The 56,965-nt window shown below is 50.1% G+C and carries 52 protein-coding genes, 1 tRNA gene and 3 rRNA genes (1 of these 56 running past the window's edge); 30 read left to right on the top strand and 26 right to left on the bottom strand.

The features are described from left to right. From ACJHYW_RS06165 to rrf (ACJHYW_RS06150), 4 genes are all read left to right on the top strand, one after another. Positions 1 to 214, top strand: a 23S ribosomal RNA gene (locus ACJHYW_RS06165); the annotation flags it as partial. A 102-nt stretch (positions 215 to 316) separates the two neighbouring features. Beyond that, a 5S ribosomal RNA gene (gene rrf, locus ACJHYW_RS06160) occupies positions 317 to 432 on the top strand. A gap of 14 nt (positions 433 to 446) precedes the next feature. After that, positions 447 to 522 (top strand) — tRNA-Thr (locus ACJHYW_RS06155). Positions 523 to 561: 39 nt separating this feature from the next. Continuing rightward, positions 562 to 677: ribosomal RNA gene (gene rrf / locus ACJHYW_RS06150) — 5S ribosomal RNA — on the top strand. Positions 678 to 739: 62 nt separating this feature from the next. Here rrf (ACJHYW_RS06150) and ACJHYW_RS06145 read toward each other — a convergent pair. From ACJHYW_RS06145 to acrE, 7 genes are all read right to left on the bottom strand, one after another. Next, complete coding sequence (locus tag ACJHYW_RS06145; RefSeq protein WP_000078316.1) at positions 740 to 1,498, bottom strand: amino acid ABC transporter ATP-binding protein; 759 nt, start codon at positions 1,496 to 1,498, stop codon at positions 740 to 742. A gap of 7 nt (positions 1,499 to 1,505) precedes the next feature. Next, complete coding sequence (locus ACJHYW_RS06140; protein WP_001361187.1) at positions 1,506 to 2,609, bottom strand: amino acid ABC transporter permease; 1,104 nt, start codon at positions 2,607 to 2,609, stop codon at positions 1,506 to 1,508. A 9-nt stretch (positions 2,610 to 2,618) separates the two neighbouring features. Continuing rightward, the gene (locus ACJHYW_RS06135; RefSeq protein WP_000019670.1) at positions 2,619 to 3,800 is read right to left on the bottom strand and encodes an amino acid ABC transporter permease; all 1,182 of its coding nucleotides are present in this window, start codon (positions 3,798 to 3,800) and stop codon (positions 2,619 to 2,621) included. 67 nt (positions 3,801 to 3,867) lie between these two features. After that, positions 3,868 to 4,893: an amino acid ABC transporter substrate-binding protein gene (locus ACJHYW_RS06130; protein WP_000738568.1), complete on the bottom strand. Its 1,026-nt coding sequence runs from the start codon at positions 4,891 to 4,893 to the stop codon at positions 3,868 to 3,870. A 430-nt stretch (positions 4,894 to 5,323) separates the two neighbouring features. Further along, on the bottom strand, positions 5,324 to 5,545 hold the full coding sequence (locus ACJHYW_RS06125) for a membrane protein (protein ID WP_000825639.1): 222 nt from the start codon (positions 5,543 to 5,545) through the stop codon (positions 5,324 to 5,326). A gap of 252 nt (positions 5,546 to 5,797) precedes the next feature. Next, positions 5,798 to 8,902 (bottom strand): multidrug efflux RND transporter permease subunit AcrF, encoded by a 3,105-nt coding sequence (gene acrF, locus ACJHYW_RS06120; RefSeq protein ID WP_001273304.1) that lies wholly within the window; start codon positions 8,900 to 8,902, stop codon positions 5,798 to 5,800. A gap of 11 nt (positions 8,903 to 8,913) precedes the next feature. Continuing rightward, positions 8,914 to 10,071 (bottom strand): multidrug efflux RND transporter periplasmic adaptor subunit AcrE, encoded by a 1,158-nt coding sequence (gene acrE, locus ACJHYW_RS06115; protein WP_000160361.1) that lies wholly within the window; start codon positions 10,069 to 10,071, stop codon positions 8,914 to 8,916. Positions 10,072 to 10,469: 398 nt separating this feature from the next. Between acrE and acrS the strand changes: the two genes are divergently transcribed. After that, complete coding sequence (gene acrS, locus ACJHYW_RS06110) at positions 10,470 to 11,132, top strand: multidrug efflux transporter transcriptional repressor AcrS (RefSeq protein ID WP_001129499.1); 663 nt, start codon at positions 10,470 to 10,472, stop codon at positions 11,130 to 11,132. A 2-nt stretch (positions 11,133 to 11,134) separates the two neighbouring features. Here the strand turns inward: acrS and ACJHYW_RS06105 are convergent, their stop codons facing one another. From ACJHYW_RS06105 to ACJHYW_RS06065, 9 genes are all read right to left on the bottom strand, one after another. Beyond that, positions 11,135 to 11,314, bottom strand: coding sequence for a DUF2556 family protein (locus ACJHYW_RS06105; RefSeq protein WP_001295275.1), 180 nt, complete (start codon positions 11,312 to 11,314; stop codon positions 11,135 to 11,137). 83 nt (positions 11,315 to 11,397) lie between these two features. Further along, positions 11,398 to 12,282: an adenine-specific DNA-methyltransferase gene (gene yhdJ, locus ACJHYW_RS06100; protein ID WP_001258939.1), complete on the bottom strand. Its 885-nt coding sequence runs from the start codon at positions 12,280 to 12,282 to the stop codon at positions 11,398 to 11,400. 85 nt (positions 12,283 to 12,367) lie between these two features. Then, the gene (fis, locus tag ACJHYW_RS06095) at positions 12,368 to 12,664 is read right to left on the bottom strand and encodes a DNA-binding transcriptional regulator Fis (protein WP_000462905.1); all 297 of its coding nucleotides are present in this window, start codon (positions 12,662 to 12,664) and stop codon (positions 12,368 to 12,370) included. A gap of 25 nt (positions 12,665 to 12,689) precedes the next feature. Further along, positions 12,690 to 13,655, bottom strand: a complete 966-nt coding sequence (dusB, locus tag ACJHYW_RS06090; protein ID WP_001219652.1) for a tRNA dihydrouridine synthase DusB — start codon at positions 13,653 to 13,655, stop codon at positions 12,690 to 12,692. Positions 13,656 to 13,983: 328 nt separating this feature from the next. After that, on the bottom strand, positions 13,984 to 14,865 hold the full coding sequence (gene prmA / locus ACJHYW_RS06085; RefSeq protein ID WP_001145827.1) for a 50S ribosomal protein L11 methyltransferase: 882 nt from the start codon (positions 14,863 to 14,865) through the stop codon (positions 13,984 to 13,986). A gap of 11 nt (positions 14,866 to 14,876) precedes the next feature. Then, positions 14,877 to 16,328, bottom strand: a complete 1,452-nt coding sequence (panF, locus tag ACJHYW_RS06080; RefSeq protein WP_001175692.1) for a sodium/pantothenate symporter — start codon at positions 16,326 to 16,328, stop codon at positions 14,877 to 14,879. Continuing rightward, entirely contained in the window at positions 16,318 to 16,560 is a 243-nt protein-coding gene (locus ACJHYW_RS06075; protein ID WP_001361189.1) for a YhdT family protein, read from the bottom strand. The genes panF and ACJHYW_RS06075 overlap by 11 nt, the downstream gene beginning before the upstream one ends. A 92-nt stretch (positions 16,561 to 16,652) precedes the next feature. Continuing rightward, positions 16,653 to 17,588 (bottom strand): sugar kinase, encoded by a 936-nt coding sequence (locus ACJHYW_RS06070; protein ID WP_001446002.1) that lies wholly within the window; start codon positions 17,586 to 17,588, stop codon positions 16,653 to 16,655. 31 nt (positions 17,589 to 17,619) lie between these two features. Continuing rightward, positions 17,620 to 18,450, bottom strand: coding sequence for a DeoR/GlpR family DNA-binding transcription regulator (locus ACJHYW_RS06065; RefSeq protein WP_000843961.1), 831 nt, complete (start codon positions 18,448 to 18,450; stop codon positions 17,620 to 17,622). Positions 18,451 to 18,791: 341 nt separating this feature from the next. Between ACJHYW_RS06065 and ACJHYW_RS06060 the strand changes: the two genes are divergently transcribed. From ACJHYW_RS06060 to ACJHYW_RS06035, 6 genes are read left to right on the top strand one after another with little or no spacing between them, the layout of a single operon-like run. Beyond that, positions 18,792 to 19,646: a tagatose bisphosphate family class II aldolase gene (locus ACJHYW_RS06060; protein WP_000275531.1), complete on the top strand. Its 855-nt coding sequence runs from the start codon at positions 18,792 to 18,794 to the stop codon at positions 19,644 to 19,646. A gap of 35 nt (positions 19,647 to 19,681) precedes the next feature. After that, on the top strand, positions 19,682 to 20,572 hold the full coding sequence (locus tag ACJHYW_RS06055; protein ID WP_001361192.1) for a substrate-binding domain-containing protein: 891 nt from the start codon (positions 19,682 to 19,684) through the stop codon (positions 20,570 to 20,572). A gap of 60 nt (positions 20,573 to 20,632) precedes the next feature. Next, positions 20,633 to 22,132, top strand: coding sequence for a sugar ABC transporter ATP-binding protein (locus ACJHYW_RS06050; protein ID WP_000132912.1), 1,500 nt, complete (start codon positions 20,633 to 20,635; stop codon positions 22,130 to 22,132). Further along, positions 22,133 to 23,122 carry an ABC transporter permease gene (locus tag ACJHYW_RS06045; protein ID WP_000137049.1) on the top strand — a complete coding sequence of 330 codons (990 nt, stop codon included), beginning with the start codon at positions 22,133 to 22,135 and terminating at the stop codon, positions 23,120 to 23,122. It abuts the gene before it with no gap. Between the two features lie 21 nt (positions 23,123 to 23,143). After that, the gene (locus tag ACJHYW_RS06040; RefSeq protein ID WP_000048617.1) at positions 23,144 to 24,106 is read left to right on the top strand and encodes a sugar kinase; all 963 of its coding nucleotides are present in this window, start codon (positions 23,144 to 23,146) and stop codon (positions 24,104 to 24,106) included. Continuing rightward, the gene (locus ACJHYW_RS06035; protein WP_000787055.1) at positions 24,103 to 25,149 is read left to right on the top strand and encodes an aldose 1-epimerase family protein; all 1,047 of its coding nucleotides are present in this window, start codon (positions 24,103 to 24,105) and stop codon (positions 25,147 to 25,149) included. The genes ACJHYW_RS06040 and ACJHYW_RS06035 overlap by 4 nt, the downstream gene beginning before the upstream one ends. A gap of 91 nt (positions 25,150 to 25,240) precedes the next feature. Here ACJHYW_RS06035 and accC read toward each other — a convergent pair whose 3' ends face one another. From accC to ACJHYW_RS06020, 3 genes are all read right to left on the bottom strand, one after another. Further along, a complete protein-coding gene (gene accC / locus ACJHYW_RS06030) occupies positions 25,241 to 26,590 on the bottom strand; it encodes an acetyl-CoA carboxylase biotin carboxylase subunit (protein ID WP_000884639.1) in 1,350 nt (449 codons plus the stop codon). Between the two features lie 10 nt (positions 26,591 to 26,600). After that, the gene (accB, locus tag ACJHYW_RS06025) at positions 26,601 to 27,071 is read right to left on the bottom strand and encodes an acetyl-CoA carboxylase biotin carboxyl carrier protein (protein WP_000354622.1); all 471 of its coding nucleotides are present in this window, start codon (positions 27,069 to 27,071) and stop codon (positions 26,601 to 26,603) included. A 977-nt stretch (positions 27,072 to 28,048) separates the two neighbouring features. Beyond that, on the bottom strand, positions 28,049 to 29,023 hold the full coding sequence (locus ACJHYW_RS06020; RefSeq protein WP_001148442.1) for an MDR family oxidoreductase: 975 nt from the start codon (positions 29,021 to 29,023) through the stop codon (positions 28,049 to 28,051). Between the two features lie 151 nt (positions 29,024 to 29,174). Here ACJHYW_RS06020 and csrD point away from each other — a divergent pair, with 151 nt between their 5' ends. The 8 genes from csrD (at position 29,175) to tldD (ending at position 41,650) form a co-directional block, all read left to right on the top strand. Further along, entirely contained in the window at positions 29,175 to 31,115 is a 1,941-nt protein-coding gene (gene csrD / locus ACJHYW_RS06015; protein WP_001241450.1) for an RNase E specificity factor CsrD, read from the top strand. 304 nt (positions 31,116 to 31,419) lie between these two features. Further along, complete coding sequence (mreB, locus tag ACJHYW_RS06010) at positions 31,420 to 32,463, top strand: rod shape-determining protein MreB (RefSeq protein ID WP_000913396.1); 1,044 nt, start codon at positions 31,420 to 31,422, stop codon at positions 32,461 to 32,463. Positions 32,464 to 32,528: 65 nt separating this feature from the next. Further along, positions 32,529 to 33,632 (top strand): rod shape-determining protein MreC, encoded by a 1,104-nt coding sequence (gene mreC / locus ACJHYW_RS06005; RefSeq protein ID WP_000802508.1) that lies wholly within the window; start codon positions 32,529 to 32,531, stop codon positions 33,630 to 33,632. Beyond that, positions 33,632 to 34,120 (top strand): rod shape-determining protein MreD, encoded by a 489-nt coding sequence (gene mreD / locus ACJHYW_RS06000; RefSeq protein ID WP_000179409.1) that lies wholly within the window; start codon positions 33,632 to 33,634, stop codon positions 34,118 to 34,120. Before mreC ends, mreD begins: the two co-directional genes overlap by 1 nt. A gap of 8 nt (positions 34,121 to 34,128) precedes the next feature. Continuing rightward, positions 34,129 to 34,722, top strand: coding sequence for a nucleoside triphosphate pyrophosphatase YhdE (gene yhdE, locus ACJHYW_RS05995; protein ID WP_000203081.1), 594 nt, complete (start codon positions 34,129 to 34,131; stop codon positions 34,720 to 34,722). Further along, positions 34,712 to 36,181, top strand: coding sequence for a ribonuclease G (gene rng, locus ACJHYW_RS05990; RefSeq protein WP_000123197.1), 1,470 nt, complete (start codon positions 34,712 to 34,714; stop codon positions 36,179 to 36,181). The genes yhdE and rng overlap by 11 nt, the downstream gene beginning before the upstream one ends. A gap of 67 nt (positions 36,182 to 36,248) precedes the next feature. Then, entirely contained in the window at positions 36,249 to 40,049 is a 3,801-nt protein-coding gene (gene yhdP, locus ACJHYW_RS05985) for an AsmA2 domain-containing protein YhdP (RefSeq protein WP_001253535.1), read from the top strand. Positions 40,050 to 40,204: 155 nt separating this feature from the next. Further along, entirely contained in the window at positions 40,205 to 41,650 is a 1,446-nt protein-coding gene (gene tldD / locus ACJHYW_RS05980) for a metalloprotease TldD (protein ID WP_000055909.1), read from the top strand. 127 nt (positions 41,651 to 41,777) lie between these two features. Here tldD and aaeR read toward each other — a convergent pair whose 3' ends face one another. Further along, complete coding sequence (gene aaeR, locus ACJHYW_RS05975; protein ID WP_000440317.1) at positions 41,778 to 42,707, bottom strand: HTH-type transcriptional activator AaeR; 930 nt, start codon at positions 42,705 to 42,707, stop codon at positions 41,778 to 41,780. A gap of 182 nt (positions 42,708 to 42,889) precedes the next feature. Here aaeR and aaeX point away from each other — a divergent pair, with 182 nt between their 5' ends. The 4 genes from aaeX (at position 42,890) to ACJHYW_RS05955 (ending at position 46,370) form a co-directional block, all read left to right on the top strand. Next, positions 42,890 to 43,093 (top strand): p-hydroxybenzoic acid efflux pump operon protein AaeX, encoded by a 204-nt coding sequence (gene aaeX / locus ACJHYW_RS05970; RefSeq protein ID WP_000051841.1) that lies wholly within the window; start codon positions 42,890 to 42,892, stop codon positions 43,091 to 43,093. Between the two features lie 7 nt (positions 43,094 to 43,100). Further along, complete coding sequence (aaeA, locus tag ACJHYW_RS05965) at positions 43,101 to 44,033, top strand: p-hydroxybenzoic acid efflux pump subunit AaeA (RefSeq protein WP_000854029.1); 933 nt, start codon at positions 43,101 to 43,103, stop codon at positions 44,031 to 44,033. A gap of 5 nt (positions 44,034 to 44,038) precedes the next feature. Then, positions 44,039 to 46,006, top strand: coding sequence for a p-hydroxybenzoic acid efflux pump subunit AaeB (gene aaeB / locus ACJHYW_RS05960; RefSeq protein WP_000510964.1), 1,968 nt, complete (start codon positions 44,039 to 44,041; stop codon positions 46,004 to 46,006). Positions 46,007 to 46,097: 91 nt separating this feature from the next. Continuing rightward, a complete protein-coding gene (locus tag ACJHYW_RS05955; RefSeq protein WP_001029013.1) occupies positions 46,098 to 46,370 on the top strand; it encodes a barstar family protein in 273 nt (90 codons plus the stop codon). 56 nt (positions 46,371 to 46,426) lie between these two features. Here the strand turns inward: ACJHYW_RS05955 and yhcN are convergent, their stop codons facing one another. Beyond that, positions 46,427 to 46,690, bottom strand: coding sequence for a peroxide/acid stress response protein YhcN (gene yhcN / locus ACJHYW_RS05950; RefSeq protein ID WP_000695690.1), 264 nt, complete (start codon positions 46,688 to 46,690; stop codon positions 46,427 to 46,429). A 365-nt stretch (positions 46,691 to 47,055) separates the two neighbouring features. Continuing rightward, positions 47,056 to 47,526, bottom strand: coding sequence for a transcriptional regulator ArgR (gene argR / locus ACJHYW_RS05945; protein ID WP_001257846.1), 471 nt, complete (start codon positions 47,524 to 47,526; stop codon positions 47,056 to 47,058). Positions 47,527 to 47,960: 434 nt separating this feature from the next. Here argR and mdh point away from each other — a divergent pair, with 434 nt between their 5' ends. Beyond that, positions 47,961 to 48,899, top strand: coding sequence for a malate dehydrogenase (mdh, locus tag ACJHYW_RS05940; protein ID WP_001295272.1), 939 nt, complete (start codon positions 47,961 to 47,963; stop codon positions 48,897 to 48,899). A 62-nt stretch (positions 48,900 to 48,961) separates the two neighbouring features. On the opposite strand, the gene degS is transcribed toward mdh, so the two are convergent. The 3 genes from degS to zapG all read right to left on the bottom strand — a co-directional run bounded on the left by degS (position 48,962) and on the right by zapG (position 52,038). Beyond that, the gene (gene degS / locus ACJHYW_RS05935; RefSeq protein ID WP_000497723.1) at positions 48,962 to 50,029 is read right to left on the bottom strand and encodes an outer membrane-stress sensor serine endopeptidase DegS; all 1,068 of its coding nucleotides are present in this window, start codon (positions 50,027 to 50,029) and stop codon (positions 48,962 to 48,964) included. An 89-nt stretch (positions 50,030 to 50,118) separates the two neighbouring features. Beyond that, the gene (degQ, locus tag ACJHYW_RS05930) at positions 50,119 to 51,486 is read right to left on the bottom strand and encodes a serine endoprotease DegQ (protein WP_001295271.1); all 1,368 of its coding nucleotides are present in this window, start codon (positions 51,484 to 51,486) and stop codon (positions 50,119 to 50,121) included. A gap of 153 nt (positions 51,487 to 51,639) precedes the next feature. After that, positions 51,640 to 52,038, bottom strand: coding sequence for a Z-ring associated protein ZapG (zapG, locus tag ACJHYW_RS05925; protein WP_001295270.1), 399 nt, complete (start codon positions 52,036 to 52,038; stop codon positions 51,640 to 51,642). 193 nt (positions 52,039 to 52,231) lie between these two features. On the opposite strand from zapG, the gene zapE reads away from it, so the two are divergent. The 6 genes from zapE to sspB all read left to right on the top strand — a co-directional run bounded on the left by zapE (position 52,232) and on the right by sspB (position 56,774). After that, positions 52,232 to 53,359: a cell division protein ZapE gene (zapE, locus tag ACJHYW_RS05920; protein WP_001190805.1), complete on the top strand. Its 1,128-nt coding sequence runs from the start codon at positions 52,232 to 52,234 to the stop codon at positions 53,357 to 53,359. Between the two features lie 218 nt (positions 53,360 to 53,577). Next, on the top strand, positions 53,578 to 54,006 hold the full coding sequence (gene rplM, locus ACJHYW_RS05915) for a 50S ribosomal protein L13 (protein WP_000847559.1): 429 nt from the start codon (positions 53,578 to 53,580) through the stop codon (positions 54,004 to 54,006). 15 nt (positions 54,007 to 54,021) lie between these two features. After that, complete coding sequence (gene rpsI, locus ACJHYW_RS05910) at positions 54,022 to 54,414, top strand: 30S ribosomal protein S9 (protein ID WP_000829818.1); 393 nt, start codon at positions 54,022 to 54,024, stop codon at positions 54,412 to 54,414. 154 nt (positions 54,415 to 54,568) lie between these two features. Beyond that, positions 54,569 to 55,363, top strand: coding sequence for a DUF695 domain-containing protein (locus ACJHYW_RS05905; RefSeq protein ID WP_000505559.1), 795 nt, complete (start codon positions 54,569 to 54,571; stop codon positions 55,361 to 55,363). Between the two features lie 269 nt (positions 55,364 to 55,632). Continuing rightward, positions 55,633 to 56,271 (top strand): stringent starvation protein SspA, encoded by a 639-nt coding sequence (gene sspA, locus ACJHYW_RS05900; protein ID WP_000257293.1) that lies wholly within the window; start codon positions 55,633 to 55,635, stop codon positions 56,269 to 56,271. 5 nt (positions 56,272 to 56,276) lie between these two features. Next, complete coding sequence (sspB, locus tag ACJHYW_RS05895) at positions 56,277 to 56,774, top strand: ClpXP protease specificity-enhancing factor (protein WP_000366126.1); 498 nt, start codon at positions 56,277 to 56,279, stop codon at positions 56,772 to 56,774. A gap of 43 nt (positions 56,775 to 56,817) precedes the next feature. Here the strand turns inward: sspB and dcuC are convergent, their stop codons facing one another. Beyond that, positions 56,818 to 56,965 carry the end of an anaerobic C4-dicarboxylate transporter DcuC gene (gene dcuC / locus ACJHYW_RS05890; protein WP_000466983.1) on the bottom strand. The gene runs 1,220 nt beyond the window's last position, so only the last 148 of its 1,368 coding nucleotides appear in the window; the start codon falls outside the window, past its right edge — the gene reads right to left on this strand; it ends in the stop codon at positions 56,818 to 56,820.

Genomic DNA, 56,965 nt, shown 5'->3' with positions numbered 1-56,965 from the left:
CGGGTTGTCATGCCAATGGCACTGCCCGGTAGCTAAATGCGGAAGAGATAAGTGCTGAAAGCATCTAAGCACGAAACTTGCCCCGAGATGAGTTCTCCCTGACTCCTTGAGGGTCCTGAAGGAACGTTGAAGACGACGACGTTGATAGGCCGGGTGTGTAAGCGCAGCGATGCGTTGAGCTAACCGGTACTAATGAACCGTGAGGCTTAACCTTACAACGCCGAAGATGTTTTGGCGGAAGAGACATCGATAAGTAAGCTTGATAACAGATTAAATCGACAGGTCATAACGAGACGTGTTGATAAAACAGAATTTGCCTGGCGGCCTTAGCGCGGTGGTCCCACCTGACCCCATGCCGAACTCAGAAGTGAAACGCCGTAGCGCCGATGGTAGTGTGGGGTCTCCCCATGCGAGAGTAGGGAACTGCCAGGCATCAAATTTAGCGTGCTGATATGGCTCAGTTGGTAGAGCGCACCCTTGGTAAGGGTGAGGTCCCCAGTTCGACTCTGGGTATCAGCACCACTTCTTAGGTTAAAGTTCGGCAGATTAGAAAAGAATTTGTCTGGCGGCAGTAGCGCGGTGGTCCCACCTGACCCCATGCCGAACTCAGAAGTGAAACGCCGTAGCGCCGATGGTAGTGTGGGGTCTCCCCATGCGAGAGTAGGGAACTGCCAGACATCAAATCAAGTGAAAGGCCATCCGAAAGGATGGCCTTTTTGCTTTTCGAACTAACATTCAATTAATGGATTACCTGCGATAAAAATGCCCTCGTACGCTCTGATTTAGGATGCGCAAAAAATTCATCAGGTGCAGCTTGCTCCACTATTTCCCCACGATCCATAAAAATCACCCGGTCAGCGACGGTTCGTGCAAACCCCATCTCATGTGTTACACACAGCATTGTCATACCCGACTGCGCCAGCCCAATCATCGTATCCAGCACCTCTTTCACCATCTCAGGATCGAGCGCCGACGTTGGCTCATCAAACAACATAATTTTCGGCTTCATACACAGCGAACGCGCAATGGCAACGCGTTGCTGCTGACCACCTGAAATCTGTCCGGGAAACTTATGCGCATGTTCGGCAATTCTCACCCGCTCAAGGTAATGCATCGCCAGAGCTTCTGCCTCTTTCTTTGGCATCTTGCGTACCCAAATCGGTGCCAGGGTACAGTTCTGTAGAACGGTCAGATGAGGGAAGAGATTGAAATGCTGAAAGACCATTCCCACTTCTTGCCTGACGCGCTCAATATTGCGGATATCTTCATTAAGTTCGATGCCATCCACCACGATCCGTCCCTGTTGATGTTCTTCCAGATGATTAATACAACGAATGGTTGTCGATTTACCGGAACCAGAAGGGCCACACAGAACGATCCGTTCTCCCGGTTGCACGATTAAATTTATATTTTTCAAAACATGGAATTGTCCATACCATTTATTGACGTTTTCCAGCGTAATCATCGCGTTAGCAGGTTGTAGTAAAATTTGGCTCATAGTGTCCTCAATGCGGTGTACGCCCGGTGTTAAAACGTTTTTCCAGATGCTGACTATAGCGCGACATGCTGAAACAGAAGATCCAGTAGATCAGTGCGGCGAAAACATACCCTTCCGTCGACATACCCAACCAGGTGGGATCAACGGTTGCCTGCTGAACGCTACTGAAAAGATCGAACAACCCGATGATGATCACCAGGCTGGTATCTTTGAAGAGTGCGATGATGGTATTTACCAGCCCAGGAATCACCAGCTTCAACGCCTGTGGCAGAATAACCAGCCCCTGGGTTTTCCAGTAACCCAACGCCAGCGACTCTGCCGCTTCATATTGCCCTTTAGGCAGCGCCTGTAATCCGCCTCGCACGACTTCCGCAACATATGCTGACTGAAACAGGATCACGCCAACCAGCGCGCGGATCAATTTGTCGATACTGGTGCCTTCTGCCATAAACAACGGCAGCATGACCGAAGACATAAACAGAACGGTAATCAGCGGTACACCGCGCCAGAACTCGATAAAAATGACCGATAAGATACGCACAATCGGCATATGGGAGCGGCGACCTAACGCCAGTAAGATCCCCCACGGCAGCGCCCCCGCAATCCCAACTGATGCAATAATTAAAGTTAGCGTCAGCCCGCCCCATTGCCGGGTTTCAACCCGCTCAAGACCAAGAAACCCGCCATACATCAGCCACCAGACAATCAGTGGGTAAATCACCGCCCATACCGCAATATAGCGACCGCGATGCGGGAGTATTTTCCAGAACATTGGTGCGATCGACACAAGCCCAATCAGTAATGCCAGGTTAATTCGCCAGCGTTGGTCATGTGGGTAAAGCCCATACATAAACTGACCAAATCGTTCGTGGATGAAGACCCAACAGGCACCGGCTTTTGTGCAGTCGGCACGCGTTGAGCCAACCCAGTTAGCCTGCAAAAATGCCCAGTTCAGCAACGGTGGGATCAGTTCCCACATCAACCATATGCAGCCAATAGTCAGCAGGCTATTGCTCCAGCTGGAGAACAGATTTTTTCGCACCCACACCATCGCGCGGCTTGAGTTATGGCTCGCCGGGCGCGGGGGATGAGACAGCAATACTTTTGTCATCATGACTCCTTAGCGTTCAACGATCGCGATGCGGCGGTTATAGATATTCATCAGCAGCGAGATAGTCAGGCTGATAATCAGATAGACCGACATGGTCATGGCTATCGTCTCGATGGCTTGCCCCGTCTGGTTCAGCACGGTGCCAGCAAACAGCGAAACCATATCCGGATAGCCAATAGCGGCGGCAAGAGAGGAGTTTTTGACGATGTTGAGATACTGGCTGGTTAACGGCGGAATGATCACTCGCAGTGCCTGGGGAATAATGACCTGGCGTAGCGTAACCGGATTGGGTAATCCCAGTGACCGAGCCGCTTCATGTTGACCATAAGGCACTGCCTGGATCCCAGCGCGGATAATCTCGGCGATAAATGCAGAGGTATAAACCGAAAGTGCCAGCGTTAAGGCTGCCAGTTCAGGAATTAAAACCATCCCGCCACGGAAGTTAAAGCCTCGTAAGGCTGGGACATCCCAGTGTAGTGCTGCGCCAAAAAGCCATTGCGCCAGTAAAGGCAAACCTATGATCAACACTGCGGCGATCGGCCAGGTGCGGCGCAGTTGTCCGGTTTTTATCTGGTATGTTTTATTAAAGAGGAATAGCCCAACAGAAAGGACTATAGCCATAACAACAGCCAGGATAAACGCAATAAATCCGTCTCCCAGCTGCGGCGACGGAATATAAAGCCCACGATTGCTCAAAAAGGCCAGATCAAACGCACTCACTGCCTGGCGTGGTCCGGGCAAATTGCGCAACACGGCAAAGTACCAGAAGAAGATTTGCAGCAGCGGCGGAATATTACGGAAGATCTCAATATAAATTGTGGAAAGCTTTCGTAGCAGCCAGTTATCCGAAAGTCGCGCCAGACCGATAAAGAAGCCCAGAACAGAAGCGAATACAATACACAATGCAGAAACCAGTAGCGTATTGAGTAAGCCAACAATGAAAACGCGTCCGTAGGTATCACCCTGCTGGTAATCGATCAAATGCTGGACAATACCGAAGCCAGCGCCGCGATCCAGAAAGGCAAAACCTGAAGTAATGCCACGATTACTGAGATTCGTCACAGTGTTGTGAAATAGCCAACCAACAATGCCGACAACAGCAACAACGGCAAGGATCTGGAATAACCAGGCGCGAACCGTAGGGTTGGCAAAGGAGAGTGAGCCTTTAACGGTTGAGCGGCGATGAGACATAGAAACCTCGGAAAGCATAACGCTGAAGAGAGCGCCGCCGTAGCGACGCTCGTTACCTCACACCGACTTAACGCACGGGCGGTGCGTACTGAATACCGCCGTTATTCCAGAGATTATTTTGCCCACGTTTAATTTTCAGCGGGCTTTCTGAACCTACGTTACGCTCAAAAATTTCCGAGTAGTTACCCACCTGTTTGATGATGTTGTAAGCCCATTTATTATCCAGCTTCAGATCCTTGCCGTAATCGCCTTCTTTACCCAGCAGATGTGCCATATCAGGCGTTGCTGGATTAGCCGCTTTTTCATCGACGTTCTGGGAATTGATGCCCATCTCTTCAGCATTCAGCATGGCGAAAAGCGTCCAGCGTACAATCGAGAACCATTCATCATCGCCACGACGAACTACCGGCCCAAGCGGTTCTTTGGAGATAACTTCCGGTAAGACAATCCATTCAGCCGGGTTGCTTAATTTGATGCGCAGGGCATACAGTTGTGATTGATCCGAGGCCAGCGTATCGCAGCGACCAGATTCCAGTGCCTTCGCTGATTCGTCAGAGCGATCGAAAGTCACTGGTGTGTACTTCATATTGTTTGCCTTAAAGTAATCGGCAACGTTGAGTTCGGTATCAGTACCCGCCTGAATACAGACGGTAGCGCCATCCAGTTCTTTCGCGCTTTTTAGTCCCGCTTTATCGTGCGTCAGGAAGCCAATGCCGTCGTAATAAGTGACGCCGGTAAATGCCATTCCCATCCCGGCATCGCGAGATGAAGTCCAGGTCGTATTACGGGAGAGCAAATCCACCTCCCCTGACTGTAAAGCGGTGAAGCGTTCTTTTGCAGTGAGCGGGGTATATTTCACTTTCGTGTCGTCACCAAATACAGCAGCGGCAACACCACGACAAATATCAACATCAATACCTGAAAACTTACCGTCAGCATCGGCATAAGAGAACCCAGGTAATCCATCACTGATCCCGCATTGCACAAAACCTTTTTTCTGAACGGCATCAAGCGTCGCGCCAGCATGCGCCTGATTTGCAACGGCAAGCAGCACGCTGGCGGCAGCCAGTGTGGCTATCATCATCTTTTTCATAATGCTTCCTGTGAGGCGAAAATTATCGTTATAGGACATTTGGGAAACGTCTTTTACCTGTCTGTGGCCATCCTCTTATAAGCAAAAGTAGTGCCAGCTTTTGCGCACGATTTCGCGTCGCAATAAGCTGAGTGTAGACAGGAAATAATAAAAACAGCGCCCCGCAATGGTGCGAAAATGAAACATGCGCCACATTTTGGCGCAAAATATTTACGCGTTTTTTACTAAGCAGAATAATGATTGTTAGCGTGAGTATAATTCTGGTGGGAAGTGTGAAAATTAAATTGATGCGTTATTTCGAAAGCAGCGAAATAACGCGATATAACATGCTAAATCAGCAGGGAATTAGCCAGCAGAATATAGCAATATTTTATCTTATGGTGAGATACTGTATCGTTAAACAGAGCGCGGTACTCCGCGCTCTATTCAGTTATTTCGACAGAGCGATGATCCCCATCGTCAGGCCAGCAACAGCTGCTGCCCCGCCAGCAATAGCCCCAGCCGTTTCCCAGTTATCCTGAGTCGTGCCTTTCATACAGGTATTGGTGTGAACCAGTCGCCCCTGATCATCATAAACCGGAACGCAGGGCGAATCGTGAGCACAGCCCGCCAGCAATGCGGTGAGCAATGCCACAGGAATTAATCTTTTCATGGTGTTACCTCAGTAATAAACGCTAACGCTTAATAAGTTAACTCTCTTATTAACGAGCTGAATGCCATTTTATCACCGGAGGTTATAAATCTTGCGGAATGAATAATGACAAATTATGTGAATTGTAAAAATAGTGAAGGGAGCGGGAACTATAGAAAGTTTTTAAAGAGTGAGAAGAAGAATATCTTATTAATTTTTATGGGTTTCACTGAAAATAATAAAGGCACCCGAAAGTGCCTTTATGTTTCTGATTTATCCTTTAAAGCAACGGCGGATCACCACAAAGAACACCGGCACGAAGAAGATTGCCAGCAACGTTGCAGAAACCATCCCGCCCATTACCCCGATACCCACTGCGTTCTGCGCGCCACTGCCGGCACCGTTACTGATAGCTAGCGGTAATACGCCGAGAATAAAGGCGAGAGAGGTCATCAGGATAGGACGCAGACGCATACGTACTGCCATTAGTGTCGCTTCAACAACACCTTTACCCTCTTTTTCCATGAGATCTTTAGCGAACTCAACAATCAAAATAGCGTTTTTGGCCGACAAGCCAATTGTCGTCAGCAAGCCCACCATAAAGTAGACGTCATTTTTTTGATTAAAGAGTGTTGCCGCCAGTAGCACGCCGACAATCCCTAACGGCACGACCAACATAACCGAGACAGGAATTGACCAGCTTTCATAGAGTGCAGCAAGGCACAGGAAAACAACCACAAAGGAAATTGCTACCAGAGCGGGAGCCTGGTTTCCCGATAAACGTTCCTGATATGACATACCCGTCCAGTCATAACCAATGCCCGCCGGTAATTTTGACGCAAGGTTTTCCATCAACGCCATGGCATCGCCGGAACTGGTTCCTGGCGCGGCTTCCCCCTGAATCTCCATTGACGGCAGACCGTTGTAGCGCTCCAGTCGCGGAGAGCCATACACCCAATGTGCAGTGGTAAAGGCAGAGAATGGCACCATTTCGCCGTTGGCGCTGCGGACATAAAGTTTATCGACATCTTCTGGCAGCATACGGAATTTGGCATCCGCCTGAACATACACCTTTTTCACGCGACCACGGTCAATGAAGTCGTTAACGTAAGTCCCACCCAACGCCGTTGAAATGGTCTGATTGATGTCAGAAAGTGAAACACCTAATGCCTGCGCCTTTTCCTGGTCAACTTCCAGTTTAAACTGCGCGGTGTCTTCCAGACCATTAGGACGCACGCTGACTAAGCTGGCAGGATGTTGCGCCGCCATGCCAAGCAACTGGTTACGGGCCTGGGTCAGGGCATCGTGACCCAGCCCAGCCTGATCAATTAACTCAAAGTCGAAACCCGTTGCCGTGCCCAGTTCAACAATGGCTGGCATATTGAATGGAATGACAAAACCGTCGCGGATCTTGCCCAATTCCATTTTGGCACGATGGATTACCGCTTCCGCACTGTTTTCGTCACCACTACGCTCTTCCCACGGTTTCAGACTGACGAAGGCCATACCGGCGTTTTGTGCCTGGCCGCTGAAGCTAAAGCCGTTAACCGTAAAGACACTTTCTACGTTCGCTTTCTCGTTCTTCAGATAGTAATCCGTCACTTGATCCAACACTTTTTGCGTCCGCTCTTGCGTCGCGCCAGCGGGTAACTGAATCATAGTCAGAAAGACTCCCTGATCCTCTTCAGGTAAGAAGGAAGACGGAAGACGTAAAAACAACACCACCATTCCAGCAACAATTAGTGCATAGATCAGTAAATATCGTCCTGTGGAACCGAGGATTTTGCCGACGCTGTTGGTGTAGTGGTTAACGCTATGATCGAAGGTGGTATTAAACCAGCCGAAGAAACCGCCCTTATTTTCGTGATGCTCAGCAGAGACGGGTTTGAGCAGTGTTGCACATAACGCTGGGGTAAGAATCAATGCCACCAGAACAGAAAGCGCCATTGCCGAAACGATGGTGATAGAGAACTGGCGGTAAATTGCCCCAGTAGAACCGCCGAAGAATGCCATTGGAATAAATACCGCTGACAGCACCATCGCGATACCCACCAGTGCGCCCTGAATTTGCGACATCGATTTTTCCGTCGCTTCTTTTGGCGGGAGCTTATCCTCCATCATCACGCGCTCGACGTTCTCCACCACCACTATCGCATCATCGACGAGCAGCCCGATGGCAAGCACCATCCCGAACATCGTTAGTGTGTTGATGGAGTAACCAAAAGCGGCGAGGATGGCAAACGTCCCTAACAACACCACGGGTACCGCAATGGTGGGGATCAGCGTTGCTCGCATATTCTGCAAGAACAGATACATCACCAGGAACACCAGCATAATGGCTTCGAACAGCGTTTTTACCACTTCGTGAATAGAAAGCTGGACGAATGGTGTGGTGTCATAAGGGTAGAGAACCTTCATTCCCTGCGGGAAGAATGGCTGTAATTCCGCCAGTTTTGCCTTAATGGCTTTCGCGGTATCGAGAGCATTCGCGCCGGTTGCCAGCTTAATACCCAGGCCCGCCGCCGGTTTACCGTTGATGCGAGCGATAACGTTATAGTTTTCACCGCCAAGTTCAACCCGTGCGACATCTTTCAGGCGTACCACCGAGCCGTCACTGTTTACGCGCAAGGTCACTTTGCCGAATTCTTCCGGATTTTTTAACCGCGTCTGAGCAATAATCGAGGCGTTCAACTGTTGCCCTGGTAACGCTGGCGTTCCGCCCAACTGTCCGGCAGCGATCTGATCGTTCTGTACCTTCAACTGGTTAATCACATCAACCGGCGTCAGTTTGTATTTGTTTAGCAGATCGGCGTCCAACCAGATACGCATCGCATACTGTGCGCCGAAAAGTTGTACGTCACCGACGCCATTCAGACGGCTAAGCGTATCTTTAACGTTAGAGGCCACATAGTCCGAGATATCGTCCTGTGTGGTGCCTGGGTTATCAGAGACAAAGCCCGCCACCATCAAATAGCTGCTACTGGACTTTTCAACACTGATCCCCTGCTGCTGTACCTCCTGCGGCAGCAACGGCGTGGCGAGCTGGAGTTTGTTCTGCACCTGCACTTGCGCGATATCTGGATCGGTCCCGGACTGGAAGGTAAGGGTAATTGTCACGCTACCGGCAGAATCGCTGGTGGAGGACATATACATCAGGTTATCGATACCATTCATATTCTGTTCGATAACCTGCGTCACCGTATCCTGCACGGTCTGCGCATCAGCGCCCGGATAGTTTGCCGAAACAGAAACTGCAGGCGGCGCAATGGTTGGGTATTGGGCGACGGGCAATTGTAGGATCGCCAGTACACCCGCCATCATCAGAATAATGGCCAGCACCCATGCAAATATCGGTCGTCGAATAAAAAAGTTTGCCATGTCAGATTGCCTTACTTCGATGCAGAATCTGCGGGGGTATCGGTAGTGGCTTTAACCTGCTCTCCCGGACGCGCTTTTTGCAGGCCGCTGACAATGACTTGATCGCCAGATTTCAGCCCTTCGCTAATCAACCATTTATCGCCAATCGCCTGGCTGGCAACGACAGGGCGCGCTTCAACCTGACTTTTATCGTTAACAATCAGCACGGTTGCATCACCACGTGGTGTGCGGCTAACGCCTTGTTGCGGGATAAGAATGGCGTCAGGTTGGACGCCTTCATCAATCCGTGCGCGCACAAACATACCCGGCAAAAGCGTATGTTGCGGGTTAGGGAAGACAGCACGTAGGGTTATGGAGCCGGTGCTTTCATCAACGGTCACATCGGAGAATTGCAGCGTACCTTTCAGGGGATAGGTTTGACCGTTTTCCATGACCAACTCTACGTTGCTGGTGGCGTTTTCCTTATGCAAATTTCCTTGCTCTACGGATTGCTTCAGCCTCATAAAATCGTTGCTGGATTGGGTCACATCAACGTAGATAGGATCGAGCTGCTGGACAGTCGCCAGTTCAGTCGTTTGCCCATTAGTGACAAGAGCGCCTTCGGTCACGGTCGATTTGCCGATACGTCCGCTAATTGGCGCAGTCACTTTGGTATAAGCGAGATTGATGCGAGCGCTTTCGACTGTGGCTTTTGCGGCAATCACGGCGGCATCGGCCTGGCGAGCATCAGCAATGGCCTGGTCGTACTCCTGCTGACTGATGTATTTCGTACCCACGAGCGGAACGTAACGTTTTACCGTCAAATGCGCGATGGCGGCGGCGGCTTCACTTTTCGCCAGTTCGCCTTTCGCGCTGTCATAACTTGCCTGATAGGTCGCGGGATCGATCTGGTACAGAGACTGGCCTGCTTGCACATCGCTGCCTTCAGTGAAATTGCGACTCAGTACGATCCCGCTAACCTGTGGGCGAACTTCGGCTATACGGTAAGCATTGGTGCGGCCTGGTAATTCAGTCTTAACTTCTAACGGGGCCGTTTTCACAATATGAACGGTAACCTGCGGTTCACCGACGTGAGCTTTCTCTTCTCCCTTATCGTTACAACCGGCGATTAAAGCCGCGGAGATCAGAATAAAGGAGGGCAGGAGGAAAAACCTGGCATGTTTCGTCATTACTATTCCTCAAAAAACCAAAAGCGCGTTATTTACCCAAAAAGGCAACGCGTTAACTCGCAGAAAGAAAAATACAGTTCGCTATCCTACAAATTATCATTCGTCGATGTAAGGAATAGTTATGAATACTGGCGTCTCAAGGCACATAAACACAAAAAAAGATTAATATTCTACTGTTTTATTTTGACGCGGGTTGAAAGAGGTAGAATCAAATCCTCGTAAATTGAAATATATATTGATAGAGTGAATGTATTTTAGGTAAATAATAAACGTTATTTATTTGACGATTTATAGCAACTCAATATTAGCCTCTCGTATAAATATACATTAGGTGATAGATTAACCTTCGCTATTTTCTCATCCTGTGTCGAATATATTTATTTCCTGAATAATTAATCATGGCAAAAAGAACCAAAGCTGAAGCCCTGAAGACCCGGCAAGAACTGATTGAAACTGCCATCGCCCAGTTTGCGCAGCATGGCGTAAGCAAGACGACGCTCAACGACATTGCCGACGCCGCTAACGTTACGCGTGGCGCTATCTACTGGCACTTCGAGAACAAGACCCAACTGTTTAATGAGATGTGGTTGCAACAGCCTTCATTGCGGGAGTTAATCCAGGATCACTTGACTGCTGGGTTAGAGCATGACCCGTTTCAACAATTGCGTGAAAAATTGATTGTCGGCTTGCAATATATTGCCAAAATTCCCCGCCAGCAGGCGTTGCTGAAAATCTTATATCACAAATGTGAATTTAATGATGAGATGCTGGCAGAGGGAGTGATACGCGAAAAGATGGGCTTTAATCCGCAGACTCTCCACGAAGTATTGCAGGCATGTCAGCAACAAGGTTGTATAGCAAATAATCTCGATTTAGATGTTGTGATGATTATTATTGATGGTGCCTTCAGCGGAATTGTTCAAAACTGGTTAATGAATATGGCGGGTTATGATCTTTATAAACAAGCACCCGCACTGGTCGATAACGTATTAAGAATGTTCATGCCAGATGAAAACATAACGAAATTAATTCATCAAACGAATGAATTAGGTGTCATATAAATTCACATTCTGTCCTGAAAATTCAGTTCGTCACAGTTAACCAGTTTTAGTGGATTAACTGAGTTCATATTGCGGCATTTGTCTGTTTCTGTTGCCAGCAGTTCAATCCACTGCATCAGTAAAGTATCAAACAGAAAAACGAAGACAGCGAAAACGACGAGCCACCAATACTTGCGAATCATTACCTGAGCCTGTGCATGTTTAACCAAGTCTGGCAGGAAATATACACGAAATGAATAATCTGAAAACCAGGCTTACACTTCCTTTACTTTGCAATGAGATCGGGGTCAACTTCGCTTAACCTGCTTCGTTTTGACAGGTTGCCGGTCTTTCTTTTTTTCACTTTCGCCAGTTCTTCCGCAGAGTAATGCGACGCGACATCCAGCCGTCGAAGCCCCATTTTGATGTACTCGCTGTTGATCTCAATACCAATGAATTTTCGCCCGCTGGCGGCGGCTACGGCACCGGTAGTAAAGCTACCGGCAAACGGGTCGAGAACGATATCGCCTGGGTTGGAAGAGGCGAGAATAATGCGTTTCAGTAAGGCTTCCGGTTTTTGCGTCGGGTGATTCTCATATTCATCCATCAAATAACGCACGCGCGGAAAATCCCAGACGTTACCCGGTACTTTTTGATGATTGTAAGGCTGTGGAGGATTTTTGCGATAATCGATCAACGCGCGCTGCGATCCGGTTTTGGCTTCTACCAGAATAGCATCACCGTTGAACGTGTAGTTCTTTGCGTCTTTCACCATCATCAGGATGGGTTCGTACATGGAGCCGTAGTGTTTTTTCGCCTGCACTCCAGAACTGTCATATGACCAGACGATGCGACTTTTGATGGTAAAAAGCTTGCGGCACTGGAGATCGATAAAGGGCATGTTTTCCGTGCTGTTCATGATGTACATGCTGCCCTGCTTTTTCAGAACGCGGTGGCACTCTGCAATCACTTCAAACAGCCAGTCGATAAACAGATCTTCTTTCCAGGCTTCGATCAGACCATCAAAATTTTTACCGATGTTATACGGTGGGTCGGCAAAGATCAGATCTACACTTTCGGCGGGGATCTTTTTAAGTTCGGTTAATGCATCACCCTGGATGATGGTCTTTGCTTCATTACCAAATCGGGTCGGTTCACATCCTGTTCTCATGGTCACTCCCTTTGTGACACCTATAAAAAAGGCGCTTCCCCATGCCGAGTAGCGCCTTTTTAATCAAGCATTTAGCTAACCTGAATTAGTTCATGCCGTATTTTTTCAATTTTTTACGCAGCGTACCACGGTTGATGCCCATCATCAGCGCAGCACGGGTCTGGTTACCACGGGTGTATTGCATCACCATGTCCAACAGGGGCTGTTCTACTTCAGCCAGTACCAGCTCATAGAGGTCATTCACATCCTGACCGTTCAGTTGAGCAAAATAGTTCTTCAGTGCCTGTTTAACCGAGTCACGCAGGGGTTTTTGGGTTACCTGATCCTGAGAGTTAACGGTAGAAACGGTCAGTACGTCAGAATTTACGCGTTGTTCGAACATAGTTCTGTCAGCTCTTTATTTCTGTTTACGCAAAATTTTCGAAGTATGCCTCCAACGCCTCCAGCTGTTCGCTGGCATCCTCAATGGCGTTGAATGTGCGCCGAAACTGGTCATTTGGAGCGTGTTCCTGGAGATACCAGGAAACGTGTTTACGTGCAATTCGGTACCCTTTTGCCGGACCATAAAAGTCATGCAGTTCCCGAACGTGCGCGCAAAGCAAGCGCTTAACCTCTGCCAAAGGCAGCGGGGGCAGCAACTCCCCAGTGTCCAGATAATGCTGGATTTCCCGAAAGATCCAGGGTCTTCCCTGAGCTGCGCGGCCTATCATCAGGGCATCCGCCCCTGTATAGTCGAGCACAGCTCTGGCTTTAAGCGGGTCAGTAATGTCGCCATTCGCGATAACCGGAATGGAAACTTTCTGCTTAACTGCCCGAATACTGTCGTACTCAGCTTCTCCATTGAACAAACAGGCGCGTGTACGGCCATGAATGGTCAGAGCCTGAATGCCACAGTCTTCAGCCAGTTGGGCAATCTCTTCGCAGTTACGGTGTTCCGGCGCCCAGCCGGTGCGAATCTTCAGGGTAACAGGAACGTCCACTGCATTGACGACCTCGGTAAGGATCGATTTAACGACATCCGGGTACTGCAAGAGGGCTGAACCTGCGAGCTTGCGATTCACTTTTTTAGCCGGGCAACCCATATTGATATCAATAATCTGGGCACCGCTTTCCACGTTAATACGTGCTGCATCTGCCATTTCTTTCGGATCGCTACCAGCAATTTGCACGGTGCGAATACCGGGTTCATCAATGTGCACCATCCGTAAACGAGATTTGTCGCTTTCCCAAACCTGTGGGTTAGAAGACATCATCTCGGATACTGTCAATCCGGCTCCCATCTCGTAGCACAACGTCCGAAAAGGTCTGTCTGTAATGCCAGCCATGGGCGCTGCGATCAGGCGATTTCTGAGCTGATATTGTCCGATGCGCATGAGTTAAGAAATGACCATACTGTGACTGCAAGGCGGCGTATATTACGCATTTTTTGCACGAGATGAAAGGCCAAACTTTGACCAATCATCTGAGATGGATCAAAGAATTGCATTTAAAATGAGCTTGGCGCGATAATTACTCATAAAAATCATTATATTAGAAAATAGTGACTAAAATTTACACTCCAAGAAATTTGAGTAAGTTCTCAATTTTTCTTTATGAATGAAAATTTTGGCACGCAAATTTGCGTAAATAATCGGCAAATTAACGTGCCTTTTGTGACCTTGCTCGCACTTCGCCTTGCGTCACCCTACGGCGATGCGAAGGTTAATTCTTACGACCGGTAATGCGGCACCACTCTTCTTTTTCCACGACCGGGTCCAGAGCGAAGCTGTCGGCATAAGCTTCACAAACGCTCTCTGCCTGGCTTGCCAGAATACCGGAAAGGCCCAGCAAGCCACCTGAAACCGGCAGGACGCTGATTAACGGTGCCAGTTCACGTAACGGGCCTGCAAGGATGTTAGCGACCACCACGTCGGCTTTCATTTCTTCTGGCTGATCTTTAGGTAGGTAGAGTTCCAGACGGTCAGAAACGCCATTACGTTCGGCGTTGTCGCGGCTGGCCTGAATCGCCTGCGGGTCTATATCAATACCAATGGCTTTTGCTGCACCCAGCTTCAGCGCCGCGATAGCCAGAATGCCGGAACCACAGCCAAAGTCGATGACCGTTTTACCGGTTAAATCGAGGCTGTCGAGCCATTGCAGGCACAGAGAGGTAGTTGGATGAGTCCCTGTACCAAACGCCAGACCTGGGTCTAACATCACGTTGACGGCGTTTTCGTCCGGCACATCACGCCAGCTTGGGCAGATCCATAGTCGTTCACCAAAGCGCATCGGGTGGAAATTATCCATCCATTCGCGCTCCCAGTCTTTATCTTCCAGTTGTTCGATTTTATGCGCGAAGCCTGCGCCGAGCAGCGGATGGTTTTCCAGAATCGCCACCACGTCGTTCATATCGGTTTCAGCGTCGAACAGACCAATCACATCGGTGTCGCCCCACAGGCGCGTTTCGCCCGGCAGCGGCTCAAACACAGGCGTATCGTGGGTATCCTGAAAAGTGATAGAAACGGCACCCGCTTCCATCAGCGCATCGCTAAGATCTTCCGCGTTCGCGCCGGTGGTGTTCAGTTTCAGTTGGATCCAAGGCATGGCAAAACTCTTTATTTATCAGTAGTCAAAACGGTAGCTTGCGGGACGGATGTACCGAAACGGTTTCCGACCATGAAAGCCAGCAAACTTAGTAGTAACGAGGGCACGATAGGGTGGAAGCCCAGGTACTGAATATTCAGCGTCGCGAGTACGGCATACAGTACGCCGCCAACAATCATCGCACTTAGCGCGCCTTTGGCGTTGGCGCGTTCCCAGTAAAGACCCAGTACCAGCGGCCACAGGAAAACGGCTTCCAGCCCACCGAAGGCCAGCAAATTCAGCCAGATGATCATTTCTGGCGGCTTCCAGGCGGCAAGCAGCAGCAACGCACCGAGAACTAACGTAATTACCGCCGACATCCGCTTCAGACGCGTCTCGTTTTGCATTTGATCCGGACGGATATTCAGATAGAGATCTTTAATGATCGTAGCGGAACTTTGCAGCAACTGGGCATTGATCGTCGACATGATCGCAGCCATAGGTGCAGCCAGGAAGATCCCGGCAGCAAACGGTGGCAGCACTTTTACCATTAACGTCGGGATCACCAGATCCGGTACGGTGAGATCGGGGATCACCGCACGGCCTAACGCTCCGGCCAGGTGCATACCAAACATCAGGACTGCCACTACAATTGTCCCGATGATGATTCCCCGATGTACCGCTTTGCTGTCTTTATAAGAGATGCAGCGCACAGCGGTATGCGGCAGACCAATCACACCAAAGCACACCAGCACCCAGAACGATGTCATAAAGGCAGGCGACAGAATATCGTCAGCGCCTTGCGGAGTAACCAGTTGCGGATCGATGGTTTGCAACGTCTCTACTGCGTTGCTTAAGCCACCTGCGGCATGTACCACGCCAATAAGCAGCACAATGGTGCCAATCAGCATCACCAGCCCTTGCATGGTGTCGTTCAGCACGCTGGCGCGAAAGCCACCAAAGGCGGTATACAACGCAATGCTGATACCGAAAATCAGCAGCCCGGTTTCATAAGGGATACCCGCCGCAGTTTCCAGCAGACGCGCACCGCCGATAAACTGCACGGTCATCGCACCAACGAACGCAACCAGCAAACTTAAACTCGCCAGCCACACCAGCAGACGACTCTGGTAGCGGGCAAACAGCATATCGTTCAGCGTCACCGCATTGTAGCGGCGCGCAAGAATTGCGAACTTCTTGCCGAGAATACCGAGCGAAAGCCAGACTGCAGGAAGCTGAATCATCGCCAGCAATACCCAGCCCAGGCCGTATTTATAAGCAGCTCCAGGCCCGCCGATAAACGAACTGGCACTGATATAGGTCGCGGTGAGTGTCATCGCCAGCACAATACCGCCCATAGAACGGCTGCCGAGGAAATACTCATTGAGGAAGGTGCCGGTGTTCCGTTTACGCATTGCATAAACTGAAATCCCGAACACCACCACCAGATAGGCGACCAGCGGTAGAATCACTTCAAGCTGCATCGTCATCCTCCAGCGGGATATCGCGATAGATAAATTTCACCATCGCCCAGCACAGTCCAATAAACAGCAGCGGCGTCAGGATGCAAGCCATCTCAAACCAGCGTGGAAAGCCGGTAAAACCGGGGGTAACGCCAGGTAAGTAAGCGGATACTAACCATACCGCCAGATACAAAAGGGTCAGCCCCAGCGCCCAGCGCGCCTCTTTATGGGCCTGAACAAAACGAGTGTCCACGGAAGGGGTCCTCCTCATGGGGGGATACGAGAAACGGGCAATTCTACGGCAACTCTTCAGGCAGGGAAAATAATCTGACAGAAAATTGCCGTTCAGTGCTGCTGCAAAAAGTCTTCAATGTCAGCCAGTGAGGATATCCCTTCCATCGGACCTTGCCGCATTACGGCGAGCGCGCCGCTGGCATTTGCATATTGCAGTGCCTTATGTGCCGGGAAACCGGATAAGAAAAGAGTGATAAACGTTGCGCCAAAGCAGTCGCCTGCACCCGTTGGATCGATAATTTCGATATCGTGGCCTGTAACATGCTGGGCGTGTAATGTACCGTTTTTAAGCTTGTAATAGCTGGCCCCACGCTGGGCGCGTTTTATCGCCACATGTTTTACGCCGCCGTGGAGAAGATCGCTAACAATCTGTTCTTCTGAAAGATTTTTGTGACGCGCGAAGAAAGGGAGTTCGCTTTCGCTGGGGATAAAAATATCCGTATATTCAATCAAATAATCGAGAGCCTGCGCCATTTCGGGAATGCTCAGCATCTCTTTGCGAATATTGGGATCGAAAGAAACGGTGCCGCCAGCCGATTTGATCGTCGTTATTGCTTTACGCATGACATCGATCATGCGAAATGAGAACAACGATGAGCCCACAATATGCAGATGGTTACACTGTTTAAGCAGATCCTTATCAATGTGCTCGGCAGTAAACAAACCGCAGGCGCTGTTAGGGATATTAAAGACGAAATCCCGCTGCTGGGGATTTTGATAACTCACGAACGCCGTACCTGTGACGGCATTGTTCATAACGTGAATCCCATCGGTAATGACACCTTCATGACGGAGACGCTCTATAATGAGTCGGCCAAAATCATCATTACCAACACATCCGAAGAAGATGGCCCGATGGGACAGTTTTGCCACCTGAGCAGCAAAAATTGCTGGTGCACCGCTGGGAAATGGCCCGATAAACTCCCCAGGCTGAGTGAATTTTTGATGTGGGTTGCGGGACAAAAACTCGGCCAGCAATTCGCCCATAGCGCAGATAGTTATTGTCACAAAACCCCTCTCATTCCTGAAGCCTTTCGCGATTGGACCAGGTAAAGCACTCATTACTGGTATAAAGGATAACGAAATCAGCCGACTGCAATTGTTGCTGATATTGTTCGTTAATGCTGCGGCTGACGATCACATTTTCTGCCTGATGCAAATGCCCGATAGCAGCCGTTGATGGCGCAGGATCGGCGGCAACGATAACCGTCTTATTCTGGGCATTATCGAAACAGAGTTGCCAGGCAGCGGCAAGTCTTGGAACGTTGATATTTAAAGTACCATCAGCATCCAGGTGGCTGATTTCCAGAATGCTATGTGTAATGGTGAAATGCTGAAGTGCCTGTTCGAGAGGTTTTCCGGCCAGTGCGGTATCGGGGCGCAGCATTTCACTGCCAGCCAGTATTATTTCGCCATCAATAAACTGATTTGCCAGCAGCGCATGTTCGGGATCGTTGGTGATCAGACGCAGTTTTTTCACTTCGCTGAGCAAGGGAATGATCTTACGGCAGATTGTCCCATGTCCAAGAAATAGCGTGTCACGATCGCGAATTAACCGTGCGCAATGTCGTGCTATTTCCATTTGTTGTGCCAGAGACAACGGCGCGATCGGTTGTATCGCTTCTGGTTCAGAGGAGAGTGGTGTCGCAATAGCACCGCCAAATGATCGCTTTAAATATCCCTGTTGCTCCAGATAACTGAGATCGCCGCGGATCGTCACGCCAGAGACACCAAGTTGCGCAGATAAGTCATCAACTTTGATTTCACCCTGGGCGGCAACAATTTCTGCAATTTTTAATCTGCGTTTCAGTAGGTTAGACGATTTTCTCGGCACGTTAACACTCTTCATTGGCCTTTAATGCGTAACACTATAGCCCCTTGTATTTTTCTTTGAAAGTTATCCTTCAATAATATCGACAATTCGAAAAGAAAATCATGGGCCAAAAATCGCAACGAAAATAGATTAATGCATTGAAAAATAAATGAATTAATTCATATTTATGCAGAGGTGTTATTGGTTTCACTTGCAAAGTGAAAAACAAATTAAGTTATTTTTTGTAAGTTATTTTGATGATATTCGACATGCATCACGCTTTTTGCCGCTTTCGCTGTGTTAGTTTGCTTTCAAAATGAAAGTGAAGATTCTGTTTCTTCATTTTGTAAGGCGAACGACAAATAACAGGAGCAGCGATGTACATCATTTCAAGCAAAAACATGCTGAAAAAAGCCCAGTCAGAGGGATATGCCGTCCCTGCTTTCAACATTCATAACCTTGAAACTTTACAGGTAGTTGTTGAGAGCGCTGCACAACTTCGCTCTCCCGTTATGCTGGCGGGAACACCGGGTACTTATCGTTATGGCGGCGTGGGAAGTTTGATTTCGTTAGTACAATCGCTGGCTCGCGAGTACAACCTACCGTTAGTCCTGCATCTCGATCATCATGAAGAGTGTGATGACATTTTTAACAAGGTCCGCGCAGGGATCCGTTCTGTCATGATTGATGGTTCCCATTTGCCATTTGAAGACAACATTGCGCGAGTGCAAGAAGTTACCGCCTTTTGCCATCGCTTTGATGTTAGCGTTGAGGCCGAGCTAGGGCGTCTTGGCGGTCAGGAGGACGATCTGCTGGTGGATGAAAAAGATTCAGCTTATACCTCACCAGCCGCAGCTGCAGAGTTTGTTCAACGTACCCAAATTGACTCTCTGGCGGTAGCAATAGGCACTGCACATGGTTTATATGCGCATGAACCACGTCTGGATTTTGTGCGGCTGGAACAAATTCGCCAGCTGGTAGAAATTCCGCTGGTGTTGCATGGAGCTTCAGGCCTATCGGAACAGGACGTTCAGCTCTGTATTCGCCACGGTATTTGTAAAGTAAATGTCGCGACAGAATTGAAAATTGCGTTTGCCGATGCGTTAAAAGGATATTTCTACAACAATCCTGCGGCAAATGATCCTCGCCACTATATGCAGCCCGCAAAGGCCGCCATGAAAGAAGTCGTAACTCGTATTATTGGTGTCTGTGGTAGTGAAGGAAAAATTTAATACGTTGTACCCTACAAAAACAATGAGGATTGTTTATGAAAAATATTAAATTACTTGGTTCAGCTATGTTGGTGAGCCTGGCATTATTCTCGCAAAGTTCATTGGCAAAAGAGTATAAAATTGGTGCGTCATTATTAACACAGCAACATCCTTTCTATATTGATCTTGCGAATGCCATGAAAGAAGAGGCAAAAAAAGACAATGTCAATTTAAGTGTCTCTATTGCCAATCAGGATTTAAACAAACAACTTTCTGATGTTGAGGATTTTATTACTAAAAAAGTGGATGCCATTATTATCTCTCCGGTTGATTCGAAAGGCGTCCAGGCGGCGATAATTAAAGCCGATAAGGCCGGTATTCCCGTTATCACCGTTGACGTCGCTGCGGAAGGCGTTCCGGTCGTATCGCACGTTGCGACCGATAACTATGCGGGAGGCGTTGAAGCAGGCAAGTTAATGGGCAAACTTTTGAATGGTAAAGGTACTGTAGCCATTATTTCTTATCCGGCACTACAATCGGTGGTTGCGCGCGTTGATGGTTTTAAGAAAGGGTTAAGCGAGACACCGGATATTAAAATTGTTGCTGAACAGCCAGGTATAACGCGGGCTGAAGCGTTAACGACTGCGCAAAACATTATGCAGGCTAACGCCAACCTGAATGGTCTGTTTGGCTTTGGTGATGATGCGGCGTTGGCAGCGGTTATCGCAGCGAAATCTGCGCATAACGACAACATCAAAATCATTGGTTTTGACGGCATGAAAGAAGCGCGTGATGCCGTTGACAGTGAAAAAACGTTTGCGGCCGTGATTCGGCAATATCCCGATCAAATGGGGGCTAAAGCCATTGATGCCGCTGTTGATCACCTCAATGGTAAACCGGTAGAAAAAATGATCCCGGTACAACCCGGCGTTTATACAGGTAAATAATAAACATCTTCATTTCACAACAAAACGTTATCGACGTTTTGTTGTGACACCGAGGTCATTATGACGGATGTTATTCTTGATGTTTCGCATATTGCGAAGACATTTGGTCATGTTCAGGCATTAAAAGATATTACCCTCTCTTTACGTAAAGGGCGGGTGCATACTTTATTAGGCGAGAATGGTGCCGGTAAATCGACATTAATGAAAATACTCGCCGGTGTTTATCCGCCAACCCAGGGAACGATAACACTACGTGGTGAAACCATCACCATTAATAATCCGCAGCATTCTCGCCAGTTAGGGATTGCGATTATTTTTCAGGAACTGAGCCTGAGTAATAATATGACCGTGGCGGAAAATATTTATGCCAATAATGAACCGCGACGTTTTGGCATTATTAATGATAAAAAAATGCTCGCAGATTGCCAGAATCTCCTCGCGGAACTGGGCATCCCTCTGGATCCGCTGGAAATGGTCGGCAATATGTCGATGGCACATAGGCAACTGGTAGAAATTGCCAAAGCCTTAAGTTATGCAGCAGATGTCGTGATTATGGATGAACCGACATCTTCGCTAAGTGATAATGAAGCAGAGATTCTGTTTAACATTATTGAGAAATTAAAGCAGCGAGGTTGTGCGGTTATTTATATCTCTCATCGCATGGATGAAATTATGCGGATTTCAGATGATATTTCGGTGATCCGCGACGGTGAGTATATCGCCACGCATGAAAAGAAAAACAGTGATATCCAGCATTTGATTGCCCAAATGGTTGGTCGGGAAATGAAAAATATTTGGCCAGCACGTCTTGGGGAAAAGCCGGATGAAAATGTTCCTGCAAAACTGGAAGTAAAAAACCTTTCCCATCCTTCGCTTTTTAAAGAGGTCAGTTTCGCTGTGCGTCCGGGGGAAGTCCTCGGATTTTTTGGTCTGGTGGGGGCCGGGCGTTCCGATGTGATGAAGGCGCTATTTGGCCTCGTTTCGTATCACGGGACTGTGTTGATTGATGGTAAGGAAGTCAGGATCGCTAATCCCAAACAGGCTATTGATCATGGCATTGCTTTTGTGACCGAAAACCGCAAGGAAGAAGGGTTAGTTCTGATGCACGACGTCAATATGAACACGCACCATGTGGCGTTTCAATATAACGCTTCGCGGATGGGACTCATCAATCACCGACAAGAAGAGGCGAAGACGCTGCAATCTATTGCCAGAATGAACACTAAAGTGAGTTCTGTACATCAGGCAGTGGGAGCGCTGAGCGGCGGTAATCAACAGAAAATCGTGTTATCCAAGTGGCTGGAGAAAACTCCGCGTATTTTATTGCTCGATGAGCCAACGCGCGGAGTGGATGTCGGCGCAAAATTTGAAATCTATAACGTGATACGTCAACTGGCTGCGGCAGGGACAGCAATTATTCTGGTGTCCTCTGAACTGCCAGAAGTCATGGCACTTAGCGATCGTCTGGTGGTAATGCGTAATAAAACGATTGCCGATATTTATTCATGTGAAAATTTAACGCAGACACAGGTAATGACCGCTGCAACAGGAGTACGTTAAATGACAGAGAAAACTCTTGCCAGTCCGAAACCTTCGGAAATTCCCATTGCAAATAATTTTAAAAAAGTCTTCAGGCAATATGGCGGTATCCTCAGTGGAATGGTGGTGTTAATCATTCTGTTCAGTTTTATTAATGACAGTTTTTTTACCGCCAATAACATTACTAATATTATTCTTCAGGTTTCGATAATTGCAATTACCGCCTATGGAATGACTTACGTACTTTTGCTTGGCGATATTGATTTATCGGTTGGTTCAACCATTGCATTGATTGGCACATTTGCTGCGCTTGGGGCTTCATGGGGAATTCCATTTATTTTATTGGTCCCATTATCCATTATTGCAGCACTGGCTCTGGGGATGATAAATGGTGGCTTGACGGCCATAGCGGGGATCCCGTCGTTTATTGTCACCGTTGCTACAATGGGGATCTTCCGTGGTATCGCTTATATAGTGACCGATGGTATGCCCATCATGATTAAAGATGATGCCTTTCTGGCGCTGGGGAATGGAGAATTTCTCTATATACCTATTCCTATCTGGATATTAATCATCTTATTGCTGATTAACCACTTCATTCTTACTAAAACAACCTTTGGACGAAAAATTTATATCACTGGTGGTAATAAAGAAGCGGCAGTTTATTCAGGGATAAATGTCACCCGCTTGAAAATTAAAGTCTTTATGATTACAGCCGTGCTGGCAGGTATCAGCGGGATGATCCTCGCCTCACGCCTCTATTCCGGGCAACCGAATTCCGCGTTGAGCTACGAACTGGATGCTATTGCTGCGGCTGTACTGGGAGGCACCAGCCTGAACGGCGGCTATGGAACCGTGGTGGGGACGGTGATCGGCGCATTAACCATCGGCGTTATTAATAATGGCATGAACTTAATGAATGTTCCCTATTTTTACCAGATGGTGGTTAAAGGATTAGTCATTCTTGTAGCCGTTTATTTTGACGTAAGAAATAAAAGAAAACGCAGCTAATCATTTCAAGGAATTAATCATATGAGTAAGGTCTTCACAATTGGAGAAATTCTGGTTGAAATTATGGCGAGTAAAATCGGCCAGCCATTTGATCAACCAGGTATCTGGAACGGCCCTTATCCCAGTGGCGCGCCCGCTATTTTTATCGACCAGGTGACACGTCTTGGCGTTCCGTGCGGCATCATTAGCTGTGTGGGGAATGATGGCTTTGGTGATATTAATATACATCGTCTGGCTGCTGACGGTGTGGATATCAGGGGGATTTCAGTCTTACCTCTGGAAGCTACCGGGAGTGCCTTTGTTACTTATCATAACTCTGGCGATCGCGATTTTATTTTTAATATCAAGAATGCCGCTTGCGGTAAATTATCGGCGCAGCATGTTGATGAAAATATTCTGAAGGACTGTACCCATTTTCATATTATGGGTTCATCCCTGTTTTCATTCCATATGGTAGACGCAGTAAAGAAAGCGGTAACCATTGTAAAAGAGAATGGTGGCGTTATTTCTTTTGACCCTAATATTCGGAAAGAGATGCTCGATATTCCAGAAATGCGTGACGCCCTCCACTTTGTTCTTGAGTTAACAGATATCTATATGCCCAGCGAGGGAGAAGTGTTGCTCTTGTCGCCACACTCGACACCGGAGCGTGCAATCGCTGGTTTTCTTGAAGAAGGTGTTAAAGAGGTGATTGTGAAGCGCGGCAATCAAGGTGCCAGTTACTACTCCGCGAATGAGCAGTTTCATGTTGAGAGCTATCCGGTGGAAGAAGTTGACCCGACCGGTGCGGGAGACTGCTTTGGTGGCGCGTGGATTGCCTGCCGCCAGCTAGGGTTTGACGCCCATCGGGCATTACAATATGCCAACGCCTGCGGTGCACTGGCGGTAACCCGACGTGGCCCAATGGAGGGAACGTCTCGCCTTGCGGAAATCGAAGCGTTCATCCAGCGCCATGACATGTCCATTCGGGAAGCAGCACAATGAAAAACGAAATTTGGTCGTGGATTGGCGATCTCTCGCAGGTTGCCGGAATTAAACACTATGAGTTACGTAGTGGCAGAGCAAAGGGGACAGAAGCGTTTGATGTCCGTACTGGTGCGGGACTGGCATTTACGGTGGTAAAAGATCGAGCGCTGGATATTGCATGGGCCAGCTACAAGGACACTGCGCTCTCTTTTATCACCCCCAACGGCATTGTCGCCCCCGCTTTTTTTGAGTCTCAGGGCAACGGGTTTTTACGTAGCTTCTACGCGGGGTTACTGACTACCTGCGGACTTAGCTACATTGGCACGCCCTGTGAGGATAACGGAGAAACGCTGGGGTTACATGGGCGTTTGGCTGCGACTCCAGCAGAAGAGGTGGGGTATCGCACAGAACGGACCGACGACGGCATTGAATTTGTCATCAATGGCAAAGTACGGGAAACACGATTGTTCGGTGAAAATCTGACGCTGGAAAGGACCATTCGCTGCCGTTATGGCGAAAATGTGCTGCGCATTGAAGACAAGGTGACTAATCATGGTTTCACCCGCCAGCCGCTGCAAATTCTTTATCACTTTAATTACGGCTGGCCTTTATTATCGCCACAGGCAGAAATCTTGCTGTCGGCTAAAAGCGTAACGCCACGAACCCCGCATGCGGCGGAAGGGTTAACCAGTCATCTGGAGATTTGTACCCCACAGCCCGGTTTTGACGAGCAGGTTTACTATCTCACGTTGAATAGCGACAGTCAGGGGATGAGTAAAGTTGCGCTGGTGAACGCCGAACTGGGGTGGGGAATTTACGAGAAATTCGACACCATGCAGCTACCCAACTTTATCCAGTGGAAAAATTTAGGCGCGGGTGAATATGTTATGGGGCTGGAGGTCAGCAATAGTTTTCCTGACGGTCGTGATAAAGAACGAGCGCAGGGGCGTCTGCCCTTTATAGAGCCAGGGGAAACAAAGACATACTGCTTTGAGCTGGGAATTGTTGATGGCGATGCTGAAATTAGCGCGTTGAAAGCGGAAATTGCAAGCTACCGTTAGCTAACGGCAATAAAAACGCCGGGCAGCGTTAACAGGCCCGGCGTTGATTACGTTCTTTGCTAAGCGCGATGAAAACACCGCGCGTCACAAATTATTTTTCCTGAAGACCGAGTTTTTTCTCCAGATAGTGGATGTTAGTGCCACCATGCTGGAAGTTCTCGTCATTCATGATGCGGATCTGCAGATCAACGTTGGTTTTGATACCGTCGATGATCAGCTCCTGCAGCGCATTCTTCATGCGGGCAATCGCCACGTCACGGTTTTCACCGTAGCAAATCAGCTTACCGATCATTGAGTCATAGTACGGCGGTACGGTGTAGCCCGCGTAGATATGAGACTCCCAACGTACGCCAAAACCGCCAGGTGCGTGGAAACGGGTGATTTTGCCCGGACTTGGCAGGAAGGTGTTCGGATCTTCGGCGTTGATACGGCACTCTACCGCATGGCCGCGAACGTGAACTTCTTCTTGCTTGATCGACAGCGGTTGACCGGCAGCGATACGCAGCTGTTCTTTGATCAGGTCAACGCCGGTGATCATTTCAGTAACCGGGTGTTCTACCTGAATACGGGTGTTCATTTCGATGAAATAGAACTCGCCATTTTCGAACAGGAACTCGAAAGTACCTGCACCGCGATAGCCGATATCAACACATGCTTTAGCGCAACGTTCGCCGATGTAGCGACGCAGTTCCGGGGTAATGCCCGGTGCTGGTGCTTCTTCGACCACTTTCTGGTGGCGGCGCTGCATGGAGCAGTCACGTTCCGCCAGATAGATAGCGTTGCCCTGACCGTCAGCCAGTACCTGAATCTCGACGTGGCGAGGATTTTCCAGGTATTTCTCCATGTAAACCATATCGTTGCTGAAAGCAGCTTTCGCTTCCGCACGGGTCATGGAGATGGATTGTGCCAGTTCAGCGTCGCCGCGCACTACGCGCATACCGCGACCACCGCCGCCGCCGGAGGCTTTGATAATTACCGGATAACCAATGCGTTTAGCAATGGCGCGGTTTTTATCCATATCGTCGCCCAGCGGGCCGTCAGAACCCGGTACGCAAGGAACACCCGCTTTTTTCATCGCCGCGATTGCGGATACTTTGTCGCCCATCAGGCGAATGGTTTCTGCTTTCGGGCCGATGAAGATAAAGCCGGAGCGCTCAACCTGCTCGGCAAAGTTGGCGTTCTCGGAGAGGAAGCCGTAGCCCGGATGGATTGCTACTGCGCCGGTGATTTCAGCGGCGCTGATGATTGCCGGGATGTTCAGATAACTTTTTACTGACGGAGCAGGGCCGATACAGACCGTTTCATCTGCCAGTAATACGTGTTTTAGATCGCGATCCGCGCTGGAGTGCACAGCGACAGTCTTGATGCCCAGTTCTTTACAGGCACGAAGAATACGCAATGCAATCTCGCCGCGGTTGGCAATAACAATTTTATCCAGCATGTTCGCCTCGTTACTCGATGACGACCAGCGGCTCGTCAAATTCTACCGGTTGTCCACTTTCGACCAGAATTGCTTTCACAGTACCGGATTTGTCTGCTTCGATCTGGTTCATCATTTTCATGGCTTCAACGATGCACAGGGTATCGCCCACGTTGACTTTCTGACCCACTTCGATGAACGCTTTTGCGTCCGGGCTTGGGGTGCGGTAGAAAGTACCAACCATCGGGGAACGTACGATGTGACCACTGATTTCCGCTGCTGCTGGCGCTTCCATTGAAGGAACGGTCGCCGGAGCGGCTGCGTTAGATTGAGCTGGCTGCTGCATCATTGGTGCAGCGTAAGCTTGTTGCATCACAGGGAAACTTGCGGCAGGAGCTGCACGGCTAATGCGTACTGACTCTTCGCCTTCAGAAATTTCCAGTTCGGAGATGCCTGATTCTTCAACCAGCTCGATCAGTTTTTTAATCTTACGAATATCCATGAGTGGGTTCCGTACTCTTTGTTTAGTGTGATTGTGACAGGCGTTTCACCGCCGTCTGTAAAGCGTATGCCCCGACAGCTGTATGCATAGCGATAAATTCCAGCAGGCCGGGACGCCGGTCTATTTTGCCCCAGAGTGTCAATGTTAGACTTGACGGACATTGTGCAGCGATCTGCTGCTATCCTCCGGCAAAAAACAAAATATACCTTCGTTGCGCCAATGTCACCTTTTCCGCAGCGCAAAAACTGCGTCAGGGAGGACGAGGTCGCACATTATAACGATTTCGTAGCAATTGGCAGCTAAATACTGGTCTTATCAGGGAAGATAATCAACAGCTAACATGTAAATAACCTTCAACACCGTGTAATTTGCAACAAGCCACACAATTCACGAAATTAGCGCCATCATCGACGGAACTTCTTATAACGTAAGGTGAAAAGCTGTAAAGCCAGCCCTGCGAAGATGAGGGGCTGCAATGAGATAATCTTCACAGACCACAAATAATGTAGGGATGCCAGGATCGCGACAAGATAGACGACATTACGCAGCGGTTGCTGGGGATTACCCAATTTTCACTGCATCGTCTGGATAGATGTGAATGCTAAAGCACGCAAAATCAACCGACTGACAATGCTCAGCATTAAATACGTTCGAGTGGTTAATTTGTAGGCAAATAAAATCAGATTATTCACCCCATGGTACCAGAAATCAGTAACAGGTTAAGCGTAGCGTCGCCCAGGCAAAGCACCATAAACCTAACAGGCGACGGAGGCGTATCAATAATGGCTGTTTAGTGGAGTAACAGTGCGCATCAATTTATGGTCAGTCGAAATCATGACTTTCCAGTTTGGATGATGTTGTACAACTTCATGACCAAGATGTTCGACGAAAGCTGTCCGGCTAACCGCTTTTCCCGTTAACCGATTGAATAATGATTTCAAAATGAGTTCCCTCTCTTATTAATCCTTGCTAAATGGTTAGTTAACCTTCACCAGCGTGCGACCCTGGATCTGGTTATTAATGATGGCCTCGGCAAACTTCGGTGCATCTGCCAGAGATATCTCTTTTGCCGCCTGGGTATAGAATGATTCCGGTAAATCGGCGACCAGTCGCTGCCAGGCTTGTGCGCGGCGTGCTGGTGGCGTCATTACTGAATCCACCCCTTGCAAACGGACATTACGCAGAATAAATGGCATGACCGTGGTTGGCAGAGTAAAACCACCCGCCAGACCACAGGCCGCCACGCAGCCGCCGTAATTCATTTGCGCCAGCACTTTTGCCAGCACTTTGTCGCCAACGGTGTCAATTGCCCCAGCCCAGACTTGTTTTTCCAGAGGACGGGATTCGACAAACTCATCGCGAGGGAGAATACGGCTGGCACCTAAACTTTTCAGATATTCATGGGTACTTTCGCGACCGGAAACGGCAACGACCTGATAACCCAACTTATGCAGCAGCGCCACGGCGGTACTGCCGACGCCACCACTGGCACCCGTCACGACAATCTCCCCATCCTGCGGGCGAACACCGGCATCTTCCAGCGCCATCACACACAGCATGGCTGTAAACCCGGCAGTACCGATAATCATTGCTTTACGCGCGTCCAGCCCTTGCGGCATGGCAACCAGCCAGTCACCTTTCACTCGCGCCTGTTCCGCCAGCCCCCCCCAGTGGTTTTCACCAACGCCCCAGCCAGTGAGTAACACCTCCTGACCGGCATGAAAACGCGGATCTTCGCTGGTGCGTACAGTTCCGGCAAAATCGATCCCAGGAATCATCGGAAAATTACGGATGATTTTTCCCTTACCGGTAATCGCCAGCGCATCTTTGTAGTTCAGGCTCGACCAGTGAACATCAACCGTGACATCGCCCTCCGGCAGGCAACTTTCGTCCAGAGTCTTTACCGATGCGAGAGTTTTGCCGTCCTGCTGTTCTAAAAGTAACGCCTGCATAAGTGGTCCTCATGTGCATGATGGATTGGAAAATAATTTCTGAAGACTATACTCGCTAATGGAAAAGCAAAGCCGATGAAGCGCAATAAATTGCGAGATAAATCTGATTTGCTAGTATGCCCGCTTCCTCACTATCGGAGTTAACACAAGGATGAGATTAACGACGAAATTTTCGGCCTTTGTTACGCTGCTCACCGGGTTAACAATTTTTGTGACTTTGCTGGGCTGTTCGCTAAGTTTCTACAACGCCATTCAGTATAAGTTTAGTCATCGTGTTCAGGCGGTGGCGACGGCGATCGATACCCACCTAGTGTCGAATGACTTCAGCACATTAAGGCCACAAATTACCGAATTAATGATGTCGGCAGATATCGTTCGTGTAGACCTGCTCCATGGTGATAAGCAGGTTTATACCCTGGCCAGAAATGGTAGTTATCGTCCGGTTGGCACCAACGATCTATTTCGTGAACTGAGCGTTCCGTTGATAAAGCATCCGGGGATGTCGCTGCGTCTGGTTTATCAGGATCCGATGGGCAACTATTTCCATTCGTTGATGACCACCGCGCCGCTCACGGGGGCGATTGGCTTTATCATTCTTATGCTCTTCCTGGCGGTACGCTGGTTACAACGGCAACTTGCCGGGCAAGAATTGCTGGAAACCCGGGCTACTCGTATCTTAAACGGTGAGCGTGGCTCTAATGTGTTGGGAACCATCTATGAATGGCCGCCCAGAACCAGCAGTGCGCTGGATACGCTGCTTCGTGAAATTCAGAACGCACGCGAACAACACAGCCGTCTTGATACGCTGATCCGCTCTTATGCCGCCCAGGACATGAAAACCGGCCTCAATAACCGACTCTTTTTCGATAATCAGTTAGCAACGTTACTGGAAGATCAAGAGAAAGTAGGTACCCACGGGATCGTGATGATGATTCGTCTGCCGGATTTCAATATGTTGAGTGATACCTGGGGGCACAGCCAGGTTGAAGAACAGTTCTTCTCTCTGACGAATCTGCTGTCGACATTTATGATGCGCTACCCTGGCGCACTGCTGGCGCGTTACCACCGCAGTGATTTTGCTGCGCTGTTGCCGCACCGGACGTTAAAAGAGGCTGAGAGCATCGCCAGTCAGTTAATCAAAGCCGTCGATACCTTGCCGAACAATAAAATGCTCGATCGCGACGATATGATCCACATTGGTATCTGCGCCTGGCGTAGTGGTCAGGATACCGAGCAGGTAATGGAACATGCAGAGTCTGCCACGCGTAATGCGGGATTGCAGGGCGGCAATAGCTGGGCTATTTACGATGACTCGTTGCCTGAAAAAGGACGCGGTAATGTTCGCTGGCGTACGCTTATCGAGCAAATGCTGAGTCGCGGCGGCCCGCGCCTTTATCAAAAACCGGCGGTTACTCGCGAAGGTCAGGTTCATCATCGCGAACTCATGTGCCGCATCTTCGATGGTAATGAAGAGGTTAGCTCGGCGGAGTATATGCCGATGGTCTTGCAGTTTGGCTTATCGGAAGAGTATGACCGTCTGCAAATCAGCCGTCTTATTCCACTATTACGTTACTGGCCGGAGGAAAATCTGGCGATTCAGGTTACCGTTGAGTCGCTGATTCGCCCGCGTTTTCAGCGTTGGCTGCGCGATACGTTAATGCAATGTGAAAAATCACAACGAAAACGCATAATTATTGAACTTGCAGAGGCCGATGTAGGTCAACATATCAGTCGTTTACAACCTGTTATTCGTTTAGTGAATGCTTTAGGGGTACGGGTAGCCGTCAACCAGGCTGGTTTGACGCTGGTAAGCACCAGTTGGATCAAAGAACTTAATGTTGAGTTACTCAAGCTCCATCCGGGGCTGGTCAGAAACATTGAGAAGCGAACGGAGAATCAGCTGCTGGTTCAAAGCCTGGTGGAAGCCTGCTCCGGGACCAGCACCCAGGTTTACGCCACCGGCGTGCGTTCGCGAAGCGAGTGGCAGACCCTGATTCAGCGCGGTGTTACAGGTGGGCAAGGGGATTTTTTCGCGTCCTCACAGCCACTTGATACTAACGTGAAAAAATATTCACAAAGATACTCGGTTTAACCTGCCGTTTAATCCGTTTTCACGTAGAATAACGCGCGCTGCGTCTCATGGGAGTGTGCTTGTCTGCTCGCCAGATTGTTGCAGCACATATGCAGATGAATGACCTTACGCGGTTGCAAACAGGCGAGGAATGCTGCTGATGCATTAAGCCTTTCTGGACTCAGGCAGAGATTTGTAACAAAGGAAACGAACTGCACTAATTTTCACCGTAGCAGATGATTTTTGCGCCTTGTCGCTGCTGCGTGTGGTTGGTAAAGTAAGCGGATTTTCTTTTCCGCCCCAGCTTTCAGGATTATCCCTTAGTATGTTGAAAAAATTTCGTGGCATGTTTTCCAATGACTTGTCCATTGACCTGGGTACTGCGAATACCCTCATTTATGTAAAAGGACAAGGCATCGTATTGAATGAGCCTTCCGTGGTGGCCATTCGTCAGGATCGTGCCGGTTCACCGAAAAGCGTAGCTGCAGTAGGTCATGACGCGAAGCAGATGCTGGGCCGTACGCCGGGCAATATTGCTGCTATTCGCCCAATGAAAGACGGCGTTATCGCCGACTTCTTCGTGACTGAAAAAATGCTCCAGCACTTCATCAAACAAGTGCACAGCAACAGCTTTATGCGTCCAAGCCCGCGCGTTCTGGTTTGTGTGCCGGTTGGCGCAACCCAGGTTGAACGCCGCGCAATTCGTGAATCCGCGCAGGGCGCTGGTGCCCGTGAAGTCTTCCTGATTGAAGAACCGATGGCTGCCGCAATTGGTGCTGGCCTCCCGGTTTCTGAAGCGACCGGTTCTATGGTGGTTGATATCGGTGGTGGTACCACTGAAGTTGCTGTTATCTCCTTGAACGGCGTGGTTTACTCCTCTTCCGTGCGCATTGGTGGTGACCGTTTTGACGAAGCTATCATCAACTATGTGCGTCGTAATTACGGTTCTCTGATCGGTGAAGCCACCGCAGAACGTATCAAGCACGAAATCGGTTCGGCTTACCCGGGCGATGAAGTCCGTGAAATCGAAGTTCGTGGCCGTAACCTGGCAGAAGGTGTTCCACGCGGTTTTACCCTGAACTCCAACGAAATCCTCGAAGCACTGCAGGAACCGCTGACCGGTATTGTGAGCGCGGTAATGGTTGCACTGGAACAGTGCCCGCCGGAACTGGCTTCCGACATCTCCGAGCGCGGCATGGTGCTCACCGGTGGTGGCGCACTGCTGCGTAACCTTGACCGTTTGTTAATGGAAGAAACCGGCATTCCAGTCGTTGTTGCTGAAGACCCGCTGACCTGTGTGGCGCGCGGTGGCGGCAAAGCGCTGGAAATGATCGACATGCACGGCGGCGACCTGTTCAGCGAAGAGTAATCGGATGCAGGCAGGGGAAGCGTCTGTTTACCCTGCCTGGTCTGATACGAGAATACGCATAACTTATGAAGCCAATTTTTAGCCGTGGCCCGTCGCTACAGATTCGCCTTATTCTGGCGGTGCTGGTGGCGCTCGGCATTATTATTGCCGACAGCCGCCTGGGGACGTTCAGTCAAATCCGTACTTATATGGATACCGCCGTCAGCCCTTTCTACTTTGTTTCCAATGCTCCTCGTGAATTGCTGGATGGCGTATCGCAGACGCTGGCCTCGCGTGACCAACTAGAACTTGAAAACCGGGCGTTACGTCAGGAACTGTTGCTGAAAAACAGTGAACTGCTGATGCTTGGACAATACAAACAGGAGAACGCGCGTCTGCGCGAACTGCTGGGTTCCCCGCTGCGTCAGGATGAGCAGAAAATGGTGACTCAGGTTATCTCCACGGTTAACGATCCTTATAGCGATCAAGTTGTTATCGATAAAGGTAGCGTTAATGGCGTTTATGAAGGCCAGCCGGTCATCAGCGACAAAGGTGTTGTTGGTCAGGTGGTGGCCGTCGCTAAACTGACCAGTCGCGTGCTGCTGATTTGTGATGCGACCCACGCGCTGCCAATTCAGGTGCTGCGCAACGATATCCGCGTAATTGCAGCCGGTAACGGTTGTACGGATGATTTGCAGCTTGAGCATCTGCCAGCGAATACGGATATTCGTGTTGGTGATGTGCTGGTGACTTCCGGTCTGGGCGGTCGTTTCCCGGAAGGCTATCCGGTCGCGGTTGTCTCTTCCGTAAAACTCGATACCCAGCGCGCTTATACTGTGATTCAGGCGCGTCCGACTGCGGGACTGCAACGTTTGCGTTATCTGCTGCTGCTGTGGGGCGCGGATCGTAACGGCGCTAACCCGATGACGCCGGAAGAGGTGCATCGTGTTGCTAATGAACGTCTGATGCAGATGATGCCGCAGGTATTGCCTTCGCCAGACGCGATGGGGCCAAAGTTACCCGAACCGGCAACGGGGATCGCTCAGCCGACTCCGCAGCAACCGGCGACAGGAAATGCAGCTATTGCGCCTGCTGCGCCGACACCGCCTGCTGCTAATCGCTCTCCACAAAGGGCTACGCCGCCGCAAAGTGGTGCTCAACCGCCTGCGCGTGCGCCGGGAGGGCAATAGTGGCGAGCTATCGTAGCCAGGGACGCTGGGTAATCTGGCTCTCTTTCCTCATTGCGCTGTTGCTGCAAATCATGCCCTGGCCGGATAACCTGATTGTTTTCCGGCCAAACTGGGTGTTACTCATCTTGTTGTATTGGATCCTGGCCTTGCCTCATCGCGTAAATGTGGGCACAGGTTTTGTGATGGGTGCCATACTGGATCTGATCAGCGGCTCGACACTTGGCGTACGCGTATTGGCGATGAGCATCATTGCTTACCTGGTGGCGCTGAAATACCAGCTTTTCCGCAACCTCGCATTATGGCAGCAGGCGCTGGTCGTCATGTTGCTTTCGCTGGTGGTGGATATTATTGTTTTCTGGGCAGAGTTTTTAGTGATTAACGTCTCTTTCAGACCGGAAGTGTTCTGGAGTAGTGTAGTCAATGGAGTGCTCTGGCCGTGGATTTTCTTGCTGATGCGTAAAGTCCGTCAGCAGTTTGCAGTGCAATAAAGGTTTCTATGACTTCTCTGTATTTAGCTTCCGGTTCTCCGCGTCGTCAGGAGTTACTTGCGCAACTTGGCGTAACCTTTGAATGTATTGTTACGGGCATTGAGGAGCAGCGTCAGCCGCAGGAGAGCGCGCAGCAATATGTTGTGCGTCTGGCGCGCGAGAAAGCACAGGCGGGTGTCGCGCAAACGGCGCAGGATCTCCCGGTGCTGGGTGCGGATACTATCGTTATCCTGAATGGAGAAGTGCTGGAGAAACCGCGCGACGCAGAGCATGCGGTGCAGATGTTGCGCAAATTATCGGGTCAGACCCATCAGGTAATGACGGCAGTGGCGTTGGCCGACAGCCAGCACATTCTCGATTGCCTGGTGGTCACCGATGTGACTTTCAGAACGTTAACAGACGAAGACATCGCGGGCTATGTCGCCAGCGGTGAACCGTTAGATAAAGCAGGTGCATACGGTATTCAGGGGCTGGGTGGCTGTTTTGTCAGGAAGATAAATGGCAGCTATCACGCCGTAGTCGGCTTACCGCTGGTTGAAACGTATGAATTATTAAGTAATTTTAACGCACTGCGTGAGAAAAGGGATAAACATGACGGCTGAATTGTTAGTAAACGTAACGCCTTCGGAAACGCGAGTGGCGTATATTGATGGCGGTATTCTGCAGGAAATTCATATTGAACGTGAGGCGCGACGCGGAATAGTAGGCAATATCTACAAGGGTCGTGTAAGTCGTGTACTTCCGGGTATGCAGGCGGCTTTTGTAGATATTGGGCTGGATAAAGCCGCGTTTCTTCATGCATCCGACATCATGCCGCACACCGAATGTGTGGCGGGTGAAGAACAAAAGCAATTCACGGTGCGCGACATCTCGGAGCTGGTCCGTCAGGGGCAAGATCTGATGGTGCAGGTGGTGAAAGATCCGCTTGGCACTAAGGGTGCGCGCCTGACCACCGATATCACGCTGCCTTCTCGCTATCTGGTGTTTATGCCAGGGGCTTCTCACGTTGGGGTATCCCAACGTATTGAAAGCGAATCAGAACGTGAACGCCTGAAAAAAGTGGTCGCAGAGTATTGTGACGAGCAGGGCGGGTTTATCATCCGTACTGCAGCGGAAGGGGTTGGCGAGGCTGAACTGGCCTCCGATGCCGCTTATCTGAAACGCGTCTGGACCAAAGTTATGGAGCGTAAAAAGCGCCCACAGACCCGTTATCAGCTGTACGGCGAACTGGCGCTGGCGCAGCGTGTTCTGCGTGATTTCGCTGACGCCGAACTCGACCGCATTCGCGTTGACTCACGCCTGACTTACGAAGCATTGCTGGAGTTTACCTCGGAGTACATTCCCGAAATGACCAGCAAGCTGGAGCATTACACCGGACGCCAGCCGATTTTCGATCTCTTTGATGTCGAAAACGAAATTCAGCGAGCGCTGGAACGCAAAGTAGAACTGAAATCCGGTGGCTATCTGATTATCGACCAGACCGAGGCGATGACCACCGTGGACATCAATACCGGGGCGTTTGTCGGTCATCGCAATCTGGACGACACCATTTTCAATACCAATATTGAAGCGACGCAGGCTATCGCTCGCCAGTTACGGTTGCGCAATCTGGGCGGGATTATCATTATTGATTTCATCGACATGAATAATGAAGATCACCGTCGCCGCGTGTTGCATTCGCTGGAGCAGGCGTTGAGCAAAGACCGGGTGAAAACCAGCGTTAATGGTTTTTCGGCGCTGGGGCTGGTGGAGATGACGCGTAAACGCACCCGCGAAAGCATTGAGCACGTACTGTGTAACGAATGCCCAACCTGCCACGGTCGCGGAACGGTGAAAACCGTGGAAACGGTATGCTATGAAATCATGCGCGAGATTGTTCGTGTCCACCATGCTTATGATTCCGACCGTTTCCTGGTCTATGCTTCTCCGGCAGTAGCCGAAGCCTTGAAAGGCGAAGAGTCACACTCGCTGGCGGAAGTGGAAATTTTCGTTGGCAAACAGGTTAAAGTACAAATTGAACCGCTCTATAACCAGGAGCAGTTTGACGTCGTAATGATGTAAACAGATGCTGGGCCGCCATCCGGCAAAGGGTTTTTGAGTCACATTTTTAGCAGACAAGGAGTGACGGGTGAGGCGATTGCCGGGGATTTTACTGCTTACTGGAGCCGCGCTCGTTGTGATCGCTGCCCTGCTGGTTAGCGGCCTGCGTATTGCTTTACCGCATCTTGACGCCTGGCGTCCGGAAATCCTCAACAAAATAGAATCCGCGACTGGCATGCCGGTAGAAGCCAGTCAGCTCTCAGCCAGCTGGCAGAATTTTGGTCCGACGCTTGAAGCGCACGACATCCGTGCAGAACTAAAAGATGGCGGCGAATTTTCGGTTAAACGCGTTACTCTGGCGCTGGATGTCTGGCAGAGCCTGTTACATATGCGCTGGCAGTTTCGCGACCTCACTTTCTGGCAGCTGCGCTTTCGCACCAACACTCCTATCACCAGCGGCGGTGGTAATGATAGCCTGGAAGCCAGTCACATCAGCGATCTGTTTCTTCGTCAATTTGACCATTTCGATCTCCGCGACAGTGAAGTCAGTTTTCTGACGCCATCCGGTCAGCGCGCCGAGCTGGCGATCCCACAGCTCACCTGGCTGAACGATCCACGTCGACACCGTGCGGAAGGCCTGGTAAGCCTCTCCAGCCTTACCGGACAGCACGGCGTGATGCAGGTGCGTATGGATTTGCGCGATGATGAGGGGTTGTTAAGCAATGGTCGCGTCTGGCTCCAGGCGGATGACATCGACCTGAAGCCGTGGCTCGGTAAATGGATGCAGGACAATATTGCGCTGGAAACGGCACAGTTCTCCCTTGAAGGCTGGATGACGATCGACAAAGGCGATGTAACCGGCGGTGACGTCTGGCTGAAACAGGGCGGTGCCAGCTGGTTGGGCGAGAAGGAAACACATACGCTGTCGGTGGATAATCTGACTGCGCATATTACGCGTGAAAATCCGGGATGGCAGTTCTCTATTCCCGATACACGGATCACGATGGACGGCAAACCCTGGCCGAGCGGAGCATTGACGCTGGCCTGGATACCGGAACAGGACGTTGGCGGCAAAGACAATAAACGCAGTGACGAACTCCGGATTCGTGCCAGTAATCTGGAGCTGGCAGGCCTGGAGGGCGTACGCCCGCTGGCCGCGAAACTTTCACCTGCACTGGGTGATGTTTGGCGCTCCACACAACCGAGCGGCAAGATTAACACGCTGGCGCTGGATATCCCGCTTCAGGCGGCAGACAAGACCCGTTTTCAGGCATCGTGGAGCGATCTGGCCTGGAAGCAATGGAAATTATTACCGGGTGCGGAACACTTCTCCGGGACGCTTTCCGGCAGCGTAGAAAATGGTTTGCTTACCGCGTCGATGAAGCAGGCAAAGATGCCTTACGAAACGGTATTCCGCGCGCCACTGGAAATCGCCGACGGCCAGGCAACGATAAGCTGGCTGAACAATGACAAAGGTTTCCAGCTGGATGGGCGTAATATTGACGTTAAAGCCAAAGCCGTCCATGCGCGCGGCGGTTTTCGTTACCTGCAACCTGCTAACGATGAACCCTGGCTGGGTATTCTGGCTGGCATCAGTACCAATGATGGTTCACAAGCCTGGCGCTATTTCCCGGAAAACTTGATGGGTAAAGACCTGGTTGATTACTTAAGTGGCGCGATTCAGGGCGGTGAAGCGGATAACGCGACGCTGGTTTATGGTGGCAATCCGCAACTCTTCCCCTATAAACACAACGAAGGTCAGTTTGAAGTGCTGGTACCGCTGCGCAACGCGAAGTTTGCCTTCCAGCCGGACTGGCCTGCATTAACTAACCTTGATATTGAACTGGATTTTATTAACGACGGTTTATGGATGAAAACCGATGGCGTTAATTTGGGCGGCGTGCGCGCGAGTAATCTCACCGCAGTGATCCCTGACTACTCAAAAGAAAAACTGCTGATTGACGCTGACATTAAAGGCCCGGGTAAAGCCGTTGGCCCTTACTTTGATGAGACACCGCTGAAAGATTCTCTGGGTGCGACCCTGCAAGAACTCCAGCTCGACGGCGATGTGAATGCTCGCTTACATCTTGATATCCCGCTGAACGGCGAACTGGTAACCGCGAAAGGTGAAGTGACGCTGCGTAATAACAGTCTGTTTATCAAACCACTCGACAGCACCCTGAAAAATTTGAGCGGGAAATTCAGCTTTATCAATGGCGATCTGCAAAGTGAACCACTGACAGCAAGCTGGTTTAATCAGCCGTTGAACGTGGATTTTTCCACCAAAGAAGGGGCAAAAGCCTACCAGGTCGCGGTGAATCTCAACGGTAACTGGCAACCAGCGAAAACCGGCGTTCTGCCTGAAGCGGTGAACGAAGCATTAAGTGGCAGCGTGGCGTGGGATGGTAAAGTGGGCATTGATCTGCCTTATCATGCTGGCGCGACCTATAACGTAGAGCTAAACGGCGATTTGAAGAATGTGAGCAGTCACTTACCTTCACCGTTAGCCAAACCTGCGGGTGAACCACTGCCGGTAAACGTTAAGGTTGATGGCAATCTCAACAGCTTTGAGTTAACCGGACAGGCTGGTGCAGATAACCATTTCAATAGCCGCTGGTTGCTTGGTCAAAAGCTGACGCTCGACCGTGCTATTTGGGCGGCAGACAGTAAAACGCTCCCGCCGTTGCCGGAACAAAGTGGCGTTGAACTCAATATGCCGCCGATGAATGGTGCCGAGTGGCTGGCCCTGTTCCAGAAAGGCGCTGCGGAGAGTGTCGGTGGTGCAGCGAGTTTCCCACAACACATAACGTTACGTACGCCTATGTTGTCGCAGGGAAATCAGCAATGGAATAACCTGAGCATTGTTTCGCAACCGACGGCAAATGGCACCCTGGTTGAGGCGCAAGGGCGTGAAATCAACGCCACGCTGGCGATGCGTAATAACGCGCCGTGGCTGGCGAATATCAAATATCTTTATTACAACCCAAGCGTGCCGAAAACTCATGGTGACTCAACGAATTCATCACCTTTCCCGACAACGGAGCGCATTAGCTTCCGTGGCTGGCCGGACGCACAAATACGATGCGCAGAGTGCTGGTTCTGGGGGCAAAAATTCGGGCGCATTGACAGTGATATCACCATTTCTGGCAATACATTAACGCTGACTAATGGACTGATTGATACTGGTTTTTCGCGGCTCACTGCCGATGGTGAATGGGTTAACAATCCGGGAAATGAACGCACTTCGCTGAAAGGAAAACTGCGTGGGCAGAAAATTGATGCCGCCGCAGAATTTTTTGGTGTCACGACGCCCATACGCCAGTCGTCATTTAATGTGGATTACGATTTACACTGGCGCAAAGCACCCTGGCAACCAGATGAGGCGACGTTGAATGGCATCATTCATACTCAACTGGGCAAAGGCGAAATTACCGAAATCAATACCGGACATGCCGGGCAATTGCTGCGCTTATTGAGCGTAGATGCCCTGATGCGTAAGCTGCGTTTTGATTTCAGAGACACTTTTGGCGAAGGGTTCTATTTTGACTCCATTCGCAGCACCGCGTGGATTAAAGACGGCGTTATGCACACCGACGACACGCTGGTGGATGGCCTGGAAGCGGACATTGCTATGAAAGGGTCGGTAAATCTGGTACGTCGCGACCTGAATATGGAAGCGGTTGTCGCACCAGAGATTTCTGCGACGGTGGGTGTGGCTGCGGCCTTTGCGGTTAACCCCATTGTTGGCGCGGCAGTGTTTGCCGCCAGTAAAGTGCTGGGACCGCTGTGGAGCAAAGTCTCCATTTTGCGCTATCACATTTCGGGTCCGCTGGACGATCCGCAAATCAACGAAGTGTTGCGACAACCGCGTAAAGAAAAAGCGCAATGATTTGACGAGGGCGCGTAATTGCCCCAATCTCATAGGATAATCGTTGCCAAAGGCCAACGAGCCAGAACATAACCGTAGGCCGGACAGGGCGTTCACGCCGCATCCGGCAGCCGTAAAAAATCCTCTACTGCAGTAACTAACGAGTAGCAAAAACGATGAGTCTGAACCTAGTAAGTGAACAATTGCTAGCGGCGAACGGCCTGAAACATCAGGACTTGTTCGCGATCCTCGGTCAACTGGCCGAACGTCGCCTTGATTATGGCGATCTCTATTTTCAGTCGAGCTATCACGAATCCTGGGTTTTAGAAGACCGTATTATTAAAGATGGTTCTTACAACATCGATCAGGGCGTTGGCGTGCGTGCAATCAGTGGTGAAAAAACCGGATTTGCTTATGCTGACCAAATCAGCCTGCTGGCGCTGGAACAAAGTGCGCAAGCGGCGCGCACCATCGTCCGTGATAGTGGTGATGGCAAAGTACAGACGCTGGGCGCGGTAGAGCATAGCCCGTTGTATACCTCGGTAGATCCGCTGCAAAGCATGAGCCGTGAAGAGAAGCTGGATATCCTGCGTCGCGTCGATAAGGTTGCCCGCGAAGCGGACAAGCGCGTACAAGAAGTGACTGCCAGCCTCAGCGGCGTTTATGAATTAATTCTGGTTGCGGCCACCGACGGCACGCTGGCGGCGGATGTTCGTCCGCTGGTGCGTCTTTCCGTGAGCGTTCTGGTCGAAGAAGATGGCAAACGCGAACGCGGTGCCAGTGGCGGCGGCGGTCGTTTTGGTTATGAGTTCTTCCTTGCCGATCTCGACGGTGAAGTCCGTGCGGATGCATGGGCAAAAGAAGCTGTGCGTATGGCGCTGGTCAATCTTTCTGCCGTCGCCGCACCAGCAGGCACCATGCCGGTAGTACTTGGCGCAGGTTGGCCGGGCGTGCTGTTGCATGAAGCGGTGGGTCACGGTCTGGAAGGCGACTTCAACCGCCGTGGCACTTCAGTATTTAGTGGACAGGTCGGGGAGCTGGTGGCTTCAGAACTGTGTACCGTGGTTGATGACGGTACGATGGTCGATCGCCGTGGTTCGGTGGCGATTGATGACGAAGGTACGCCAGGCCAGTACAACGTGCTGATTGAGAACGGCATTCTGAAAGGCTACATGCAGGATAAACTCAACGCGCGTTTGATGGGGATGACGCCGACTGGCAACGGTCGCCGTGAATCCTACGCCCATCTGCCCATGCCGCGTATGACCAACACCTATATGCTGCCGGGTAAATCGACCCCGCAGGAAATTATTGAATCCGTTGAGTACGGTATCTATGCACCGAACTTTGGTGGCGGTCAGGTGGATATCACCTCCGGCAAATTCGTTTTCTCCACTTCAGAAGCGTATCTGATTGAAAACGGTAAAGTAACGAAGCCGGTGAAAGGCGCAACGTTGATTGGTTCCGGTATCGAAACCATGCAGCAGATTTCGATGGTTGGCAACGACCTGAAACTGGATAACGGCGTGGGTGTCTGCGGTAAAGAAGGGCAAAGTTTGCCGGTTGGCGTGGGCCAGCCAACGCTGAAAGTTGATAACCTGACTGTTGGCGGTACTGCGTAATAATTTCAGTATTTTCAGAAGGATAATTAATCCTTCTCCGTGTACGAACGGTCCCCTCGCCCCTCTGGGGTTAGGGTGAGGGGAACCCGTTGGCACAGGTTTGTACTACGTAACAGTACAATATTAATTACTTCTCTTTCCCGCGCCCGTGCATCTCCTGAAACAATTTACCGACCTCAACAAAATAATCCGTCAGCGAGTTGATCACGACCTGTACCTTCAGCGGTAGCTTATCTTTTTCGGTATACAACGCATAAACCGGGCGTGGATCTGACTGGTAACGCGGCAGCAGGATCTCCAGTTCCCCGCGATTGATCTCGTTGATCACCCACATCAGCGGCACGTAGGCGATCCCGGCACCCGCCGTCAGCCAGCGCACCAGCGTCATCGGATCATTAGTCACAAATCTTCCTTGTGGGATCAGGCGAGTCGAGATCCCTTCCGGTGCGATCAGTTCAAATTCATTGTCGGGCCGCACGCTGTATTCAAGCCATGAATGACTACTCAAATCGGCGGGTTTTTCCGGTATGCCGTATTGTGTGAGATAGCTTTTCGCGGCGCAGACCACCATCGGCATCGCGCCCAGACGGCGGGAAAACAGGCTGGAATCCTGCAACGCGCCGACGCGGATCACCACATCCAGACCATCGGCAATCAGGTCGGGGGCAGGAATTCCGGTAACCAGATTGACGCTCAAACCTGGGTATTCTTTCAGCATTTTTGCTGTCAGCCCGGCGAGAACATTTTGTGCCATAGTTGAAGAACAGCCAATGCGCAGCGTCCCGATGGGGGTGTTATTGAAGGCATACAGTTGCTCATGAACATCCTGCACTTCATGGAGCATCCGACGGCAGCCCTGGTAGTAAATTCTACCGGCTTCGGTCAGGCCAATGCTGCGTGTGCTACGGTTTAACAGCTTTACCTGCAACTCATCTTCCAGTTTTGACACCGTCTGACTGATGGACGAAACGCTCATCTGTAGCTGTCTGGCGGCGGCGGTAAAAGAGCCAAATTCAACTACTTTGGCAAACACCGACATGCGTTTTAGTCGTTCCATTATTCACTCTGACTTAAAAGTGATTTAGATCACATAATATAGATAACAGCATAACAGTTACGCTAATATATTAAATATCAATCTACAGCAATGTTGCTCTCGCCCGGCTTTCCATGTCCTTCTCTGCGGCGACAGATGCTGAAAATAATAACGCCTGCTCTCTCTATACAACCAAGGTCAACATGAGTCTGTTTCCCGTTATCGTGGTGTTTGGGCTGTCCTTCCCACCGATATTTTTCGAATTGCTTTTATCACTGGCGATTTTCTGGCTGGTGCGCCGGGTACTTGTGCCAACAGGTATCTACGACTTTGTCTGGCATCCGGCGTTGTTCAACACCGCGCTCTATTGCTGCTTGTTTTATTTGATATCGCGACTGTTCGTTTGAGGTTGAAGTGAAAACACTAATAAGAAAATTCTCCCGTACGGCCATCACGGTCGTATTAGTCATTCTGGCCTTCATCGCAATTTTTAATGCCTGGGTCTATTACACCGAATCCCCCTGGACGCGTGACGCGCGCTTTAGCGCTGACGTCGTTGCGATCGCGCCGGACGTTTCTGGACTTATCACCCAGGTGAATGTTCATGATAACCAGCTGGTGAAAAAAGGACAGGTACTGTTCACCATCGACCAGCCGCGTTATCAAAAGGCGCTTGAGGAAGCGCAAGCCGATGTTGCTTATTATCAGGTACTGGCACAGGAGAAACGCCAGGAGGCCGGACGTCGTAACCGTCTCGGTGTGCAGGCGATGTCTCGCGAAGAGATCGACCAGGCCAACAACGTACTACAAACAGTTCTGCATCAGTTAGCGAAAGCGCAGGCGACCCGCGATCTGGCAAAACTGGATCTTGAACGTACAGTCATCCGCGCGCCAGCAGATGGCTGGGTGACCAACCTCAACGTCTATACCGGTGAGTTTATTACTCGTGGATCAACGGCGGTTGCGCTGGTGAAACAGGACTCCTTCTATGTACTGGCCTATATGGAAGAAACCAAGCTGGAAGGAGTGCGCCCTGGGTATCGTGCAGAGATCACGCCGCTTGGCAGTAACAAAGTGCTGAAAGGGACTGTTGATAGTGTTGCCGCAGGGGTCACCAACGCCAGCAGCACGCGTGACGACAAAGGGATGGCGACCATCGACTCTAACCTTGAATGGGTACGTTTGGCGCAACGTGTTCCGGTACGTATTCGTCTCGACAACCAGCAAGAGAACATCTGGCCTGCGGGCACCACTGCTACGGTGGTAGTCACTGGCAAACAAGATCGCGACGAAAGTCAGGATTCGTTCTTCCGTAAAATGGCTCATCGCCTGCGTGAGTTTGGTTAATCACGATGGGTATTTTCTCCATTGCTAATCAACATATTCGCTTTGCGGTAAAACTGGCGACCGCCATTGTACTGGCGCTGTTTGTTGGCTTTCACTTCCAGCTGGAAACGCCACGCTGGGCGGTACTGACAGCAGCGATTGTTGCCGCCGGTCCGGCCTTTGCTGCGGGAGGTGAACCGTACTCTGGCGCGATACGCTATCGTGGCTTTTTGCGCATCATCGGCACATTTATTGGCTGTATTGCTGGACTGGTGATCATCATTGCGATGATCCGCGCACCATTATTGATGATTCTGGTGTGCTGTATCTGGGCCGGTTTTTGTACCTGGATATCCTCGCTGGTACGAATAGAAAACTCGTATGCGTGGGGGCTGGCCGGTTATACCGCGCTGATCATTGTGATCACTATTCAGCCGGAACCATTGCTTACGCCGCAGTTTGCCGTCGAACGTTGTAGCGAGATCGTTATCGGTATTGTGTGTGCAATTATGGCGGATTTGCTCTTTTCTCCGCGATCGATCAAACAAGAAGTGGATCGAGAGCTGGAAAGTTTGCTGGTTGCGCAATATCAATTAATGCAACTCTGTATCAAGCATGGCGATGGTGAAGTTGTCGATAAAGCCTGGGGCGATCTGGTGCGACGAACTACGGCGTTACAAGGTATGCGCAGCAACCTGAATATGGAATCTTCCCGCTGGGCGCGGGCCAATCGACGTTTAAAAGCGATCAATACGCTATCGCTGACGCTGATTACACAATCCTGCGAAACTTATCTTATTCAGAATACGCGCCCGGAATTGATCACTGATACTTTCCGCGAATTTTTTGACACGCCGGTAGAAACCGCGCAGGACGTCCACAAGCAGCTCAAACGCCTGCGGAGAGTTATCGCCTGGACTGGGGAACGGGAAACGCCTGTCACCATTTATAGCTGGGTCGCGGCGGCAACGCGTTATCAGCTTCTCAAGCGCGGCGTTATCAGTAACACAAAAATCAACGCCACCGAAGAAGAGATCCTGCAAGGCGAACCGGAAGTCAAAGTAGAGTCAGCCGAACGTCATCATGCGATGGTTAACTTCTGGCGAACCACACTTTCCTGCATTCTGGGGACGCTTTTCTGGCTGTGGACGGGCTGGACTTCAGGCAGTGGTGCAATGGTGATGATTGCGGTAGTGACGTCACTGGCAATGCGTTTGCCGAATCCACGCATGGTGGCGATCGACTTTATCTATGGGACGCTGGCGGCGCTGCCGTTAGGGCTGCTCTACTTTTTGGTGATTATCCCTAATACCCAACAAAGCATGTTATTGCTGTGTATTAGCCTGGCAGTGCTGGGATTTTTCCTCGGTATAGAAGTACAGAAACGGCGACTGGGCTCGATGGGGGCGCTGGCCAGCACCATAAATATTATCGTGCTGGATAACCCGATGACTTTCCATTTCAGTCAGTTTCTCGACAGCGCATTAGGGCAAATCGTCGGCTGTGTGCTCGCGTTCACCGTTATTTTGCTGGTGCGGGATAAATCGCGCGACAGGACTGGACGTGTACTGCTTAATCAGTTTGTTTCTGCCGCTGTTTCCGCGATGACTACCAATGTGGCACGTCGTAAAGAGAATCACCTCCCGGCACTTTATCAGCAGCTGTTTTTGCTGATGAATAAGTTCCCAGGGGATTTGCCGAAATTTCGCCTGGCGCTGACGATGATTATCGCGCACCAGCGCCTGCGTGATGCGCCGATCCCGGTTAACGAGGATTTATCGGCGTTTCACCGACAAATGCGCCGCACAGCAGACCATGTGATATCTGCCCGTAGCGATGATAAACGTCGTCGGTACTTTGGCCAGTTGCTGGAAGAACTTGAAATCTACCAGGAAAAGCTACGCATCTGGCAAGCGCCACCGCAGGTGACGGAACCAGTACATCGGCTTACGGGTATGCTCCATAAGTATCAACATGCGTTGACCGATAGTTAAGTCAAAACCGACGCCAAAAGCGTCGGTTTTTTCATGGCTATACTTAGCAATGAACGGCAGAACTCGCCGCGAAACGTGACGGTGGCAACAGATGAATATTTATACCTTTGATTTTGATGAGATTGAGAGTCAGGAGGATTTTTATCGCGACTTTAGCCAAACCTTTGGTCTGGCAAAAGATAAAGTACGCGATCTCGACTCTCTATGGGATGTGTTAATGAACGATGTCCTGCCGCTACCACTTGAGATTGAATTTGTTCATCTGGGAGAGAAAACACGTCGCCGTTTTGGCGCGTTAATATTGCTGTTTGATGAGGCAGAGGAAGAGCTGGAAGGGCATTTGCGTTTTAATGTTCGTCATTAGCGCAAAAAAAAAGCCCCCGAACCGGGGGCAATATCGTCGGACAAGACGATGAGGGTTTATTTGTACAGTTCAGCCGTAGCGTGCCAGGTGTCACCGCTACGAGCTTCCGTAATCTGGTAGGCCGTTGCGCCTTTCTCTTCTGCTTTTTTGTTCAGCATTTCACGCATATCCATTGGCGAAGACGCCACACCACTTACGGATACGGTCCCGATTGCTTCACGATTTTGTGCTTGTGCAGCATCAATGGAGTCGGCAGCGAATGCACCGAAAGAGAGAACAGAAAGTACGCTTAATGCAGCAACAGTGGTTTTGATTTTCATGATTTTTACCTCGACATAATCTTTTAGCTGGGCCTTTGTTTCGTGACCCATATCACAAAATCAAGTATACACTAATTATTGAACTAATTAATACCACGCTAACTGTTTCAGTTGATACTAAGTGTTAAAAATGTGAATTTTAATAACAAAAAAGAATTAAAAACACGGTTATTTATTTTTAATTCTAGTATTTTCAATTAGATAATGAATTTTGCATAATGTGCTTTTTTTTACCGTATGTATTCATTGTGTGAATGACATGTCGCAGTAAAACGCACTATTCGTTAAATCAATCGCAGGGGAAAGCAGGGGGTTGAGAGGGATAAGCAACATTTTCCCCGCCGCCAGAAGCGACGGGGCAGAGATTAAAGCTCCTGGTCGAACAGCTCTAAAATCGCTTCGTACAGGTCTTTGACGGTGAAACCGTTAGCAGGGGTGGTAAAGATGGTGTCATCGCCAGCGATGGTGCCCAGAATACCTTCTGCTTTGCCCAGTGAATCCAGCAGGCGAGCAATTAACTGCGCCGCGCCAGGGCTGGTATGAATCACGACAACTGCATCGTTGTAGTCGATATCCAGCACCAGATTTTTCAATGGACTGGAGGTGGTTGGTACACCCAGTTCAGCTGGCAGGCAGTAAACCATTTCCATTTTGGCATTGCGTGTACGTACAGCACCAAACTTGGTCAACATCCGCGAGACTTTAGACTGATTAATATTGTCAAAGCCTTGCTCCTGCAACGCGGCGACGATTTCGCCCTGGGAGCTAAATTTCTCTTCTTTAAGTAATGCTTTAAATGCTTTAACTAGTTCTTCTTGCTTAGCCGAGCTTCGCATAAGTCACCCGATATGGTGGTTGATACAACATTATTGTGCATACAGATGAATTTTTATGCAAACAGTCAGCCCTGAAGAAGGCTGAAATAATGTTATGAAAGAGCGGGATTTTATCAAATTTCGTTATTGAGAAACATGCCTGCGTCACGGCATGCAAATTCTGCTTAAAAGTAAATTAATTGTTATCAAATTGATGTTGTTTTGGCTGAACGGTAGGGTATATTGTCACCACCTGTTGGAATGTTGCGCTAATGCATAAGCGACTGTTAATTACGTAAGTTAGGTTCCTGATTACGGCAATTAAATGCATAAACGCTAAACTTGCGTGACTACACATTCTTGAGATGTGGTCATTGTAAACGGCAATTTTGTGGATTAAGGTCGCGGCAGCGGAGCAACATATCTTAGTTTATCAATATAATAAGGAGTTTAGGATGAAAGTCGCAGTCCTCGGCGCTGCTGGCGGTATTGGCCAGGCGCTTGCACTACTGTTAAAAACCCAACTGCCTTCAGGTTCAGAACTCTCTCTGTATGATATCGCTCCAGTGACTCCCGGTGTGGCTGTCGATCTGAGCCATATCCCTACTGCTGTGAAAATCAAAGGTTTTTCTGGTGAAGATGCGACTCCGGCGCTGGAAGGCGCAGATGTCGTTCTTATCTCTGCAGGTGTAGCGCGTAAACCGGGTATGGATCGTTCCGACCTGTTTAACGTTAACGCCGGCATCGTGAAAAATCTGGTACAGCAAGTTGCGAAAACCTGCCCAAAAGCGTGCATTGGTATTATCACTAACCCGGTTAACACCACAGTTGCGATTGCTGCTGAAGTGCTGAAAAAAGCCGGTGTTTATGACAAAAACAAACTGTTCGGCGTTACCACGCTGGATATCATTCGTTCCAACACCTTTGTTGCGGAACTGAAAGGCAAACAGCCAGGCGAAGTTGAAGTGCCGGTTATTGGCGGTCACTCTGGTGTTACCATTCTGCCGCTGCTGTCACAGGTTCCTGGCGTTAGTTTTACCGAGCAGGAAGTGGCTGATCTGACCAAACGTATCCAGAACGCGGGTACTGAGGTGGTTGAAGCGAAAGCCGGTGGCGGGTCTGCAACCCTGTCTATGGGTCAGGCAGCTGCACGTTTTGGCCTGTCTCTGGTTCGCGCACTGCAAGGTGAACAAGGCGTTGTCGAATGTGCCTACGTTGAAGGCGACGGTCAGTACGCACGTTTCTTCTCTCAACCGCTGCTGCTGGGTAAAAACGGCGTGGAAGAGCGTAAATCTATCGGCACTCTGAGCGCATTTGAACAGAACGCGCTGGAAGGTATGCTGGATACGCTGAAGAAAGATATCGCCCTGGGTGAAGAGTTCGTTAATAAGTAATTGATTAGCGGATAATAAAAAACCGGAGCACAGACTCCGGTTTTTTGTTTTGAGCGCACGACTTAATTGGTTGCCGGATATTCCTGAATGGTGACCTGCAGCGTTAACTGCTTATCATCACGCATCACTACAACCGGGATCACCGAGCCAGGGCGAATTTCCGCCACCTGATCCATCGTCTCCAGAGCAGAGATGGCCGGTTTGTTATCCACCGAAATAATCAAATCATTGACCTGAATACCCGCATTCGCCGCCGGGCCGTCAGGTGACACTTCATTAACCACGATCCCTTGCAGTTGATCTATACCACCGCCCTGCGCGTGCAGTGGTGCGATCTCACGTCCGCCGATACCAATGTAGCCGCGGATCACGCGACCATCGCGGATCAGTTTATCCATAATTTTGGTTGCTAACTGGAAAGGAATCGCAAAGCCGATACCTTCCGGCGTTTCGCCATCGTTACTCTTATCAAACGACAGCGTGTTAATGCCCATCAGTTCGCCCAGCGAGTTCACCAGCGCGCCGCCAGAGTTACCGTGGTTAATGGAAGCATCTGTTTGCAGGAAGTTTTGCCGCCCGGTCGGGTTCAGACCGATTCGACCCGTGGCACTAATAATCCCCTGGGTAATGGTCTGCCCGAGGTTGTACGGGTTACCGATCGCCAGTACCACGTCGCCAATGTGCGGTACGCGACGTGCATTGATTGGAATGGTAGGTAAACCGCCAGTGGCATTAATTTTAAGTACCGCCAGATCGGTTAGAGAGTCAGATCCCACCAGCAATGCTTCAAATACACGTCCATCCTGTAAGGCGACGATGATCTGATCGGCGTCGTTGATGACGTGTTTATTGGTGATGATATAACCGCGTTGATCCATGATTACACCGGATCCCAGGGTGCGGATCTCAAGCTGGTTGTGAGAGTTGGTGTTCAAACCACGGTTGTAAACGTTAACCACCGCTGGCGCGGCGCGGCGAACCGCCAGATTATAGCTGGCAGGCGTCTCATCGGTACTGTCAAATTGCGGAGTGGAAAGCGGGTTAAGGCTGCGCAGCGAAGGCATGGCAACCAGCAGAATAGCGCCGACAATTAATCCAATCGCAACGGAACGTAAGAGCTTCACAAACATGATGGAGGCGTCATTAAAAAAGGGAACGGCAGCAGCATACCACGAGTTAACCGGACATCACACGTCAGCCTGATGCCCGGTTTACGACATTAACGCATCAGCAGATAGATGCTTTCATTGCCGCGTACAATTTGCAGGGCAATGATGGCCGGTTTTGCCGCCAGCACTTTACGCATTTCAGCAATCGAGTTCACCCGATCGCGGTTGACGCCAATGATCACATCGTCTTTTTGCAAGCCAGCCTGAGCAGCTGGGCTTCCTTTGACAACCTCATCGATCTTAATACCTTTGCCACCATCTTTTAGCTGACCATCGCTCAACGTTGCACCTTCCAGCGCTGGCGTGATCATTTCAGCGCTGGCCGACGAAGAGGTGCTGGTATCAAGCGTCACTTCTACTTCCAGTGGTTTGCCGTTACGCAGCAGGCCAAGCTTCACTTTCGTGCCCGGCTCGGTGGTTGCGATACGAGAGCGCAACTCAGCAAAGCTATTCAGCGGTTTGCCGTTGAGGCTGGTAATAATATCGCCCGCTTTGACGCCCGCTTTTGCCGAGCCAGAACCTGGCAACACTTCGCTGACAAACGCGCCACGCTGCACGTCAAGGTTGAAGGCTTTGGCGATATCGGCACTCATCTCGGTGCCTTTGATGCCTAACAAACCGCGTTTGATTTCACCAAAGTCGATAAGCTGCTGCGCCAGTGTTCGCGCCATATTACTGGGGATGGCAAATCCAATCCCGACGCTCCCGCCACCAGGCGCAAGGATTGCCGTGTTGATGCCAATTAACTCGCCGTTAAGGTTTAACAGTGCACCGCCGGAGTTACCGCGGTTAATGGAAGCATCTGTCTGGATAAAGTTTTCAAGACCTTCAAGATTCAACCCGCTGCGGCCTAATGCGGAAACAATGCCAGAGGTGGCGGTTTGCCCAAGGCCAAATGGGTTACCGACCGCCACGGCAAAATCACCGACGCGCAATTTATCGGAGTCGGCAATAGCGATTTGCGTTAATTTGCTCGGGTTTTGAATTTGCAACAGGGCGATATCGCTCTGGTCATCGCTACCAATCAGTTTTGCATCAAACTCGCGCCCATCATTGAGCTGAATACTGATTTTCTGTGCCTGATTAATCACATGGTTGTTGGTCAGCACATAGCCTTTACTGGCGTTGATGATGACACCGGAGCCTAAACCTTCGAAGGGTTGTGCAGGTTGATCCGGTAAATCATCACCAAAAAACTTTTTGAATTCTTCCGGGATTTTCTGTCCCTGACTGGCCGTTCCTTCCACCCGTACGCTCACCACTGCCGGAAGCACTTTTTCCAGCATTGGGGCCAGACTGGGGAGAGGGGCCTGATCGGCAACCTGGCCTGGAATCGACGCAACGGCCTGAAATGACGCCGAGAGAGTTAACCCGACACTTAACGCTAATGCACTCAACAGCTGGGTTTGTTTTTTCATTATTCCTGCTCTCGTACCTGAATGATAAGAAAAGAGATTCAAAACAGTTTGATGTTATTGAATTTTCAGACGGCTAACAATGAGACACCAGATTAAATGATAGTCGGGGAGGGAGAGAAGAGGAGGGCGCAATGGCTGCGCCCGAAAAATAAATTAGTCGCGCTTCGCGCCAGTACGCAGCAGGCCGGATGCGCCTTCAGAATAGTCGCGAGGCATTTGCACCGGTGCCTGATCGTTGCTGGCTTCAGACTCTGCCAGACGATTACGGAACGGGTTTGCTTCAGCAGACAGTTCCGGCAGCAGGCTGCTGGAGCTTTTCGCCATGTGTTGATACAGCTGGCGATAGTCGTGCGCCATGGTATCCAGTAATTCCGCGCTGCGGGCAAAGTGGCTAACCAGCTCTTCGCGATACTCGTCCAGTTCAGCTTTATTCTTTTCCAGTTCGTACTGCAACGCCTGTTGCTGGCGTAGTTTACGATTACCAAAACGCATGGCCACAGCACCAATAATGATGCCGACGACTAACCCAATTAGCGCATATTCCCAGGTCATGAACATCTCCCGTTGTCTTTTGTTTCCGTAGGGTGTTGGCTTCAGGCTCCATGCCTGCGGCTGATTATGCCACTATAACCGTTAATTCCACAGAAGTGGAATCCCGACTGCATATCGCGTAGTGTAGAACGGCCTTTTTTTCGTCAACCGTGAACAACGGCGCACCGATTATTCAAGGAATAACAATAAGATCATGCAAAGCATTACCCCAACATCGCAATACCTGAAGGCGCTCAATGAAGGCAGCCATCAACCCGACGACGTTCAAAAAGAGGCCGTCAGCCGCCTGGAAATTATTTATCAGGAACTCATCAATAGCACGCCACCAGCCCCCAGGACGAGTGGGCTAATGGCGCGGGTCGGTAAGCTGTGGGGTAAACGCGAAGACACAAAGCATACGCCAGTGCGTGGCTTATATATGTGGGGCGGGGTAGGACGCGGGAAAACCTGGCTGATGGACCTTTTCTATCAAAGCCTGCCGGGAGAGCGGAAACAGCGTCTGCACTTTCACCGGTTTATGCTGCGGGTACATGAAGAGCTAACTGCTTTGCAGGGGCAGACCGATCCGCTGGAAATTATTGCCGATCGCTTTAAAGCAGAAACTGACGTGCTCTGTTTTGACGAATTTTTTGTTTCTGATATTACCGATGCCATGCTACTTGGCGGTCTGATGAAAGCCCTGTTCGCCCGAGGTATTACCCTGGTAGCGACGTCAAATATTCCGCCGGACGAACTTTATCGAAATGGCCTACAACGTGCGCGTTTTTTGCCTGCAATCGATGCCATTAAACAGCATTGTGATGTAATGAACGTGGACGCTGGTGTTGATTATCGACTGCGTACACTCACTCAGGCGCATCTGTGGCTTTCGCCCCTCAACGATGAAACCCGGGCGCAAATGGATAAACTATGGTTGGCGCTGGCGGGGGCGAAACGAGAAAATTCACCGACATTAGAAATCAACCATCGGCCATTGGCGACAATGGGCGTCGAGAACCAGACGCTGGCGGTCTCTTTTACTACGCTGTGCGTCGACGCCCGCAGTCAGCATGACTATATTGCGCTCTCACGCCTCTTTCACACGGTCATGTTGTTTGATGTACCAGTTATGACGCGGTTGATGGAGAGCGAAGCGCGGCGCTTTATTGCGCTGGTGGATGAGTTTTACGAGCGCCATGTCAAATTAGTGGTGAGTGCAGAAGTGCCGCTATATGACATTTATCAGGGCGAGCGGCTGAAATTTGAGTTCCAGCGTTGCCTGTCACGTCTGCAAGAGATGCAAAGCGAAGAGTATCTGAAGCGCGAGCATTTAGCGGGTTAAAACCTGCCACAAATCACAAAAAGGGGTCGATCTTTGACCCCGACTTCTCTATAATCCTGCGACCCCACGTTACAAGAAAGTTTTTTTCCCAAAACTTTTTGTGTGCTGGCATAGGCTATTCGAAGGGGTAGGTTTGCCGGACTTTGTCGTGTGAACCTCAACAATTGAAGACGTTTGGGTGTTCACCAACGTGTAACTATTTATTGGGTAAGCTTTTAATGAAAACTTTTACAGCTAAACCAGAAACCGTAAAACGCGACTGGTATGTTGTTGACGCGACCGGTAAAACTCTGGGCCGTCTGGCTACTGAACTGGCTCGTCGCCTGCGCGGTAAGCACAAAGCGGAATACACTCCGCACGTAGATACCGGTGATTACATCATCGTTCTGAACGCTGACAAAGTTGCTGTAACCGGCAACAAGCGTACTGACAAAGTGTACTATCACCACACCGGCCACATCGGTGGTATCAAACAAGCGACCTTTGAAGAGATGATTGCTCGCCGTCCTGAGCGTGTGATTGAAATCGCGGTTAAAGGCATGTTGCCAAAAGGCCCGCTGGGTCGTGCTATGTTCCGTAAACTGAAAGTTTACGCGGGTAACGAGCACAACCACGCGGCACAGCAACCGCAAGTTCTTGACATCTAATCGGGATTATAGGCAATGGCTGAAAATCAATACTACGGCACTGGTCGCCGCAAAAGTTCCGCAGCTCGCGTTTTCATCAAACCGGGCAACGGTAAAATCGTAATCAACCAACGTTCTCTGGAACAGTACTTCGGTCGTGAAACTGCCCGCATGGTAGTTCGTCAGCCGCTGGAACTGGTCGACATGGTTGAGAAACTGGACCTGTACATCACCGTTAAAGGTGGTGGTATCTCTGGTCAGGCTGGTGCGATCCGTCACGGTATCACCCGCGCTCTGATGGAATACGACGAGTCCCTGCGTTCTGAACTGCGTAAAGCTGGCTTCGTTACTCGTGACGCTCGTCAGGTTGAACGTAAGAAAGTCGGTCTGCGTAAAGCACGTCGTCGTCCGCAGTTCTCCAAACGTTAATTGGCTTCTGCTCCGGCAGAAAACAATTTGCGAAAAAACCCGCTTCGGCGGGTTTTTTTATGGCCTAAGTCCGAATCCAGCCTCTTTTCCTTCTCACTACAGCATTATTCTCTGTAAACGGTATTTTCCTCGCACTATAGAAAAGGATATCGCGATGGGATTTTTTAATACATTGTTTAATAAGAAAGAATCATTAACGCTGTCGAATAAATGGGAATTCTTTATTACCACGGTGGAAGATAATGTAACGGGCATACGTGTAGATATTGGCGCAATTGAGGACGAAAAATTTGATCGTCTTATCCACACATGGTTTTTACGTGTCCGTTATACTCACTGTTATGAAAACGGTTTTCCGCAACCTGATGAAACACAGCGTTTAAATCGTATTGAGGACTGGCTTGAGGCGCAGGGTAAAACACTACCGATCTGGCTAGTGGGTGTGGTCACGCAACAAGGTTCACGCGATTTTGTTTTCCAGTCAGAAAAAGACCTGGACTGGGAAAAGACATTGGATAAATTGTTGGCAGGTGGCCCGGAGCTCGCTTGCAGCTTTAATGAGAGTAAAAACGACCACGGAAATTACTACCGCCAGTTTTTGTATCCAACCAAATACGACTGGAACTGGATACACGATTCCCGAGTATGCCGCGGGTTACTGGAGTATGGTGACGATTTGACTCTCCCACGCACCATCGATTATTACGCGACATTGCCGACAGAAACTGCGGCCCACGCCTTTGTGGAGGACGTGACGAAATTGCCATATGGCATCACGCTGGTGAGCATTCGGATGAACGACCAACAACCGGAGTATATGGCGTCATTGATTAACACTGATGCTCCGGAACAATGGCATATGACCGATATCACATGTCAGCTTACCGATTTGGCGGAAAAGCATGGAGGTAGTTTTGATGGCTGGGGCGCACCGATAGCAACGGCATAAAGGTTTAAAACAACATTCCCGGTGGGGGATTAAGTCAACTATTTCAGACTAAAGCGCATCTCTTTTTCCCCATTTCCGGCATCGACTCACCACAAAGGTCGCAAAATCTGGTAAACTATCATCCAATTTTCTGCCCAAATGTCGGGTATTGCTCATTTTTTGTTTGATTTTCGAACAAAGAGAGTCGTTCCTTACTGGGTAACACAACTTCTGACTGGCCACCTGGTGGCTGGTAGCAGTAAAAATTCTGACTATACCTGGAGGTTTTCATGGCTGTCGCTGCCAACAAACGTTCGGTAATGACGCTGTTTTCCGGTCCTACTGACATCTATAGCCATCAGGTCCGCATTGTGCTGGCTGAGAAAGGTGTAAGTTTCGAGATCGAACACGTGGAAAAGGACAATCCGCCTCAGGATCTGATTGACCTCAACCCGAATCAGAGCGTTCCGACCCTGGTGGATCGTGAGCTGACCCTGTGGGAATCTCGCATCATTATGGAATATCTGGATGAGCGTTTCCCGCATCCGCCACTGATGCCTGTTTACCCGGTAGCTCGCGGTGAAAGCCGTCTGTACATGCATCGCATCGAAAAAGACTGGTACACGCTGATGAACACCATCATCAACGGTTCAGCTTCTGAAGCAGATGCCGCACGTAAGCAACTGCGCGAAGAACTGCTGGCGATTGCGCCGGTCTTCGGTCAGAAGCCGTACTTCCTGAGCGATGAGTTCAGCCTGGTCGATTGCTACCTTGCTCCGCTGCTGTGGCGTTTGCCGCAACTGGGCATCGAGTTCAGCGGCCCGGGTGCGAAAGAGCTGAAAGGCTATATGACCCGCGTCTTTGAGCGTGACTCTTTCCTTGCTTCTTTAACTGAAGCTGAACGTGAAATGCGTCTGGGCCGGAGTTAATCTGTATGGATTTGTCACAGCTAACACCACGTCGTCCCTATCTGCTGCGTGCATTCTATGAGTGGTTGCTGGATAACCAGCTCACGCCGCACCTGGTGGTGGATGTGACGCTCCCTGGCGTGCAGGTTCCTATGGAATATGCGCGTGACGGGCAAATCGTACTCAACATTGCGCCGCGAGCTGTCGGCAATCTGGAACTGGCGAATGATGAGGTGCGCTTTAACGCGCGCTTTGGTGGCATTCCGCGTCAGGTTTCTGTGCCGCTGGCTGCCGTGCTGGCTATCTACGCCCGTGAAAATGGCGCAGGCACGATGTTTGAACCTGAAGCTGCCTACGATGAAGATGCCAGCATCATGAATGATGAAGAGGCATCGGCAGACAACGAAACCGTTATGTCGGTTATTGATGGCGACAAGCCAGATCACGATGATGACACTCATCCTGACGATGAACCACCGCAGCCACCACGCGGTGGTCGACCAGCATTACGCGTTGTGAAGTAATACTAAAACAGGCCCTGGCGGCCTGTTTTGTCTTTTTAATCGCTTAATAAAATAGCGTGATAGTGGCAATCATATTCACCACGAAACCGACTGCCATGGGGATCGCTGTCCGCTTCACTACCGCAAAAGGCGAAACGCCTGCAATTCCTGACGTAACGACCACCACCGCAGTAATCGGCGAAACAGCGCGC

The sequence above is a fragment of the Escherichia sp. WS3063 genome, assembly GCF_046486595.1.
Classification (GTDB): Bacteria; Pseudomonadota; Gammaproteobacteria; order Enterobacterales; family Enterobacteriaceae; genus Escherichia; species Escherichia coli.
This window is presented reverse-complemented; position numbering and strand designations above follow the sequence as displayed.

What these genes read in the sequence shown, in the direction of transcription:
- ACJHYW_RS06145 (WP_000078316.1), bottom strand. Translation starts at nt 1,498, where the DNA reads ATGAGCCAAATTTTACTACAACCTGCTAACGCGATGATTACGCTGGAA.
- ACJHYW_RS06140 (WP_001361187.1), bottom strand. Translation starts at nt 2,609, where the DNA reads ATGACAAAAGTATTGCTGTCTCATCCCCCGCGCCCGGCGAGCCATAAC.
- ACJHYW_RS06135 (WP_000019670.1), bottom strand. Translation starts at nt 3,800, where the DNA reads ATGTCTCATCGCCGCTCAACCGTTAAAGGCTCACTCTCCTTTGCCAAC.
- ACJHYW_RS06130 (WP_000738568.1), bottom strand. Translation starts at nt 4,893, where the DNA reads ATGAAAAAGATGATGATAGCCACACTGGCTGCCGCCAGCGTGCTGCTT.
- ACJHYW_RS06125 (WP_000825639.1), bottom strand. Translation starts at nt 5,545, where the DNA reads ATGAAAAGATTAATTCCTGTGGCATTGCTCACCGCATTGCTGGCGGGC.
- acrF (WP_001273304.1), bottom strand. Translation starts at nt 8,902, where the DNA reads ATGGCAAACTTTTTTATTCGACGACCGATATTTGCATGGGTGCTGGCC.
- acrE (WP_000160361.1), bottom strand. Translation starts at nt 10,071, where the DNA reads ATGACGAAACATGCCAGGTTTTTCCTCCTGCCCTCCTTTATTCTGATC.
- acrS (WP_001129499.1), top strand. Translation starts at nt 10,470, where the DNA reads ATGGCAAAAAGAACCAAAGCTGAAGCCCTGAAGACCCGGCAAGAACTG.
- ACJHYW_RS06105 (WP_001295275.1), bottom strand. Translation starts at nt 11,314, where the DNA reads ATGATTCGCAAGTATTGGTGGCTCGTCGTTTTCGCTGTCTTCGTTTTT.
- yhdJ (WP_001258939.1), bottom strand. Translation starts at nt 12,282, where the DNA reads ATGAGAACAGGATGTGAACCGACCCGATTTGGTAATGAAGCAAAGACC.
- fis (WP_000462905.1), bottom strand. Translation starts at nt 12,664, where the DNA reads ATGTTCGAACAACGCGTAAATTCTGACGTACTGACCGTTTCTACCGTT.
- dusB (WP_001219652.1), bottom strand. Translation starts at nt 13,655, where the DNA reads ATGCGCATCGGACAATATCAGCTCAGAAATCGCCTGATCGCAGCGCCC.
- prmA (WP_001145827.1), bottom strand. Translation starts at nt 14,865, where the DNA reads ATGCCTTGGATCCAACTGAAACTGAACACCACCGGCGCGAACGCGGAA.
- panF (WP_001175692.1), bottom strand. Translation starts at nt 16,328, where the DNA reads ATGCAGCTTGAAGTGATTCTACCGCTGGTCGCCTATCTGGTGGTGGTG.
- ACJHYW_RS06070 (WP_001446002.1), bottom strand. Translation starts at nt 17,588, where the DNA reads ATGGGCGAATTGCTGGCCGAGTTTTTGTCCCGCAACCCACATCAAAAA.
- ACJHYW_RS06065 (WP_000843961.1), bottom strand. Translation starts at nt 18,450, where the DNA reads ATGAAGAGTGTTAACGTGCCGAGAAAATCGTCTAACCTACTGAAACGC.
- ACJHYW_RS06060 (WP_000275531.1), top strand. Translation starts at nt 18,792, where the DNA reads ATGTACATCATTTCAAGCAAAAACATGCTGAAAAAAGCCCAGTCAGAG.
- ACJHYW_RS06055 (WP_001361192.1), top strand. Translation starts at nt 19,682, where the DNA reads ATGAAAAATATTAAATTACTTGGTTCAGCTATGTTGGTGAGCCTGGCA.
- ACJHYW_RS06050 (WP_000132912.1), top strand. Translation starts at nt 20,633, where the DNA reads ATGACGGATGTTATTCTTGATGTTTCGCATATTGCGAAGACATTTGGT.
- ACJHYW_RS06045 (WP_000137049.1), top strand. Translation starts at nt 22,133, where the DNA reads ATGACAGAGAAAACTCTTGCCAGTCCGAAACCTTCGGAAATTCCCATT.
- ACJHYW_RS06040 (WP_000048617.1), top strand. Translation starts at nt 23,144, where the DNA reads ATGAGTAAGGTCTTCACAATTGGAGAAATTCTGGTTGAAATTATGGCG.
- ACJHYW_RS06035 (WP_000787055.1), top strand. Translation starts at nt 24,103, where the DNA reads ATGAAAAACGAAATTTGGTCGTGGATTGGCGATCTCTCGCAGGTTGCC.
- accC (WP_000884639.1), bottom strand. Translation starts at nt 26,590, where the DNA reads ATGCTGGATAAAATTGTTATTGCCAACCGCGGCGAGATTGCATTGCGT.
- accB (WP_000354622.1), bottom strand. Translation starts at nt 27,071, where the DNA reads ATGGATATTCGTAAGATTAAAAAACTGATCGAGCTGGTTGAAGAATCA.
- ACJHYW_RS06020 (WP_001148442.1), bottom strand. Translation starts at nt 29,023, where the DNA reads ATGCAGGCGTTACTTTTAGAACAGCAGGACGGCAAAACTCTCGCATCG.
- csrD (WP_001241450.1), top strand. Translation starts at nt 29,175, where the DNA reads ATGAGATTAACGACGAAATTTTCGGCCTTTGTTACGCTGCTCACCGGG.
- mreB (WP_000913396.1), top strand. Translation starts at nt 31,420, where the DNA reads ATGTTGAAAAAATTTCGTGGCATGTTTTCCAATGACTTGTCCATTGAC.
- mreC (WP_000802508.1), top strand. Translation starts at nt 32,529, where the DNA reads ATGAAGCCAATTTTTAGCCGTGGCCCGTCGCTACAGATTCGCCTTATT.
- yhdE (WP_000203081.1), top strand. Translation starts at nt 34,129, where the DNA reads ATGACTTCTCTGTATTTAGCTTCCGGTTCTCCGCGTCGTCAGGAGTTA.
- rng (WP_000123197.1), top strand. Translation starts at nt 34,712, where the DNA reads ATGACGGCTGAATTGTTAGTAAACGTAACGCCTTCGGAAACGCGAGTG.
- tldD (WP_000055909.1), top strand. Translation starts at nt 40,205, where the DNA reads ATGAGTCTGAACCTAGTAAGTGAACAATTGCTAGCGGCGAACGGCCTG.
- aaeR (WP_000440317.1), bottom strand. Translation starts at nt 42,707, where the DNA reads ATGGAACGACTAAAACGCATGTCGGTGTTTGCCAAAGTAGTTGAATTT.
- aaeX (WP_000051841.1), top strand. Translation starts at nt 42,890, where the DNA reads ATGAGTCTGTTTCCCGTTATCGTGGTGTTTGGGCTGTCCTTCCCACCG.
- aaeB (WP_000510964.1), top strand. Translation starts at nt 44,039, where the DNA reads ATGGGTATTTTCTCCATTGCTAATCAACATATTCGCTTTGCGGTAAAA.
- ACJHYW_RS05955 (WP_001029013.1), top strand. Translation starts at nt 46,098, where the DNA reads ATGAATATTTATACCTTTGATTTTGATGAGATTGAGAGTCAGGAGGAT.
- yhcN (WP_000695690.1), bottom strand. Translation starts at nt 46,690, where the DNA reads ATGAAAATCAAAACCACTGTTGCTGCATTAAGCGTACTTTCTGTTCTC.
- argR (WP_001257846.1), bottom strand. Translation starts at nt 47,526, where the DNA reads ATGCGAAGCTCGGCTAAGCAAGAAGAACTAGTTAAAGCATTTAAAGCA.
- mdh (WP_001295272.1), top strand. Translation starts at nt 47,961, where the DNA reads ATGAAAGTCGCAGTCCTCGGCGCTGCTGGCGGTATTGGCCAGGCGCTT.
- degS (WP_000497723.1), bottom strand. Translation starts at nt 50,029, where the DNA reads ATGTTTGTGAAGCTCTTACGTTCCGTTGCGATTGGATTAATTGTCGGC.
- degQ (WP_001295271.1), bottom strand. Translation starts at nt 51,486, where the DNA reads ATGAAAAAACAAACCCAGCTGTTGAGTGCATTAGCGTTAAGTGTCGGG.
- zapG (WP_001295270.1), bottom strand. Translation starts at nt 52,038, where the DNA reads ATGACCTGGGAATATGCGCTAATTGGGTTAGTCGTCGGCATCATTATT.
- zapE (WP_001190805.1), top strand. Translation starts at nt 52,232, where the DNA reads ATGCAAAGCATTACCCCAACATCGCAATACCTGAAGGCGCTCAATGAA.
- rplM (WP_000847559.1), top strand. Translation starts at nt 53,578, where the DNA reads ATGAAAACTTTTACAGCTAAACCAGAAACCGTAAAACGCGACTGGTAT.
- rpsI (WP_000829818.1), top strand. Translation starts at nt 54,022, where the DNA reads ATGGCTGAAAATCAATACTACGGCACTGGTCGCCGCAAAAGTTCCGCA.
- ACJHYW_RS05905 (WP_000505559.1), top strand. Translation starts at nt 54,569, where the DNA reads ATGGGATTTTTTAATACATTGTTTAATAAGAAAGAATCATTAACGCTG.
- sspA (WP_000257293.1), top strand. Translation starts at nt 55,633, where the DNA reads ATGGCTGTCGCTGCCAACAAACGTTCGGTAATGACGCTGTTTTCCGGT.
- sspB (WP_000366126.1), top strand. Translation starts at nt 56,277, where the DNA reads ATGGATTTGTCACAGCTAACACCACGTCGTCCCTATCTGCTGCGTGCA.